The sequence below is a fragment of the Mycobacterium asiaticum genome (genome assembly GCF_001673635.1).
GTDB lineage: Bacteria > Actinomycetota > Actinomycetes > Mycobacteriales > Mycobacteriaceae > Mycobacterium > Mycobacterium asiaticum_C.
Window position 1 is genome coordinate 1 of sequence record NZ_LZMH01000031.1, and the last position, 57,671, is coordinate 57,671.

Consider the following 57,671-nt stretch of genomic DNA (forward strand, 5'->3'; position numbering starts at 1 on the left):
TGGACTGGGCAGACTACGTCGGTGATCTGCGCGAGCGGGACGCCTCAGCCCCAGCGATCGAGGACGTCGGCGACGGGTAGGCCCGCGGCCAGGGCCGCCATCAGCAGCACGCGCGCCTGCGGCGGGCCCAGTCGCGGCACCAGCAGCGCGCCCGCACGCGCCAGGTCGTCGCCCGGCCCGTAACCGGCGCTCACCCGGCCGCTGGGCACCCGGGTGGACACGGCGACCGTCACCCCGGCGCGGGACAGGCGCCGCACCCCGTCGCCGACGTCCTCGATCGCTGGGGCTGAGGCGTCCCGCTCGCGCAGATCACCGACGTAGTCTGCCCAGTCCAGGCTGTCGACCGGGTTGGCGGCGGCGAGATCGGGGGTCTCGACGGGGAAGGTGCGGGCCTGGCCGGGACCCGAACTGCGGGTCTCGAATCGCACGGTGACCACGCCATGACCCGCGCCCTGTACCCACCCGTGCCCGAACTCGGGGTGCACCACGTCGTCGCCGACCCGCCATGACGCCCCGTTTTGTCCGGTCAGCAGCGCCGCCCGCATCGTCTCGAAATCCTGATGCGATTCCGGCGCCGTTTCCAGCCCCGTTTGCAAAGCCGACTCCCGCGCCAACTCCAGATCGGGAAACAGCGACTCCTGGCGAACGTCGCTGAGGCCCGAAAACCCAACGCCCAGAAGCCGAATCGGCCCGATCTGGACGGGGTCGAGCAGCAGCCTGCGGGCGAGGGCCACCAACGCACCCGCTTCGACCGTCGCGTACGGCAGGGTCGCCGAGCGGGTCAACGTGCTCATGTCGGATTTCTTGAGCTTCACCGTGACCGTCCGCGCGCCCCGGCCGTCCTTGAGCAGGCGGCGGTGCGCGTGCTCGGCGATGGGTTCAATCGCGTCCCGCAGCTGATCGAGGGTGGTCAGGTCGGTGGCGAAGGTGGATTCGGCGCTGATCTGCTTGGCTTCGGCGCGTTCGGCGACCGGCCGGTCATCGATGCCGCGGGCCAGCCGGTGCAACGCCGGCCCGACCGTGGCCCCCAGGATATTGGCCACCTCCGCGTCGCTGAGCGCGGCCAGTTGCCCAATGGTCTCAATGCCGAGCCGATGCAATTTGTCCTCGGCGACGGGACCGATCCCCCACAGCCGACGCACGGGTAAGCCGGCCAGCAGCGTTCGTTCCTCGGCGCGGTCCACGACCCGGATGCCGTCCGGTTTGGCCAGGCCGGAGGCGATCTTGGCGATCTGCTTGCCCGAACCGGCGCCCACCGAGGCGATCAGGCCGGTCTCCTCGCGCACCCGCCGCCGCAGTTCGGCGCAGAATTCCTCGGCGTCGGTCGCCGACGCCCCGGCGAGCTGCGCGGGTTCGCCGAACGCTTCGTCGAAGGACAGCTGTTCCAGCACGGGCACCACATGGCGCACCGTCTCGAAGACGCGCCGGCTTGCGACGCCGTACACCACACCGCGCGGCGGCAACACCACCGCCGAGACTCCGACCAGCCGGCGGGCCTGGTGCATCGGCATGGCTGAGTGGGCGCCGAACACCCGCGCCTCGTAACTGGCCCCGGCGACCACGCCCCGCCCGCCCAGGCCGCCGACCAGCACCGGACGCCCCCGCAGAGTCGGCCGGGTGAGTTGTTCGACGGAGGCGAAGAACGCGTCCATGTCCAGGTGCAGCACCCAACGGGACTCCACAGGTGTCGATGCTATTTGGCGGTGTTCGCTAGCCCGCCGAGCGTGGGCCTTACGGCGAAGAACGCGAGGGCGCAGCGCCATGACCCCCACGCTCGACACACGGCGCCCAGCGCCCGCGCTCAATTTCTTTACGCGAGCGAAAATATAGCGTTACACGCATGTTTAATAGCCGTCCTTCCGGCCATTACCACGTTGATCGCGCGCGATCGGCTATTGGCACTGGTCGAAGGAGATGGCTATGTCACTCGTTGTTGCTCCCGATTGGATCGAGTCCGCCGCCCAAGAGTTGGCAGGCATACGGTCGGCTTTAACCGAGGTATCGGAGTCGATCGCAGCCTCCACCACAGCTATCGCCCCGGCGGCAGCGGACGAGATATCGGCGGCCATCGCCCGCATATTCGGTGAGTTCGGCGAGGAATTCCAAATCATCAGTGCGCAAACTCGAGCCTTCCACACCGGGATCGTCGACCTGCTGGGCTCCACCGCCGGCGCCTATGCGGGCACCGAGACAGCGAATGCCGTGCAGGTGGTCACCAACTCCGTGTCCTCCGCCCTGGCCCCGCCGGCGGCGCCCCTGCCCGGCATGCCCGCCCTACCAGGCCTGCCAGCCCTTCCCGGCGGTCCCGCCCTACCCGGACTCCCGGCCCTGCCTGAGCTGCTACCCGGACTGTTCGGCCCCGGCGCCACTGCGCCCGATTGGACGGCGTTCACCAGGCCGTATGAGGCCCTCTTCAACAACACGATCGCGAACCTGCAGAGCCTCGGCAACGGACTGCAGTCCAACCCGTTCCCGTTCCTGCGCCAGTTCCTGGCCAACCAGGCCCACTACGGCGAGATCATCTCCACGTCGCTGGCCAATGCGGGGGCTAGCCTGCAGGCCGGCGCGGACGCCACCCAGGTCCTCGCTGACATCGCTCCCATCTTCACCATCCCCGGCCAAATCGGTCAGAACGCATTCAACGTGCTCAGAACACTGACCGACTTCTCCTATTCCATCGGAGCGTCACTCGACCCCGTAGCCACCGGAGCAGCCTTCTTCGGTCTGCCAATCGCCATGGGCATCAACGCGATCGGTTCGCCGATCACCACCTTCGATGCGTTCATGTCCAGCGCGACGGCCTTCGGCAACGCCATGCAACGCGGCGACCTGTTCGGCGCCGCGGTGGCCGTGCTCACCTCGCCCGCCGTCGTCACCAACGGCTTCCTGAACGGCCAGGTCATGCTCGGCCTGACCCTACCCGCGCTAGACCTGCCGCTCGCCGGCGGCGTCGGGGCACTCAGTGTGCCGGCGACGGCAGGTCTACCCGTTGGCGGTCTGCTCACGCCGTTGTCGACGGTGACCGCGAACATCGGTCCGGCCACGGGCTTCTCGCTGTTGTCGCTGCCACTCGGCGGCACGCCCACCGGCGGGATCCTGCCCGGGTTGCTACTGCACCTGCCTCAGCGGCTCGCCGAGGCCATCGGAGCACCGCCGCAACCGATTTCGCTGGTTGCGGCAGTACCGATCGTCCCGGCGGTCGACCTGTAGTCGACCGGGCGCTGCCTAGACGGGCACCCGGGAGATCGCCACCCGCACCCCGTCACCGATCTCGACGCCGTCGGACGGGTCGCCGAATTCAAAAGAGGTAGCCAGGATCTCACCCGCGATCAGGTCTCGGTGGGTGCGCGCCCACTCCTCGCGTTCGGACGGCACCGCGACCACCACGCTGATCCGGTCGGAGACGTCCAACCCGGTCGACTTGCGCAACTCCTGCAACTCGCGGATGCGGTCTTTGGCCCAACCCTCGGCCTCCAGCTCGGGAGTCACCGTGCCGTCCAACACCACCAGGCCCGCTCCCCCCGGCAGCGCCGCGGTGAACTCCGGATCGGCGGCCACCAGCCGGGAACTGTATTCCTCGGGTTGCAGCACCGCCGGTCCTGCGGTCAGAGTGCCGTCCGGGTTGACGACGCCTTCACCGGCCTTGACGGCCTTGATCGCCGCCTGCACGTCCTTGCCCAGCCGCGGTCCGGCCACCCGGGCGTTCACTGTCAGCTCGAACCGGCCGTAGGTGTCGATCGCATCGGTCAGCTCGACCTTCTTGACGTTGAGCTCGTCACCGATCAGGTCGGTGAACGGCCGCAACCGTTCCGGATCCTCCACCGCCACAGTTAATTTGGGTAATGGTAGGCGCACCCGCAGCTTCTTGGCCTTGCGCAGCGAGGACGCCGCCGAGCACACCTCGCGCACCTGGTCCATCGCGGCGACCAGGTCGGCGTCCACCGGCAGCTCGGACGTCTGCGGCCAGTCCGTCAGATGCACCGAACGGCCACCGGTGAGGCCGCGCCAGATCAACTCGGTGATCAACGGCAAGAGCGGAGCGGCCAACCGGGCGGTCACCTCCAGCACGGTGTGCAGGGTGTCGATGGCGTCGACGTCCTCCACCCAGAATCTCGAACGGGACCGTCGGACATACCAATTCGTCAACGCCTCGGTGAACAGGCGCAGCTGCTCGCAGGCGCCGGAGATGTCGCACACGTCCAGCGCAGCGGTCAGGTCGTCGCGCAACACCGCCAGCTTGGCCAGGATGTAGCGGTCCAGCACATGCTTAGAATCTGTGCGCCAAGCGCCGACTCTCGGTGCGTACAGGGCCAGGAAGCTGTAGGCGTTCCAGAACGGCAGCAACACCTGACGCACACCGTCCCGGATGCCCTGCTCGGTGACGATCAGGTTTCCGCCACGCAGGATCGGCGAGGCCATCAGGAACCACCGCATCGCGTCCGAGCCGTCGCGGTCGAACACTTCGGTCACGTCCGGATAATTGCGCAGCGACTTGCTCATCTTCTGGCCGTCTGACCCCAGCACGATCCCATGCGCCACACAGGTTTTGAACGACGGCCGGTCGAACAACGCGGTCGCGAGCACGTGCAGCGTGTAGAACCAGCCCCGGGTCTGGCCGATGTACTCGACGATGAAGTCACCCGGGTAGTGGCTGTCGAACCAGTCCGCGTTCTCGAACGGGTAATGCACCTGCGCATAGGGCATCGACCCGGAGTCGAACCACACGTCGAGCACATCGGTGATGCGGCGCATCGTGCTGTTCCCGGTCGGGTCGTCGGGATTGGGCCTGGTGAGTTCGTCGATGTAGGGCCGGTGCAGGTTGTCCGGGCGCACCCCGAAGTCGCGTTCCAGCTCGTCCAGGCTGCCGTACACGTCGATCCTGGGGAACGCCGGATCGTCGGACTTCCACACCGGAATAGGGGTGCCCCAGTAACGGTTTCGCGAGATCGACCAGTCGCGGGCGCCCTGCAACCACTTGCCGAACTGCCCGTCCTTGACGTGTTCGGGATACCAGGTGATCTGCTGGTTGAGCTCCACCATGCGATCGCGGAAGTCGGTCACCCGCACGAACCAGGACGACACCGCCCGGTAAATCAGCGGATTTCGGCATCGCCAGCAGTGCGGGTACGGGTGCTCGTAAGTCTCGTGGCGCAGCAGCACCGCGCCGTTCGCCGCCGCCGGACCGCTCTGATTCTTCAGGTCACGGATGATCTGCGGGTTGGCGTCGAAGACATGCTGCCCCTGATAATCCGGGACGGTCGCGTCGAAGCGGCCCTTGGCGTCGACCGGCGTGACCGGCTCGATGCCCACCGGGTCGGTGGTCGCCATGTCGTCCTCACCATAAGCCGGTGCCATGTGCACCAGCCCGGTCCCGTCGTCGGTGGTGACGAATTCGCCGGGCAACACCTGGAAAGCGTTGGGCGCGTCCATGAAATACGGGAAGGGCGGCAGGTACCGGGTGCCCAGCAGGTCCGAGCCGGGGATAACGCGCAGCACCTCGGGCTCTTCGCCGAGCTCGCGGGCGTAGGCGGCCAGCCGCGCCTCCGCGAGCACAAAGCGTCGATCCCCGTTCCGAACTTCCACGTAGCTCACGCCGGGGTTCACCGCCACCGCCAGGTTCGACGGCAGGGTCCACGGCGTCGTCGTCCAGATGAGCAGATACGCACCGGCCAGTCCATTTTGGGAGTCACCGCCCACCACCCTGAATCCAACCGTGAGAGCGGGGTCCTGACGGCTTTGGTAGACGTCGTCGTCCATGCGCAGCTCGTGGTTGGACAACGGGGTCTCGTCGCGCCAGCAGTACGGCAGCACCCGGTAGCCCTCGTAGGCCAGGCCCTTGTCCCACAGCTGCTTGAACGCCCAGATCACCGACTCCATATAGCTGAGATCGAGTGTCTTGTAGTCGTTGTCGAAATCGACCCAGCGGGCCTGGCGGGTCACGTACTGCTGCCATTCGTCGGTGTAGCGCAACACCGACGCGCGGCAGGCGTCGTTGAAGGCGGCGATCCCCATCGAGTCGATCTGAGACTTGTCGGTGATACCCAGTTGGCGTTCGACTTCGAGTTCGGCCGGCAATCCGTGTGTGTCCCACCCGAATCGGCGCTCCACCTTGTCACCGCGCATCGTCCGATACCGCGGCACGATGTCTTTGACATAGCCGGTCAGCAAATGCCCGTAGTGCGGCAGGCCGTTCGCGAACGGCGGGCCGTCGTAGAACACGTATTCCTGCGCCCCGTCACGTCGGGCGATGCTGGCACGAAAGGTGTCGTCGCGGAACCAGTAGTCGAGCACCTCGAGTTCGAGGGCGGGAAAGTCGGGTGCGCCGCTGGCCAGCTTGGGATAGGCCGTGTGGTCGGCGTTATCAGTCACGTGCGTTGTCTCCGGTGCCTCGGCAGTTCAGGCACGGGGACGACGATGCGCTGGTGCGCGAACGCCGCGGTACCACCCCGCTTGCCACGCTGACGCGTGACCGCTCTGGATACGGCTGTGACGGGCCTACCCGTTCGGTTCTACTGGGCCGCAGAGGCTGTTCTTCCGAAGGCTCCCCGGTGATGGCCGGATCGACGCCAATGAGCTGAGTCTAATAGATGGACCCCGAGGGGCTGGCCCGCCGCAGGCGACCTGCGGTCGGCTAGCCCCTCGGAGTCCCGAGTTGATCGCTGTCCATGGCTTTACGCCTGAACCTCGAGCACGCCGACGCGCCACAGCGCGGCGTACAGGTGCCGCAGCGGGATGGTGAGCAGCCGGGCGGCGCCGTCAACCAGCGGGTCGCTTCCGGCGCCGAGCGCCTCGTCGATGCGACGCGCAGCCTTGGCGGGCGCCTTCGCCGGCACGTCGGCGACGGGCACGTCGCGCACCACGTGCAGCTGCGGCGCGGCGGGAAGGGTTACTACTTCGTCGTACAGAGCAGCGGTCATGATCGCCTCCTAGCGGGAAAACCAACGGTGACAGGTGGACCTCAAAAGAATCTTGAAAGAGTCCCGTCCCGTAACGGCTCCGAGCGTGGAGGGTGTGTGACGACTCAGCCGAGGACGTCGTGCCGGAGACCGGTCAGGGACGAAACATCCGGATATCGACCCGGACTACCACTGGAACTCATGCGTCCCTCACCTCCTCTCGGTCACGACCACGCGGCAACCGCGCGATCTGTGCACACACAACAAGGAGAACAGAATCCCGGCATCTCCGCCGGAAAATCCGCACCCCTCTCGTCAGAGCTTCGGCACTACCCGACGTGTCCGGTAAACCGGAAGCCACCTGGGCTCAACCCTTAATCCGGGAGGAGCTGTCCTGACCCGGGGCGTCTTTCGACGTTCGGGGTCAGTGGCCTATGTTCGTGTAGCCGCCTCACCTAACGAGGTGCTTGCCTGACCGATCATGCACCACCGACCGGCCTCGGTCAACGCGCCATCCCGCAGATTCCGAATGTTTATCCCGACCCGCTGAGCCACTACCCCGTTAAGGCCGCTGAGCTGCGCAGACGGGCCGCCGAGCAGCGATGTGGCTAAGGTCACAATTCGGTCAGCGACTCCAGCCGACCGATGGTCTCGATGTACTCCTCGACCATCTCCAGCACCACCGCCCGGGTGGGCCGCACCCGATCCAGCGAGCCGACCACCTGGCCGACGAAGTAGGTCGCGAGTTCACGCGCCTTGGCGCCGGGGTGCGCCGCCGCCTGGTTGATGCGGATCTGCGAATCGGTCACCAGCGCGGTCTGCAGTGGCATGCCCAGCGGATTGGGGGTGTCAGGCCGTTCCCATTCGTCGGTCCAGGCCGTGCGCAGCATGCGCGCCGGTTTGCCGGTCATCGACCGCGACCGCACCGTGTCCGAGGACGTCGCGGCCAGGAATTTGTCCTTGACCACCGGCGCCGTTTCGGCTTCCTCGGTGGTCAGCCATACCGATCCACACCACACACCCTCGGCGCCCAGCGCCAGGGCCGCCGCGATTTGGCGGCCGCGGGCGATGCCGCCGGCGGCCAGCACCGGCGTCGGCGCGACGGCGTCGACCACCTCGGGAACCAGCACCATCGTCGCCACCTCGCCGGTGTGCCCGCCCGCCTCGGTGCCCTGCGCGACAATCAGGTCCACTCCGGCGGCCGCGTGCCGGCGCGCGTGCTGAGTGGTGCCGGCCAGCGCGGCCACCAGCACGTCCTGGTTGTGCGCCCGCTCCACCAGGTCGTGCGGCGGCGGTCCGAGCGCGCTGGCGATGAGCCGAATGTTGTGCGAGAACGCCACCTCCAGCAGCGGTTCGTAGCCCTTCGGCGAGATGTTCAGGCCGCCGCGGATCGGCTCTTCGTCGGTGACCTGCGCGGCGACCCCGTAGCGGTTCAGCAGCTCGTCGACGAACGCGCGGTGTTCCTCGGGTAGTAGGTCCTGTGCCTGCCGGGAATTGATGCCGCCTTCTTCAGCACCGACGTATTTGGGCGGTAGCAACAGGTCCACCCCGTACGGCTTGCCACCGGTCTGCTCCTCGATCCAGGTCAGCTCGCTCTCCAGCCGACGCGGGCTGTGTGCGGTGGCCCCGAGAATCCCGAAACCACCCGCATTGGTCACCGCGGCGACCACATCACGGCAATGACTGAACGCGCAGATTGGAAATTCGACGCCGAGCATTTCGGCCACCCTGGTTCGCATGCCGCCGACGCTACGCCGTCACGCTGATGGTTCGTCGAGAGTGGGTCCTGGGTAGGGAAACTGCGCGATTCGTCTACCTGAGGCCCACGTTGGGCGGGAGACGCTAGGACGGCGGGGAAACGCCGTCCGGCGGCCAGCTGGCCACGCCCTCCTCCAGCGGAACCTTCAGACTGCGCAGGATCGAGGCGACCATCCGCCATGCCCCGATCGCGGTGACCAGCTCGATGAGAACGGTTGTGTCACCGTCGAATTCCCGCTCGCACGCCGCCCAGCTCGGATCGCTCACCGCGCCGTCGCGCACGATGTCGTCCGTGGCGGCCAGGACCGCCCGCTCGGTGGCACCGAACCCGTTGTGCGCCTGCCAGTCCCGCACGCCCACCAGATCTTCGGCCGACACCCCCAGGCGCGAGGCCACCCGCCAGTGCTGAGTCCACTCGTAGTCGCAGCCGGTCAGCCAGCCGATGCGCATGATCGCCAGTTCGCGCAGTCTCCGGTCGAGGGCGCCATGCCACAGCATCGAGGCGAGCAGATCGTTGAAGACGCCCGCCAGTCGCGGATGGTTCAGCAGCGCCTGGAAGATGCTCAGTTCGGCCATGTAGTCCGGCACCCCGGCCTCGTCGGCGGCGGCTTTGGCCTCGTCGACAGGCAGCAGGGGTATCCGGGACGGCTCGTTGGCTTGGGTCATGTTGCATGCCCTCCCCGCTTATCGCACAAGCGAATCGAATGAACTCCAAGGGTTTCGCACATTACCTCCCGGCAGCCGGCCTTCGGGCTCTGTATCGCTCAACTGCAATACCGGGGCACACACCGGCGCGTTGATCCCTGATCCGTGGCGCTTCGCGCAAGGATGACGGGCAGCTTGAGCGAGCGACGAGGTGAGCCGACGGTGGATCAATTACAAGGCACTCCCGTGGCGGTCATCGGCATGGCATGCCGCCTCCCCGGCGGAATTGATTCCCCCGAGGCGTTCTGGAACACACTGTTACGCGGCGATGACCCAATCACCCAGGTACCTGCCGAGCGATGGAACGCCGACGACTATTACGACCCCGAGCCGGGACAACCCGGCCGGTCGGTATCTCGCTGGGGCGGCTTCCTGACCGACGTCGCGGGGTTCGATCCGGAGTTCTTCGGCATCAGCGAGCGGGAGGCTGCGGCGATCGATCCACAACACCGCCTGCTGATGCAGGTTTCGTGGGAGGCCGTGGAGCACGCCGGGCGCCCGCCCGCCTCGCTGGCCGACTCACTGACCGGCGTCTTCGTCGGCTTGTGCCACGACGACTACACCCATGTCACCAATGCGGCGGGCGCATTGGGTGATGCGTACGGCTTCACCGGCACCGCGCTGAGTATGGCGTCCGGGCGGGTGTCGTATGCCCTGGGCCTGCGGGGCCCGGCGTTGACGGTGGACACCGCGTGTTCGTCGAGCCTGGTGGCGGTGCACCTGGCCTGCCGCAGCCTGCACGATCGCGAGAGCGACCTGGCCCTGGCCGGGGGCTGCATGGTCATGCTGGAACCGCAGCTGTACGCGTCGGCGTCCGGACAAGGCATGTTGTCACCCACCGGACGGTGCCGGCCGTTCGATACAGCCGCCGACGGATTCGTGCGGTCCGAGGCCTGCGCCATGGTGGTGTTGAAGCGCCTGCCCGACGCGCTGCGCGACGGCGATCGGATTCTGGCCGTCGTACGGGGCACCGCGACAAATCAGGACGGTCGCACCGACACCATTACGACGCCCTCGTCAGATGCGCAGGTAGCGGCGTATCGCGCGGCGTTGGCGGCCGCCGGTGTGCACCCCGACACCATCGGCATGGTTGAAGCGCACGGCACCGGCACACCGGTGGGCGATCCCATCGAATTTCTCAGTCTTGCAAGAGTTTACGGGACGCATGGCCGGCCCTGTGCCCTCGGCTCGGCCAAGAGCAATGTCGGTCACACCGAGGCGGCCGCGGGCGCGGTCGGCCTTATCAAGGCGATCCTGTCGCTCCAGCACGCAGCAGTGTCGCCGATGGCCCATTTCACCCGGCTACCCGACCAATTGGCCGGGATTGACACCGGATTGTTTGTGCCACAGTCTATTACGAGCTGGCCCGCGAGCGATGTGACGACGCCGCGACGAGCGGCGGTGTCGTCGTACGGAATGTCGGGGACCAATGCGCACGTCATCGTCGAGCAAGCACCCCCGGTAGCGGACCAGCGGAACACCGGCTCAGCGAAGTTGTTCGTCATGTCGGCCACCTCCGCGCAGGCATTGCGGCAGACGGCGAGTCGGCTCGCGGACTGGATCGGCAGGCACGAGGTAGCTCCGGCGGATCTTGCCTACACCCTGGCACGCCGGCGCGGCCACCGGCCGGTACGCAGCGCGATCGTCGCGGACAACAATGCCGAATTGATCGAGCGGCTCCGCGAATTCGCCGACGGCGACCAACCGATGCACAGCGCCGTCGGTCTCGACGACCGAGGACCGGTGTGGGTTTTCTCCGGACAGGGCTCGCAGTGGCCGGCCATGGGCGCCGACCTGCTGGCCGACGAGGCCGCGTTCGCTGCCACGGTGGCCGCCGCCGAACCGCTGATCGCCCGGGAGTCGGGATTCTCGGTGACCGAAGCCTTGAGCACACCGCAAGTCCTCACCAGCATCGAACACATTCAGCCGACGCTGTTCACCCTGCAGGTCGCGCTCGCGGCGGCGCTGGAGTCCTCGGGTGCGAGGCCCGCCGCAGTGATCGGGCATTCCCTTGGCGAGGTCTCGGCTGCCGTCGTCGCCGGCGTCCTCTCTCTGGCCGACGGTGTGCGGGTCATCTGCCGCCGCTCCCGATTGTGCACCCAGCTCGTCGGTTCCGGCGCGATGGCGGCGATCGAACTCCCCGCGAAACAGGTCCGCGAAGAGCTTGCCCGGCAAAGCATCACCGACGTGGTGATCGCCGTCATCGCGTCACCGGAATCGACCGTGATCGGCGGTAGAACCGAGCCAGTCCGTCAGTTGGTCGCGGGGTGGAAGAACCGCGACATTCTGGCCAGCGAGGTCGCCGTGGACGTCGCATCCCATACCCCACAGGTCGACCCGATCCTCGACGAGCTGGCCGGCCTGCTGAGCGACATAACACCGCGGACTCCGCGCCTTGCCTACTATTCGGCGACGCTGTTCGACCCCCGCGAAACGCCCAAGTGCGACGCCCGCTACTGGGTGGACAATCTGCGCCACGCGGTGCGCTTCTCCGCCGCCACCAAGGCCGCGCTCGAAGACGGGCATCGGGTATTCGTCGAATTGTCGCCGCATCCGCTGCTGACCCGGGCCATCGAGCAGACCGCCCGTGCATTGGACATGCCGGTCGCTGCTATCCCCGCCCTGCGGCGCGGACAGCCGGTATCCCACGGGGTGACACCGCTCCATGCCGAGATCCACAACGCGGGCGCTGCCATTGATTTCGCCGCGCTGTATCCCACCGGCCAGCTGGTGGACGCACCCCTGCCGGTGTGGGCCAATCGGCAGCTGATGCTTGCGCCGGAGCAGCCCGCCCGAAACCCCAACGGCGTGGGCGCGCATCCCTTGCTGGGCGTACACGTTCGACTGATGGAAGAGCCGGAGCGGCACGCTTGGCAGTCCGATGTCGGCACGACGGCGCTGCCCTGGGCCGGCGATCACCAAATCAACGGTATAGCAACGCTTCCGGGTGCGGCCTATTGCGAAATGGCATTGTCCGCCGCCGACACCATACTCGGCGAATCGTCCGAGGTTCGCGACCTGCGGTTCGAAGAGATGCTGCTGCTGGACGACGAGACGCCCGCCGGCGCCACGGCATCGCTGTTGCCCTCCGGAGTTGCCGCGTTCGTCGTGCAGACGGGTGACCAGGTGCGGCGAGCGGCGGCCGTCCTACAGCCGGCCGACTCAGACGACCCGGACCCAGTGCCATTTCAGGACATCGGCGCGCTGTTGGCCACCCACCCGCGCCGCCTCGACGGTGTGCAGATCCGAAAGTGGTTCCGGGACCATGGCATACAGTTCGGCGCCGCTTTTGCCGGCCTGACCGCCGCCTGGATCGCCGACGGAACGGTCGGCACCGTCGTTGCCGAGATCGATTTGCCGAGAGCACTCCGCAACCAGCAAGCCCGGTATTCGATACACCCAGTCATGCTGGACGCCTGTTTTCAATCCGTAGCGGCCCATCCCGCCGTCCGCGGTGTTACCAACGGCGCCATGCTGATTCCGCTGAGTGTGCGCCGCCTGCGCCGCTATGGGGCGACGGGCGCCGCGCGCTACTGCCACACCACGGTTACCGCGTGCGGCAGCAACTTTGAGGCCGACATCGATGTGCTCGACGAGCGGGGGAGCGTGCTGCTGGTGGTGCGCGGCCTGGTGATGGGCACCGGATTCTCCGACAGCGCCGCCCGCGACCGCTTGCTCGATCACCGCTTGTTGGATATCCAGTGGCAGGCCCGCGAGCTACCCGAGCTCACCGCGGACCCGGGTAGCTGGTTGTTGATCGATTTTCCCGGCGATCCGTCAGTGTCCGCATTGGCCGAAGCGTTGCGGCAGCGCGGCGCGACCGTCAACACCATGTGCTGGCCGGTGACCGGTACGGCCCTGCACACCGCACTCACCGCGGTCAGCGGCGTCGTCGTCTGCGCCGGCGGCGCTGTGGACAATGACCCGCGAGGCACCGATTCCATCCGCGACCTGATCCACATCGCCCGTGAACTGCCCGAGATGAGCGGCGAGACACCCAGGCTGTACGTGTTGACCCGCCACGGCCAGACCGTGCGCACCGGCGAGCAAGTCAACCTCACGCATGCAGGGGTACGCGGACTGCTGCGGGTGGTCGGCGCCGAGCACCCGTACCTACGAACCACTCAGATCGATATCGACACCACGACGACCGCTGACAACGTTGTGAGACAACTCCTTTCGGACTCAGCCGAGGATGAGACCGCATGGCGCAACAACACCTGGCTCACCGCACGCCTGCGCCCGGCTCCGCTGCGCCCCGACGAGCGAACGACCATCACCGCTGACCCCCGGCGCGATGGTCTCCGCCTGGTCATCCGAACGCCCGGCGACTTGGCGACCATCGAGGCGGTCAGCACCAAGCGGCAGACTCCGGGACCCGGCGAAATCGAGGTCGCGGTCAGCGTTTCCAGTGTCAATTTCGCCGACGTGCTCGCGGCGTTCGGCCGCTACCCTTCTTTCGACGGACAACGGACCCAGTTGGGGCTCGATTTCGCCGGAGTGGTGACCGCCGTCGGCTGTGATGTCCCGAACTACCGGGTCGGCGACCGGGTGGGCGGTATCTCACCGGGCGGCTGCTGGGGCACATTCGTCACGTGTGACGCTGCGCTCACCGCGCCGCTGCCATCCGAAGTGTCAGATGCCCATGCCGCTGCGATCACTACCACCGCGGTTACAGCGTGGTACGGGCTGCACGAACTGGCTCGTATTCAGCCCGGCGACAAGGTGCTGATCCATTCCGGCACCGGCGGCGTCGGCCAGTCCGCGATCGCCATCGCCTCGAGTGTCGGCGCGGAAATCTTCACCACCGCGGGCAGTCCGCTGCGCCGAAAACTGCTACAAGACATGGGTCTTCAGCACATCTACGACTCGCGAAGCACCGATTTCGTGGAGCAGATCCGTCGCGACACCAACGGTTACGGCGTCGACATCGTGCTCAACTCGCTGACCGGCGCCGGCCAGCGCGCCGGGATCGACGTGCTCGCCTTCGATGGCCGCTTCATCGAAATCGGCAAACGCGACATCTACAACGATTCCAAGCTGGGTCTTTTCGCGTTCCGCCGCAACCTCTCGCTGCACGCCGTGGACCTGGCTTTGATGGCGGTCACCCATCCCCAGCGGGTCGGGACATTGCTACGCGAGGTCTACCGGCGCGCTGCAACCGGTGTCCTGCCAAGCCCGCCATGCACCCACTACCCACTCGACGATGCGACCGACGCGATTCGGGCCGTGAGCAACGCATCGCACGTCGGCAAGCTTCTGCTCGACATCCCTCGCGCGGCCTGCAGCACCGCGGTGGTGCCGCCCGACCAGGTTGCCGCGTTCCGGCCCGACGGTTCCTACATCGTCACCGGTGGCCTCGGCGGCCTCGGACTATTCCTCGCCGAGCAAATGGCCGCCGCGGGCGCCGGCCGCATCGTGCTCAACTCTCGGTCGGCGCCGAATCAAAGAACCATGGAGACAATCGAACTCGTCCGGGCCACCGGCGCCGACCTGGTGGTGGAATGCGGCGATATCGCCTTGACCGGCACCGCGGACCGGCTGGTTGCGGCCGCGACCGCCACCGGACTGCCGCTGCGCGGCGTGCTGCACGCGGCCGCAGTGGTCGAGGACGCTACTCTGCCCAACATCACCGACCAGGTGCTGCAACGGGATTGGGCACCCAAAGTTCACGGTGCCTGGAACCTGCACCACGCGACCGAGGCCGCGGATCTGGACTGGTTCTGCTCGTTTTCGTCCGCGGCGGCACTAGTGGGTTCGCGCGGACAGGGTGCGTATGCGGCGGCCAACAGCTGGCTGGACGGCTTCACCCACTGGCGGCGGGCGCAGGGCCGCCCGGCCACCGCGATCGCATGGGGCCCCTGGGCAGAACTAGGCCGAGGCGCAGGCCTGGCCGACACCTGCGATATCACGATGATCGCGCCCGACGAGGGCGCCTATGCGTTCGATGCGCTACTGCGGCACACCCGTTGCTATTCGGGCTACCTCCCCACCGTGGGATCACCGTGGCTGGACGGACTGGCCGAACGAGCCCCGTTCGGCGAGGCGTTTCGCTCCGGCGGCCCGAATAGTCAGCGCAACAACGGTATTGCGACTTTCCGCGATAAGTTGTCGCAGCAGCCGCAGGACGAATGGCCAAGTCAGTTGCGACGACTGGTCGCCGAACAGGTCAGCACCATCCTGCGGCGCAGCGTCGACCCCGACCGGGCGCTGTCCGACTACGGGCTCGATTCCCTCGGCAACCTGGAACTGCGCACCCGGCTCGAGACCGAAACCGGAATCCGGCTGGGCACTACCGACATCACCACGGTCCGGGATTTGGCAAACAGGCTCTGCGACAAACTCACGCAAGTTCACGACGCTCCGTCGCCAATGAGGGGGCGAATCGCAGTCGCGAAATACCCTGGAGTGTCGCCGCACTGACCGCGAGGAGCGATCATGGTCGTTGTGGGCCATCTGGGCCTCGGGAAGGTCGGCGACTGGGTTCCGGCCCCGGGTGCGGCCTGGTTGTGGCGAGCCACACCGGCCTCGCTGCAGAAGTCGCGGCAAGCGCCGATCAGTGCGGTGCCGCCGAGTTACATTCAGACCCGTCATCTGCGCGGCTTCCGCGAACAACAGCTCCGCGGACGCGACATCTCGCGCCTGCTGGTGATCGCCTTCGATATGCCCGGCCAGTGCGACATTCGCGCAATGACCTACATCTTCAATGCGCACCTACGCCGGCACGACACCTATCACAGCTGGTTCGAGTTCGTCGATGGCGGGCAGATCGTCCGGCACACCATGCCCGATCCCGCCGATGTCGAACTGGTCGCGCTCCAGCGAGGCGAGATGACGGCGAAGCAGTGGCAGGACCACCTCTTGGCTACCCCGGGCCCATTGGACTGGGAATGCTTCAGGTTCGCAATCACTCAACGCGGTGACCATTTCACCGTCTGCATCTGCGTTGACCATTTGCACGTCGACCCGATGTACATCGGCAGCGTCTATTCGGAGATTCAGGCGATGTACAACGCGCTGATGGACGGTGAGGGACCCATCGCGCTGTCCCCGGCGGGCAGCTACGCCGACTACTGCTTGCGCGAGCGCGACTTCACCTCGAAACTGACGCTGGATTCGCCCGAAATCCGCCGATGGCTGGAAATCTTTGACGAGAACGATGGATCGCTGCCCTCTTTCCCCCTGCCGCTTGGCGATAGCTCGCTTTCAACCAGCGGTGAGCTGCTATCGCTGCGACTGCTGGACGCGGATCAAACGGAGCGGTTCGAAGCCGCATGTACCGCCGCGGGTGCCAGGTTCAGCGGGGGTGTATTCGCCGCCGCCGCACTGACCGAGTTTGCCATCACCGGCTCACGATCGTACTGCGCTCTCACACCTGTCGGCACCCGTCGTACACCCGCGGAGTTTCTGACCACCGGCTGGTTCATCGGGCACGTTCCCCTCGCGGTGCCGGTGGCCGCGTCGTTCGGTGAAACCGCACGCGGCGCTCAAGATGCATTCGACTCCAGCGCGCACCTGGCCGAGGTGCCATTCGAGCGGGTCCTGGAACTGGCGCCGCGGCTGCGGAAACCGCCTGCCGTAGGAGGGTTTCCCATGCTGTCGTTCCTGGACGGCGGCGTTCCCCCGCTATCAGCGATGATTGCGGCTCAACTGGGCCGGACCAATACCCGGGCCTTCAGCGACGGCCGGCGCGCGGCACGGGTGTGCCTCTGGGTCAACAAATTTCATGAAGAAACCACGGTGACCGCGTCGTTTCCCAGCAATCCGGTCGCCTACGAATCGATCTCTCGATACCTGCACGTCATGAAAACGGTGTACCTACGAGCGGCCGCCGGACGCGACCTCACGCTGCCTTGCCCGGGTCCCGCCACCGCCACGGCTGCCGCCGGCCCGCATCAGTCCGCGCAGTGAGAGGGTCGCGACTACCAGTCGATCTGCGGGTCCAGGCCGAATTCGGCGAATGTACTCGAAATCGTCTCTCGTAGATCATCTTTCGTATTTGACTGGCCGAGCAGATAGGCCGAGATCCGGATGAAGATCTTGTCCCGGTCCCGCCCCGAGACCAGCAACAATTGGCCACCCATCCCCTCGAGGGTGCTTTTCTTCATGCCCGGTTCAAAGGGCCTCATGTGCGCTTCGTCGGCGTCGGTGCCGTCGGGCCGATTCACCGCCGGCGGTAGGTCACCGATGTTGGACACGGTGACCGGAAGGGTCGCGCCTCCCGCAGCCACCCCAGCCAGCTTCCGCGCGACTCGCTTTGGCGTCAACGCGGTCAACGGCAACGGCGCCAACCACTCGTTGTCCGAGTTGTCGATCGCTTCCAGAATCGTCTGCGTGATTTTGAGGTGGATGTCGCGAAGGTCGGTCGCCGCATTCGTCGGGTCCACGCCGATGTCGATAGCGGTGATGGCATTGCCACGGATATCGCCGTTGTCCCGCAGATTTGCCACCAGCCGCAGCGTCACCGCTCCGTCATCGTTGACTCGCCCCACCCGCACAGCGAGCCGGCAGGCGACCCCCGCGACTAGCGAATGGCTGCTTGCGCCAAGTTGTTTCGCGAGTGCATCCCAGTCGCTGAGCTTGACGTAGGCAGTCAGCGCCGGCATCTCGATCCTCGGATCCTCGCCGCCAGTTCTCGGCGGAGGCGGCGCCGCTTTGATCGTCGACGTGAGTTCCTTGCGGTCGCGCCGAGCCCGTCGCGCCACCGCGGCCAACGCCCGCCCGATGTGCGGAAGTTCTTTGGCGGTTTGCCGGAAGTCCTCCCGCAGCGCCCGTCCGCGAGGACGCGTCCCCCGGGGCGGATAACCCAAGTCGTGCGTCCTGCCCTCGGCCGCGTCGGCTATCGCTTGACCGAAAGCAATCGCGTCGACAACCGTATGCGAGACCACCAGGCTCACCGCAGTTCCGCCATCGGTGAGCGGAAGCACCCCGAGATGCCAGCCCGGGCCCCACTCCGGATCGATGGCCAATCGCGCCCGTTCGTCGGCCCACTCGCTCACGTCGTTACGCGCTCGCGGCGTCGCTTCGATATCCAGTTTCGGGGAGTTGGGCGCCAGCACCCAGCGATCGCGCGCGAACGGCAACGGAGACCGCTCGATCAGGCGCCCGAACAACCCGGAGCCGAGGTTCCGGTGAAAGCGCCGCAACCCTTCGATGTCGGCGCCGCGATCGTAGATCCACGTCACTTGGATCAACGCGCCGTGCACCGCTCGGGTCGCGAGGAAAGACGCCTGGTCGAGGTAGGCCAGTCGATTGTCGAGCGGCGCAAGGCTACCTGAGCGGACCGGCACCGCCGGCTGCTCCCGTTCAACCGACGTCTCGGTCAGTAAGCCCGCTAGATGGCGGGCGAGCGAGGTGGGTGTGGGATGTTCGAACACCAAGGTGGCGGGCAGCGTCAGCCCGGTTTGGGCGCTGAGCGCATTGCGTAGTTCCAAGGCGGTGAGGGAGTCGATTCCGAGGTCTTTGAACGCCACGTCAGTGTCGAGTGCATCCGGGTCGCGATGGGCCAACACCGTTGCGGTGGCGCTTGCCACCACCTCGGTCAGGATCCCAAGTCGCTCTTCTGCTGTTCGGCCAGCCAGCTTTTCCCGTAGCCCCGAGTCGGCCAAAGCCGGTGTTCCATCGCTCGTGGCGGCGGTGCCCGAGCGTGACGCCAGTTCGGTCAACAGTGGGTGCAAACGACGGACGGTGAACGCCGGAATGAATTTGTCCCAGGAAATGTCGGCAAGGGTGATCAGGGTGTCGTCTGCCTCGATGGCCTGTTGCACTGCGGCCAAAGCGATTTCGGGCCGGATCGGGTTGAGGCCGATCCGCTGGAAGATGTCGACAACCTCGGACGGCATGCTGCTGGTTTCATCCGCCCAAAGACCGAAGGCCGCCGCGACCGCGCCCCAGCCGTTGCTACGCAGACGCGTGGCCAGCGCTTCGAGATGAGCGTTCGCGGCCGCATACGCGCCTTGTTGTGCACCGCCCCAAGTCGCTGCTCCGGAAGAGAACAGGATGAACGTTGCGGGCGGATCGTCCGCGAGCACGCTCGCCAGGTTGTCGGCTCCAACCGCCTTGGCGGCGTAGCTGTCCGCCAGTTCTTCAGCCGATGTGTCGGCAATGGTGTTCCACCCGATTGCCGCGGCGGCATGTACGACGGTCTGCACAGATCCGTACTCGCTGCGAACGGCGGCGACCGCGGCCGCCAACGCGGACTGATCGCTCACATCAACCGACAGCCCCTTGACATCCACGCCACGCTCGTGCAGCTGCTTCGCCAGTTCGGCCGTTTGCGGATGATCGGCGGCGTTACGACTCATCAGGACAATAGGATTGGCGCCGGCATCGGCAAGCCAACCGACGATGTGTTTACCCAGGCGCCCCGTCCCACCGGTCACCAAAGCCGGTCCGGACGGTTTCCAACTGCTGGCTCGTTCAATACGTTGCAACGGCAGCGGCGCCTGCACCAGGCGGCGCGCGCTCACCGAGTGCGGCCGTATCGCGAGTTGGTCCTCCGACTGCTCGCAGCTCAAAATGGCGTACAAGGTCTCGATGTCACGCTGCGCGGCGACAGCCGGCAGATCTACCAAACCGCCCCACTGGTCGGGATGCTCGAGGCACACAGACTGTCCAAGCCCCCAGACGGCGGACTGGAGCGGGCTCGCGGGATCGTCATCCGTGGATACCGAAACCGCACCCTGAGTGGCCACCCACAACGGAATTCCCAGACCGGAGTCGCAATGGGCTTGCGCAAGCAGGAGTGTCGAAAGCAATCCGACAGATGTGCCGGGCAGCGTCGGGTGCGCCCGCTCATCTGTGGCCAAAAACGAGATGACGCCGTCGAACTGAGCCCGCGCCGTAGCCGCCTTCAAGAGCGCGGACAACGATTCCCTGCCGAGCTCACTCGGGTCGACGGTGTGCACGTCCACCGCATCTGCGTACCGAGTGGCAAGACCGGTAACCCACGCGCCGTTGGCCTGTTCCGGAAAGGCTACGACCAGCCAGCGACGACGAGCCTGCGGAAAGGTGTCGGGGCGAACCACCCGCCAAGCGACCTGATATCGCAGACTGTTCGCCGCCGACCGCACATCGGATTCCGAGCGCCAGTGGCGCAGCGCGCGCATCACGGCTTCCACCGAGTCGCCGTCTGGAACGTCGCTCAGCCCCAGTAATTCCGTGAACGCTTCGACGGCGCCGTCATCAACGGCCTTCCAGAGCGCATCGTCGGCCGCGCCGCCGGTGGTCTCCGGGGAATGGGGTGTCATCCAGTAGGAGCGGTGTTGGAATGCGTAGGTAGGCAAGGCAACAACGTTGGCGCCGGGGTAAAGACTCTGCCAGGACGGGGATTTGCCGTGATTGTGCAAGTGCGCCAGCGTGGTGGCCACGGCGTCGAGGTCGGCCCGCTCCCGATGCAGTGTGGCAATGACCGCGGAGCCGGCGCGATCGGCGGTACTGGCCAATGTGTCGGTGATCGCCGCGGCTAACACGGGGTGCGGAGAGAGCTCCACGAAAAGATGCTCACGCCGGCCCAGCAGTTCGGCGACATTGTCGTAGAACCGAACCGGCTCGCGCAGATTCCGGTACCAGTAATCGGCGTTCATCGTCGTGGTGTCGAGCGGCTGGCCCGACAGCGCGCTTTCCACCGTGGAATACAGCGGGATACGTGCGGGCTGCGCGGCAACTTCACCCAGCTCTTGCAGCAGGTGGTCACGCAATTGCTGCACCTGTTCGCAGTGCGACGCGTAATCGACCGCGATGGAGCGTATTTGAATGTTGTCTCGCTCGCAGGCAGCGGTGAGCTGCTCGAGCGCCGCCGGGTCACCACTGACGATAGTGTGCGAGGGCCCGTTGATCGCGGCGATGCTGACGGCACCGTTGCACGCCTGCAGCCGAGCGCGAACTTCCGTTGCGGGCAGCACGATCGACGCCATGCCGCCGCGGCCCGAGAGCCCGGTCAGCGCCTTACTGCGCAGCGCCGCGATCTTGGCGGCCTGGTCCAGCGACAAGGCGCCGGCAATGTAGGCAGCGGCGATCTCGCCTTGGGAATGCCCGATGACGGCATCCGGCACGATGCCCAAGGAGCCCAGCGTTTCTGCCAAGGACACCATGATCGCGAACAAAACCGGCTGGACCACATCCACCCGCTCCAAGGACGGCGCCGCCGGGTCCTGCAAGATGACGTCACGCACCGACCAACCGGTGAAGGGGCGCAACGCCTCATCACAGGCGTCGAGGCTGCGCGCAAAGCCGCGGTGGCGCTGGTAAAGCTGCAATGCCATGCCGGGGTACTGGGCACCTTGGCCTGGAAAGACAAACACGGTGTCGGCGGGCAACTGATGCGTAGCGCCGTGGTGTCGGGTCAAGCTCGGGTGCGGCTGATCTGCGGTCAGCGCATCTAAGGCATCGAGGAGATCGTGGCGTGCATCTTCGTTTTCCGGGTTGGCGGTGACGGTGGCCCGGTAGGGGTGATGCGCGCGGGTTGTCGCCAAACTGTAAGCCACGTCGGCCAACCCGACGTCGGGATGAGAACGCAGATGCTCGCCCAACCGGTGTGCTTGACCGGCCAGGGCACGAGAACTGCGCGCCGAGATCGGCCACAGCAGTATCGGCGGCCGCTCCTCTGCTTGCGCGGTCGCCGGCGCTGCCTGATTCGCAGTCACCTCGGGCGGCGCCGGAGCCTGCTGGACGATGACATGCGCGTTGGTCCCGCTGATCCCGAATGAGGACACCGCCGCCGTGCGGGGGTGGCCGGCTGCCGGCCACGGCACCGCTTCGGTGAGCAACCGCACCACCCCGCCCGACCAGTCGATATGCGGGCTGGGCTGGTCGACGTGCAACGTGGGCGGCAGCAGATCGTGGTTGAGCGCCTCGACCATCTTGATCAGGCCGGCCGCACCGGCCGCGGCCTGGGTATGGCCGATATTGGATTTGATCGAACCGAGCCACAACGGTCGGTCCGGATCGCGGTCGGCGCCGTAGGTGGCCAGCAGCGCCCCCGCCTCGATGGGATCGCCGAGGGCGGTACCGGTGCCGTGCGCCTCGACGACGTCGACCTGGGCGGGCCCGACGCCGGCGTTAGCTCCGGCCTGGCGGATGACGCTTTGTTGGGCAGGTCCATTGGGAGCGGTCAACCCGTTAGAGGCGCCGTCTTGGTTGATCGCAGATCCCGCGATCACCGCCAACACGGGGTGGTTGTTGCGTTGCGCATCGCTGAGCCGTTCCAGGACCAGCACCGCAGCCCCTTCTCCCCAGCCGGTGCCGTCAGCCGCGGCGGCGAATGCTTTGCAACGCCCGTCGACCGCCAATCCACGCTGCCGGGCAAATTCGGTGAACACCATCGGTGAGGTCATCACGGTCACGCCGCCGGCCAGGGCAAGGCTGCTTTCCCCGTTCCGCAGCGACTGACACGCCAGATGCGTTGCCACCAGCGACGACGAGCACGCGGTGTCGACGGTGATGGCTGGTCCCTGCAAACCCAACGCATACGCGACCCGCCCGGATGCCACGCTGGTGGAAAGACCGGTCAGGGCGTATCCCTCGACGCCGTCGCTAGCGGCCGCGCCGTAGGGCTGTGACCACGCCCCGACGAACACTCCGGTTTCCGAGCGCAGCAAGCTGGAGGGGTCAATCCGTGCGGTTTCCAACGCTTCCCAGCACACCTCGAGCAGTGTCCGCTGCTGGGGGTCCATGGTTTGAGCTTCCCGCGGCGAAATACCGAAGAACTCCGCGTCGAACCCGGCCGCATCTGCCAGGAATCCCCCGGTCCGGGTGTAGGTCTTGCCCACCGCGTCAGGATCGGGATCGAACAGTTCGGCGAGATTCCAGCCGCGATCGGTCGGAAAGGCTCCCATTGCGTCGGTGCCGGTGGCAACCAGATCCCAGAGCGCCGCAGCCGAATTGACTCCTCCGGGGAAGCGGCACGCCATCCCGATCACGGCGACCGGCTCGTCCGACCCGGCCTGCGCAACCACCTGCGTAGTCGCCGTTGCCGACCCGCCGAGCAGCTGTCCCAGATGGTTGCTCAGCGCGGCGGGAGTGGGATAGTCGAAGGCCAGCGTGGGCGGCAGATCCAGTTCGGTAACCGATTTCAGCCGATCCAATAGCTCGGTGGCTTTCACCGAGTCAAAGCCCAGATCCTGAAACGCGCTTTCCGGGTCGATCTCCGCAGCGTTGGCCCGGCCCAGTACCGCCGCCGCCTGCTCGCACACCACGCCGACCAGAAGTTCTTGCTCTTGTTGACGGAGGCCGCGCAGGCGTTGTGCCAACGCCGAGTCGTCCCCGAGTTGCGAGCCGGTTTCGTTGGCACTGGGCTGCTTTGGCCGGCGAAGCTGCGTGTCGATGCGAGCAAACTCGCCGCGACGGTATCGCTGCAGGCATTCTCGACGTCTGACCTTGCCGCTGGTGGTCAGCGGAATCGAGTGCGGTGCCACCAGAACGAGATCCGCGACGCTGAGACCGTGCGTTTTCGAAATGGCCGCGGTCAGTTCACGCTTGGCGACGCTGATCCGTTCCGCGGCCGCCTCTTCGGAATCGGCGCGGACCTTGAGCTCGACGATGGTGACCAGCTTCTCGACGCCGTCGTCATCCGCGACCGCGATTGCCACGCAACGGCCCGCGGTGATCTCTTGGATCGTGGCTTCGATGTCGTCGGGAGAGTGGTTGCGCCCATAGACAATAAGGAGATCTTTGATCCGGCCGATGATGAACATCTCGCCGCCGGAGAAAAAGCCGAGGTCTCCGGTCCGCAGCCAGGGTCCTTCGGGCGTCTCGGGCGAGGGATCAACAATCGTCGCACCGAATGTGCGTGCGGATTCTTCCGGCTTCTGCCAATAGCCGTCAGCGACGTTGTCACCCAGCGTCCAGATCTCCCCGATCGTGCCGGCCGGGCACTCGATATTTGTCTCGGGGTCGACGATGCGCACGATCGGCGACTGCGGCACGCCGTAGCTGACCAGCGGCGTACCTTGTGCGCTCGCGCACGGCTTCGCGTGGCCAGCGGTCAGTTCCTCGGACTCGAAGTACACAATTGCCGGCGGTTCCGCCGGTTCGCGGGTTGCCACATACACGGTGGCTTCGGCCAGCCCGTATGAGGGCCGCAAAACCCGTTCCGCGAGATTGAAACGGGCGAATCGCTTGGCAAAGCGTTTGAGCGTGGCGGGCTGAACGCGTTCCGCGCCATTGAGAATGTTGCGGACGTGCGCCAGGTCGAGGCCGGCCAGGTCGTCATCGGAGGTCTTGGCCGCGGCCAGCTCGAAAGCAATGTTGGGCCCCGCGGTGAACGGGCTGCTCGCGGTGGCCAGCAACTGCATCCAGCGAGCCGGCCGCTGCAAGAAGGCGGGTGGACTGGTGAGCACACCGCGAAAGCCGCCGACGATCGGAATGCCAATGCCCACAATCAAACCCATGTCGTGGAAAAACGGCAGCCACGACACGACGGTGGTGTCCGGCGGAGCTATCCCGCCGTCTTCGCGGTAATAGCTAGCGATGATCTGCTCGGTGTTGACCAGCATGTTCTTGTGCGAGATGACGACACCTGCCGGGGTGCGGGTCGACCCCGAGGTGTATTGCAAATACGCAACTTCTGGCCGATCTTCGAGCTCGACCGCAGGTGTGACGTCTGCATCCAAGTCCAGCAAATCAAGCTCGATTACGGTCGGCACGACCTCGCCGGGCTCGATGCACTCGACAACGCTGGCCGCCACCGAGGATGTCGTCAGGATCGCGGTCGGCGCCGCGTCCTGCAGGACCGAACTGGCTCGCTCGTCACTGGCGCCGCCCTGTGGCGCCGACAGCGGTACCGCGATCTGGCCCGCCTCCATGGCACCAAGGAAGGCGACGATGTAGTGCATTCCCTGCGGTGCCAGGACCACCGCGCGGTCGCCCGTCGACCCGCAGGCACGGAGTGCTTGGGCGACGTTGAGTGTGCGTCGATACAGCTGTGACCACGTCAAGCTTTCGGCAACACCGGCCGGATCCTTCTCGTAGTCAATGAAGGTGAAAGCTGTCTCATCAGGCCGCTGGCGGGCGTGTTTCCGCAGTACAGCGGGCACGGAGGGTTCGAGCACGCGTCGACGATACCGTGATGGGTAGACCCCGCGTGAGCAAAGCAGAATCTGATTTCCGACCCCGCGCAGGGAGTCAGAAGCCCCCCGTTCGGCGAGCTCTCCACCCAGTTGACGCGCTGTATGCCGCCCGCAATTCAACGGCACCCGCACTCACGATTCTGGACGTAAGCTGCCCGCCAGACGGCGCTGATCATCCGGGTTGCGGGCGGACGTCAGGGTCCGGCGCCGGGGGTTCCGATGGGCAGCAGTTGGAGCAGGAATGGCAAAAATCCCAATATCCCGAATTCGCCCACGAACCCCTTCCCTACCGCTTAACATGACCTAACTGGGTGCGTGACCGTAGCGAGCGAACGCCGGCCAAGTGGCGGCGAGCGAAGAAGCGAGGGGACGGCTCGCTTCGGGGCCGAGCAAACTCGACTCCGGAGCCCTCCCCTATTACATTCTGTTTAATTCGGCCGCCACGGGCTCACCAAGCAACCCACATTTTCCCTTTTTCTCACCCTGCCACGACGCGTCGCTCACCTGGGACAGCCGTGTATTGCCATGCCGGATCACGTGCAGAATCACCCGAAGTGACGGTGACGCGGCAGCGGGGTGGTCCGCGTCACAGTTCCCCGGAGCAGGTGTATTTGGCCACGTCAGGGCAGCTTGTTAAATTTTTGTACGATCGCACGATTTTTCCTCGCGTGTGCAGCAGAACAGCTACGCTTTGATTCGCACCAAAGTTCACGAGGCTGCTTCGTACGGGGGTCAATGGGTAGCTGGTCGCGGCGCTGCAGAGTGGCAGTGCCAATACGGCCCGGCGAAATTTCTCGAAGCGCTGATAACGGCGTGCGGCGGTGATAAGAACTTGTGGATAGGCAGAGAGGTGAAGGTTAGTGGGTAGGACGGGCGTCACTCCGGTCGCTGTCATTGGGATGGCTTGCCGGATGCCGGGGGGCATCAACTCTCCTGACTTGTTGTGGGATGCGTTGATGCGTGGCGCCGATCTGGTCACAGAAATCCCGCCGGACCGCTGGGACAACGACTACTACTACGACCCCGAGCCGGGAGTGCCTGGACGATCGGTCTGCAAGTGGGGCTCCTTCCTCTCGGACGTGGGCGACTTCGACCCGGAGTTTTTCGGTATCTCCGAAAAAGAGGCCACCACGATGGACCCGCAGCACCGGTTGCTGCTGGAAACGGCGTGGGAGGCAGTCGAGCATGCCGGCCTGACCAAGGACACCATCGCCAAGCAGACCGGTGTCTTCATCGGCGTGAACTACGCCGACTACCAGCTCGTGCAGATGGCCTCGGATGCCTTCGACGGTCCCTACGGAAATCCGGGGTCGCTGTTCAGCATGGCCTCCGGGCGTATCTCCTACGCGCTCGGTCTCGAAGGACCGGCATCGACAATTGATACCGCGTGCTCGTCCGGACTGTTTGCGATCCACCAGGCTTGCCGCAGCTTGAGCGATGGCGAAAGCGACATGACGATCGCCGGCGGCGTCAACGTGATGTTGGAGCCGCGCCGGTCGGCGTCAGCTTCCGCGGGCGGCATGCTGTCCGGCACCGGCCATTGCCACGCATTTGACGCCAAGGCAGATGGATTCGTCTCCGGCGAGGGTTGCGTGCTGCTGGTATTCAAGCGGCTTGCGGACGCGCAGCGCGACGGCGACCGGATCTTGGCGGTTGTGCGCGCCACGGCCGCCAATCAAGATGGCCACACCCCGAACATCACCATGCCGTCCGGCGACGCGCAGGTCGCGTTGTACCGCACGACGTTGGAGGCGGCGGGCGTCGAGCCCAGCAGCGTCGGCATGGTCGAGGCGCACGGTACCGGGACGCCGGTCGGTGACCCCATCGAATACACGAGCCTTTCCAAGGTCTACGCGTTTGACAACAAGGTCGCTATCGGCGCTTCCAAGACCAACTTCGGACACACCCAGGCAGCCGCCGGCGCGCTGGGATTGATGAAGACCGTGCTCGCCCTTCAGCACGGCGTGGTTCCGAAGAACCTGCACTTCGAAAAGCTGTCGGACGAGTTGGCGCAGATCGACACCAAGCTGTTCCTGCCGGTCGAAAACACGCAGTGGCCGGTGTCAGGTGATGGACCGCGGCGCGCAGCCGTGTCGGCCTGGGGAATTTCGGGCACCAACGTCCACGCCATCGTCGAACAAGCGCCGCTGCCGCCCTCCCCCAACGGGCTGGTCACCAACACGAGCATTGACGAGACGCTGCTGATCCCGATCTCTGCCTCATCCGAAAGTGGTTTGCGCCACACCGCAGCCCGCCTGGCTGACTGGATCGAGACGCACGCGACGGAGTTTGCGGCCCGCGATCTGGCTTACACCCTCGCGCGTCGGCGTGGGCACCGCTCGGTCCGGACGACCGTGCTGGCGAACAACACCTCAGAGCTGGTGACCGAGCTGCGCCAGGTCGCTGACGGTGAGGCGCTGTACCCAGAAATTGTCGGCCAAGAGCAACGTCCGCCCGTGTGGGTGTTCTCCGGCCAAGGCTCTCAGTGGGCCGCGATGGGTGCCGATCTGCTCGCCAACGAGCCGGTGTTCGCAGCGACCATCGCCGAAATCGAGCCGCTGATCGCCGCGGAGTCCGGTTTCTCGGTGACCGAAGCCATGACCGCAGCCGAGAAGGTGACCGGCATCGACCGTGTGCAGCCGACGCTGTTCGCCATGCAGGTCGCGCTGGCTGCCACTATGAAGTCCCACGGCGTGCACCCGGCTGCCGTCATCGGCCACTCGATGGGTGAGTGCGCCGCGGCCGTTGTCTCCGGCGCATTGTCGCTGGAAGACGGAACGCGCGTCATCTGCCGCCGCTCCAAGCTGATGACCAAGATCTCCGGTTCCGGCGCCATGGCATCCGTGGAACTGCCGGCCCAGCAAGTGCTTTCGGAGTTGATGGCCCGCGGCATCAACGATGCGGTGGTCGCGGTGGTCGCCTCGCCCGAATCCACCGTGATCGGCGGCGCCCCCGAGAGCGTCCGCGACATGGTGGCCGCCTGGGAAGAGCGCGACGTTATGGCGCGCGAGGTGGCCGTGGATGTCGCGTCGCACTCGCCGCAGGTCGACCCGATTCTGGACGAGCTGTACGACGTCCTGGCCGACATCGAGCCGTTGACCCCCGAAATTCCGTACTACTCGGCTACCTCTTTCGATCCCCGCGAGGAGCCCTACTGCGACGCCAATTACTGGGTCGACAACCTGCGCCACACCGTTCGGTTCTCCGCGGCGGTGCAGGCGGCGCTGGAAGACGGCTATCGCGTCTTCGGCGAGTTGTCGCCGCACCCGTTGCTTACCCACGCCGTCGACCAGACCGCACGCAGCCTCGACATGACGGCGGCAGCCCTGGCGGCCATGCGCCGCGAACAGCCGGTTCCGTTCGGATTGCGCGGCTTCGTCGGAGACCTGTTCAGCACCGGTGCGACCGTTGACTTCTCAGTGATGTACCCCAACGGACATCTTGTCGACGCGCCGCTTCCGGTGTGGAACCACCGGACCCTGATGCTGAGCCGCGACGGTCACAGCTCCCGCGCCTTGCGGGCCAGTGTTGCGGTGCACCCGCTGATGGGTCAGCACGTGCGCTTGCCGGAGGAGCCCGAGCGCCACGTCTGGCAGGCCGAGATCGGCACCGCGGCACTACCGTGGCTCGCCGACCACCAGGTCCACGGCACAGCGACCTTGCCGGGCGCCGCCTACTGCGAGATGGCGCTGGCCGCCGCCCGCACCGTCTTCGGCGACGCATCCGTGGTGCAGGACATTCGCTTCGAGCAGATGCTGATGCTCGACGAGGAAACCCAGGTCACCCTGACCGCGACCGCTGAGGTCCCGGACGCGCTCAACTTCGTCGTCGAAACGAACGAGGACGGCGTTGCGTCTCGCCGGGCATCAGCGGTGTTGCAGGCTCTCGGCAGCGAAACGCCGCCGGCGAAGCAAGACATCGAGGCCCTGCAAGCGTTGCACCCGAGTCCCGTTCAGGGCAGCGACCTCCGCGATGCACTCGACCTGTGCGGTATTCAGTACGGGCCCGCGTTCACCGGCCTGGCAGTCGCGCACACCGCCGAAGAAACGGGCACATCGGTGTTGGCCGAGATCTCGCTGCCCAGTGTCATCCGCACCCAACAGACCAACTACGGCGTGCACCCGGCGCTGCTGGACGCATGCTTCCAGTCGGTGGCGGCCCATCCCAGCGTGGCGATCGCCAGTCTCGGTGGATTGCTGTTGCCGTTGGGCGTTCGGGAGCTGCGCGCCTTCGGCCCGGTGCACACCGCGAAGTACTGCTACTCGCGGGTGACCTCGGCAACCGGCGGCGCCGTCGAGGCCGACCTCGACCTGCTGGACAAGGAAGGTGCGGTAGTCCTGACGGTTCGCGGACTGCAGATGGGCACCGGGGTGTCGGCTAGCGGCGAGCGGGCGCGGGTGCTGGGCGAGCGGCTGCTGACCATCGAATGGCAACAACGCCAGCTGCCCGACGTCGCCACCACCGATGCCGGATCCTGGCTGTTCGTCAGCACAACCGACGCGGCCGATCTGCTGGCGGCGGCGTTGACGGACTCGATGAAGCTGCATGATGCCGAGTCGACGACGCTGGCGTGGCACACCGACGGCGACCACCCGGCCATGTCCGAGCAGCTGCGCGACCAATTGAATCGCGGCGGCTTCAACGGGGTGGTGGTTCTCACCGGATCCCAGCAGGATGAAGCGGGTAACGACTCCCCTCGCCTCGGCGGCGAATATGTCCACCACCTGGTCCGGATCGCGTCCGCACTGGCGGAGACCGAGGGCGAGGCGCCTCGGCTGTATGTCGTCACCCGGGACGCGCAGAAGGTTCTCCCCGACGATGTGCCGAATCTGGAGCAAGGCGGGCTGCGCGGGTTGCTGCGGGTTATCGGTGCCGAACACCCGCACCTGCACACCACCCACATCGATTTCGACGGGCAGACCGACGCCGAGCAGGTGGTGCGGCAACTGCTGCTGGCGGGAACCGAAGAAGACGAGACGGCGTGGCGCAACAACGAGTGGTACACGGCTCGCCTGTGCCCCTCGCCCCTGCGGCCCGAGGAGCGGCTGACCACGATCGCGGCTCACGAAAGTGAAGGGGTCCGGATGCAGATCCGTACCCCAGGCGACTTGCAGACCATGGAGTTCGCCGCCTTCGACCGGGTGCCTCCCGGCCCTGGGCAGATCGAGGTTGCGGTAACCGCATCGAGTATCAACTTCGCCGACGTGCTGAACGCCTTCGGTCGCTACCAGAGCCTCGACGGGATCCTGCCGGCGCTTGGCACCGACTTTGCCGGCGTGGTCACGGCGATCGGTCCCGGTGTCACCAACCACAAGGTGGGAGACCATGTCGGCGGAATGTCGCCGCTCGGTTGCTGGGCCACCTTCGTCACGTGCGATGCCCGCCTTGCCACCAAGTTGCCGGACGGGATGACCGACGCGCAGGCCGCCGCGGTGACCACCGCGCACGCCACAGCTTGGTACGGCCTGAACGACTTGGCCCGCATGAAAGCCGGCGACAAGGTGCTGATCCACTCGGGCACTGGCGGCGTGGGGCAAGCGGCTATCGCCATGGCCCGGTTGGCAGGGGCCGAGATCTTCGCGACCGCCGGCAGTGAGCGGCGTCGACAACTGTTGCGCGACATGGGCATCGAGCATGTCTACGACTCGCGCAGCGTCGAGTTCGCCGAACAGATCCGGCGCGACACCAACGGCTACGGCGTCGACATCGTGCTGAACTCCGTCCCTGGAGCAGCCCAACTCGCCGGCCTGAAGCTGTTGGCCCTGAGCGGACGTTTCGTTGAGATCGGCAAGCGGGACATCTACGGCGACACCAAGCTGGGCCTGTTCCCCTTCCGTCGCAACCTGGCGTTCTGGGGTGTTGATCTCGGTGTCATGTCGGTCAGCCACCCGGAGCAGGTCAGCGAAATCCTCAGCACCGTCTACCGGTTGACGGCCGAGGGCAAGCTCCCGATGCCGGAGGCCACGCACTACCCGCTGGCTGAGGCGGCAACCGCGATCCGGGTGATGAGCGCCGCAGAGCACACCGGCAAGCTGATCCTCGACATCCCGCGGGTGGGTCGCAGCAGTGTGGTGCTGCCGCCGGAGCAGGCACCGGTGTTCCGCCGCGACGGCTCGTACATCATCACCGGCGGGCTGGGCGGCTTGGGACTCTTCCTGGCCGAGAAGATGGCCGGGGCCGGTGCGGGTCGTATCGTGCTGAGCTCCCGGTCCAAGCCGTCGCGAAAGTCTTTGGAGACAATCGAACTCATTCGTTCGATCGGGTCCGACGTCGTAGTGGCGTGCGGCGACATCGCCCAGGCCGACACCGCACACCAGTTGGTGGCCACCGCGACCGCGACCGGACTTCCGCTGCGTGGTGTCCTGCACGGCGCCGCGGTGGTCGAGGACGCCGTGCTGACCAACATCACCGATGAGCTGATCGAGCGTGACTGGGCACCAAAGGTTTACGGCGCCTGGAACCTGCACGAGGCGTGCGCCTCGGCGGAGCTGGACTGGTTCTGCTCGTTCTCCTCAGCTGCAGCGCTGTTGGGCTCACCGGGTCAGGGCGCCTATGCCGCGGCCAACAGCTGGCTGGACGCCTTCACGCACTGGCGGCGCGCACAAGGCTTGCCCGCCACCGCCATTGCGTGGGGAGCCTGGGGCGAGATCGGCCGAGGCGCGGACTTCGCGGAAGGCACCGGCGCCGCCATTGCTCCGGACGAGGGCGCTTACGCGTTCGAGGCGCTGCTGCGGCACGACCGGCCATACTCCGGCTACACCCCCCTGGTCGGGACACCGTGGATCGCTTCCTTCGCAGCGCGGAGCAAGTTCCTGGAGCTGTTCAAGACCGCCGGCGACAAGCGTTCTGGGTCAAGCAAACTGCGCGCTGAACTGGCGGAGCTGCCGATCGAGGAGTGGCCCGGCCGGTTGCGCCGTCTGCTGGCCGAGCAGATTGGGCTGATCCTGCGTCGAAACATTGATCCAGATCATCCATTGTCCGAATATGGGCTCGACTCTCTTGGTAATCTCGAGCTGCGCACGCACATCGAGGCTCAGACTGGCGTGCGCATCACGTCCGCCGACATCACGACCGTCCGAGGATTGGCCGATCACCTCGTCGACAAAATGGCACCAAAAGAAAGTGCGTCGACATGACGCAATCGCTACGACGAAATGACCTGTCCTGCAGGACTCTAGACACAGGAGGAAACGTGTTCATAGGTGGAGGGTCTGAGCACGACGGCATGAGGGTGGGAAACGCCTACGACTGGGACCCGGGTGACGGAATAGTCATCACCTGGGAACCGACTCCCGCTTGCCTCGCGAAGGCGCAGCAGGCGCCGGCAAGTTCGGTGCCGGCCAGCTGCATGCAGGCGGGTCACCTCCGCGGATTCGTCGAGTTCCGGGACAAGGGCCTCGACTACTCGCGCGCGATCATGGGCTCGTGGGAAGTACCGGGCCGGTGCGACATTCGCGCTATGACGTACGTGATCAACACGCACCTCCGCAGGCACGGGACCTACCACAGCTGGTTCGACTTCCAGGACCCGGACAACATCGTCCGCCACACCCTGCAGAATCCGCGCGACATCAACTTCGTCGCCAAAAAGCACGGACCGATGACGCAGCCCGAGTGGGAAGCCCACGTGCTGGCCACTCCCGACCCGTTGCAGTGGGATTGCTTCCGGTACGGCATCGTTCAGTACGACGACCGCTTCGCGTTGTACGCGGTCGTGGACCACCTGCACTGCGACCCGATGCTGATTGCCGGGTTGTACGTCGAAATCGTGATGAACTACAACGCGCTGGTCGAGGGCAGGGCGCCCATGACCATGCCGCCCGCGGCAAGCTACGACGACTTCTGCATCCGCGAGAGCGAGACGATCGCGGCCATGACCCTGGAGTCGCCGGAGGTGCGCACCTGGGTCGAGTTCGCCGAAGCCAACGGCGGCACGCTGCCCGACTTCCCACTCCCCCTGGGTGACCAGTCGATCGCGTGCGGCGGCGACATCCGGGTGGAGCAGCTGCTGGCCGCCGATCAAACGGCGAAGTTCGAATCCATGTGCCGGCAGGCGGATGCACGGTTCAGTGGTGGCCTGTTCGCTTGCGCTGCGCTGGCTCACTACGAGCTGACCGGCGAGCTCACCTACTACGGGCTCACGCCGACCGACAAGCGCAAGACCCCGGCCGAGTACATGACGGTCGGCTGGTTCACCGGCATCGTGCCTTTCACCGTTCCCATCGACCCGAACTCGTTCGAAGAAACCGCACGCGCCGCTCAGGCATCGTTCGACGCGAACATGAGCTGCAAGGACGTACCGTTCGACCGCGTGCTGGAACTGGCGCCGTGGCTGCGCAAGCCGGGACCCCAGTTCACGATGATGAGCTACATGGATGCGGGGCTGCCGCCCCTCTCCGGCATCGTCGCTACCGCATTGGACGGTGTGAATGCGGGCGCATACACCGACGGCCGCAGCCCGGCGTACAAGTACTCCACGGTGTTCCGCTTGTTCGACGAGGTCTCGATCATGGTGTCGTACCCGAATAACCCGGTCGCTCGGGAGTCGGTCACGCGGTTCACCGACCAGTTGAAGTCGGTGTTCCAGCGGGTAGTGGCCGGCACTTTGGCGGTCACCCCGGTTCGGGTGGCGCAATAAGCGGTCCGTAGGACCGAAGTTCGCGAACGCGCGGACGATACTTATTACGGAGTTGAATACCGGCAATGAAAGCTGTCCTCGCCGTCCATGGCACCCGCGGCGACGTGGAGCCTTGTGCCGCAGTCGGCGCAGAGCTCCAGCGTCGGGGCCACGAAGTGCAGATGGCGGTCCCGCCCAATCTGATTTCGTTCGTTGAGTCGGCGGGCCTGAAAGCCGTTGCCTACGGCCCGGATTCGCATGCGCAGTTAGAGGAAGAGATCTTCCGGAGTTTCTGGCGGGTCCGTAATCCTCTTGGCGTCCTGCGTCCGGGTGCCGAGTACCTCACCCGGGGATGGGCCGAAATGGGCACCACCTTGGTATCCCTGGCGGAGGGCGCAGACATCATCGTCGCCGGCCAGACTTATCAAGGGGTTCCGGCCAATGTTGCCGAGTACCTGAAGATTCCGATGGCCGCACTGCACTACTTTCCGCAACGGGTGCACGGCCATCTGATTCCGCTGCTGCCGCCACCGGTCACCCGCACCGCTATGCGCGCGGTATACGGCCTGTATTGGCTGATGACCAAGGGCCCAGAAAATGAGCAGCGCCGCGCGTTGGGCATGCCGTCGACAAGGGTTTCCTCCGCCAAACGCATTGGGCAACAAGACTGGTTGGAGATTCAGGGCTACGAAGACGTTTTCTTCCCGGGCCTGAAAGAAGAATGGGGCGACAAGCGGCCGTTTGTCGGCGCGCTGACGCTGGAATTGCCGACGTCCACCGATGACGAGGTCGCGGAGTGGATCGCCGCCGGCACACCCCCGATTTACTTCGGGTTCGGCAGCATGCGGGTGGAAACCCCGGAAAACACCGTAGCCCTGATCAGCGAGGTTTGCGCCGAACTCGGCGCCCGAGCCCTGATTTGCGGCGGGGTAACCGATCTCGGGGACATTCCGGTACCCGACAACGTCAAACTGGTCGCCGAAGCCAACCATGCCGCCGTGTTTCCCAAGTGCCGCGCCGTCGTTCACCATGGCGGCCCCGGCACCCTGGCGGCGGGTATGAAGGCCGGTGTCCCGACATTGGTTCTCTGGATCAGCGCCGAACAGCCACTCTGGGCGGCCCAGGTGGTCAAACTCAAGATCGGCAAGGCACGCCGTTTCGCGGGAGCAACCAAGAAAACACTGCTCAAAGACCTGCAGAAGATCCTCGAGCCCAAGTACGTCAACCGCGCTCGGGAGATGGCACAGCGGATGACCCCTTCGGCCGTCAGCGTGCAAAAGGCGGCCGACCTCATCGAGGACAAAGTCCGGGAGCGCGACAAGGCTGTACCGGCGCGCGACGCAGGATAGCGCTCATGACCGGGCAAAATGTAACGCTAGCGTCACGATTGAGGGCGACAACCGATTACCCGGCCGGGGCCGGAACGAACTTGTAGGGTTTATAGAGTGTCAAGCCGTTCTTCTGGTTCCAGTGAATCGGCCAAGCCTGGGGGAATCTACGACCGCATAGGCCAATTCGTGGTGCAGTGGCCACTGCTGGTCATCGGGGGCTGGATCGCGGTAGCGATCGCATTAGCTCTGGCATTCCCGCCGCTTCAGGTTCAGGCCGGGAAACATCCGCCGCAGCCCTTTCCTGACGACGCCCCGACAATGGTCGTATCTCGGGAGATGGCCAAAGCATTCAGCGCACCAGCGGACGGTTCAAAGGACGACAAGAGCGGCCCGGCAGCCGCAGCGGCATCGCCAACTTCCCTGCTGATGGTCGTCTTGACCAATGAAAAGGGTCTCACACCGGCCGACGAAGCCACGTATCGCAAACTCGTCAGCAAGCTCAACGAAGACACGCAAGACAAAATGTCGGTCCAGAACGCCCTGGACGACCAGGAGGCGCGGAACCTGCTGGTCGCCAAGGACGGCAAAGCCCTGATCCTGCCGATCAACGTTCCTGGGGATCAGAACGATCCGGCTACCCTTGCGACCTACAAACGTGTCGCGGCGATCGTCAAACAGAACGTCGCGGGAACAACGTTGACTGCCAACCTCAGCGGACCGCTGGCAACCGTGGCTGACATTACGGATATCGGGCAGGAGGATATCCACTTCATCGAGATCGCCACCGTGCTCAGTGTGTTCATCATTTTGCTCGTCATCTACCGCAACCTGGTCACGATGTTCGTGCCGCTAGCGACGATCGGGATTTCGGTGGCCACCGCGCAGGGTGTCTTATCGGGCGCCGCAGAACTCGGCCTTGGCACCAACCTGCAGGTCATGGTCTTCATGACCGCGGTCTTGATGGGCGCGGGGACGGACTATGCCGTCTTTCTGATCAGCCGGTACCACGATTACCTGCGGCACGGCGACGACTCCGATACGGCGGTCAAGAAAGCGCTGATGTCGATCGGCAAGGTGATCGCTGCATCTGCCGCCACCGTGGCTGTCACATTCCTCGCGATGATCTTTACGAAGCTGGAAGTCTTCAGCGCTGTTGGCCCGGCAATCTCCATCTCGATCGTCGTCGCGCTCTTGGCAGCGGTCACTTTCCTGCCCGCCGTCCTGGTGCTCGCCGGCCGACGCGGCTGGATCAAACCGCGCCGCGAGCTGACCGGAAAACTGTGGCGGCGCTCCGGAATTCGCATCGTGCGCCGGCCGCGCATTCACCTGGCCGCGAGTCTCGTCGTCCTCATCGCGCTCGCCGCGTGTCTCAGCGCCGTTCGCTTCAACTACGACGACCTCAAGTCGATGCCGGAGGACGTGGAAAGCTCGATGGGGTACGAGGCGATGAATCGCCACTACCCGATGAACCAGATGACACCCATGATGTTGTTCGTCCAGTCATCACACGACCTGCGGACACCCAGCGCCCTTGCCGATCTCGAGCAAATTGCCAATAGAGTCAGCCAAGTGCCCGGTATCACAACGGTGCGGGGGCTGACGCGGCCGAACGGGGAACCGCTGGAACAAATGAAGGTGTCGTGGCAAGCCGGTGAGGTCGGCGGCAAGCTCGACGAAGCCTCCACTCAGATCGAGAATCACGGCGGGGATCTGGACAGACTGGTCGGTGGCGCAAACCAATTGGCCGATGCGCTTGCCCAGCTTCGCGATCAGGTCACCGGTGCCGTATCCAGCCTGAGCGGCACGGTCGCGGCACTCACCGCGATGGAGGAGATGATCGGCGGTGACCGCGCCATTGCTGCCCTGGACCAAGGGGCACGGTACACCGGACAGATGAAGGCCCTCGGCGACAGCCTGAGTGCCTCGACGACGAACGCGGAGCATATTTCGGCGTGGGCCGGCCCGATGCTGAGGGCGCTGTACAACTCTCCGGACTGCAACATCGATCCGGGGTGTGTGAGTTCGCGCGCCGGCTTGGCGGCGATGGTTGCGGCCGACAACGATGGGACCCTCATTTCCATCAAGGCACTGGCCCGGAATCTTCAAGCGACTCAGCAGACCCGCACCATCGGCGAGACGTTGACCAAGATCCAGCAGACGCTCACCCAGGCCTCCGACGCTTTGAAGACCATCAAGAATCTCCAAGCGACGATGGCCCAAGCGCAGCAAGGCTCCAACGCGCTTGCCGATGGAAGCCGGGCAATCGCCTTCGGCGTCAAAGAACTTGTGGATCAGACCAGGAAGATCGGTAGCGGTCTGAACGAGGCGTCCACCTTCTTGCTGGAAATGAAGCATGATGCCTCAAAGCCGAACATGGCGGGCTTCAACCTTCCCCCACAGATCATGACCAGGGATGAGTACAAAAAGGGCGCGCAGATCTTCATCTCGCCAGACGGCCACGCCGCCCGATACTTCATTCAAAGTGCGCTCAATCCGTTCAGCACGGACGCGATGGACCAGATCACCGCGATCGAAAAGGCCGCCCGAGAGGCGACGCCGAACACCGAAATATCGGATGCGAGGATCGCAGTAGCCGGGGTTCCCACGGGGCTTCGCGACACTCGCGACTACTACAACGGCGATATGAATTTCATCATCATCGCGACCATCATCATTGTGTTCCTGATTTTGGTGATCCTATTGCGCGCCATTGTTGCGCCGCTGTACCTCATCGCCTCGGTGCTGCTCTCTTATTTGTCAGCACTAGGAATTGGCGTCCTCATATTCCAATTCCTGCTAGGCAAAGAACTGCACTGGAGCCTGCCCGGGCTTTCATTTATCCTGCTCGTCGCGGTCGGCGCGGATTACAACATGCTGCTCATCTCGCGAATACGCGATGAGTCGCCACACGGCGTGCGATTCGGCGTCATTCGCACGGTAGGGTCCACCGGCGGCGTGATCACTTCCGCGGGTCTGATCTTCGCGGCATCGATGTTCGGCCTGCTCACTGCCAATATCAGCACCATGCAGGAAGCCGGCTTCATCATCGGTGTCGGCATCGTGATCGACACGTTCCTGGTCCGTACCGTCACCGTTCCGGCCTTGGCCGCGATGATCGGGCAGAAGAACTGGTGGCCCTCCAAGCTGGACGGTTCGGGCAAATCGCGATCAAACGGAAAAGCGCAGCAGGTATGGGCAAAGATTTCACGTCAGTTGATCAGAATGAAATTGCTGCCGCCGCCGCCACCACCGCCCAGAAAGCCGCAGCCCCGGCCGGGGGCGCGCGGAGCTCGTCCAAGAGCAAGCTCGGCCACGAAAGCTCGGGCAGGTCACTACGAGCCGAGCCACTCGCTTCCGTTGTTCGACCTGAGCGGAGTGCGGAAGCAGCTAACGGACGACCTGCAGTGGACCGAGTCCCGTCCGATTGCCACGCGCAACGGCAGTGGCAAGAAGAAGCGCAAGAAGGTAGACCCCTACGTGGGCCACTCTCTGCCGCTGTTCGGATACAGCGTCATTCCACACAGTGCGGTCGTCGTTGCGACAAAGACGGCACCGGCGGAAAACGCGGCAAAGAGCAACGGCAACGGCGCGGCCACCGACCAAGCAGTCGACCCGCAGTGAGCTGACGTTGAATGCCCGGCCGGTGTCGAGCCGGCCGGGCGAATCGGCGCTATGCGTCCAGGCGGGTGAACTCGTCCTGGCGGTACAGCTCGACGCATTGCGACCTTCTGATCTTGCCACTGGTGGTGATCGGGATCGAACCCGGCGATACCAGCACCAGATCCGACACAGTGAGTCCATGTGACTTCGAGATTGCCGATTTCACTTCACGTTGGACGGCACGCAGCTTGTCCAACGCGTCCTCGTCATTGTCGCGTTTCTTCATCTCGATGATCGCGACCAGCTTCTCGACGCCTCGATCGGATACCGCGATGGCCGCGCATCGACCAGAAGTGATCTCTTGGATAGTGGCTTCGATGTCATCGGGGGAATGGTTGCGGCCGTAGACAATCAGAAGATCCTTGATCCGGGCGATGATGAAAAGTTCTCGCTCCGAGAAGAACCCGGAATCCCCCGTTCGCAGCCACGGCCCCTCGGCGGTCCCCGGACTCGGATCGACGATCTTCGCCTGGAACACTCGTTGAGTCTCTTCGGGTTTCGACCAATAACCGGACGCGACGTTACCGCCACGAACCCAAATCTCGCCAACGGTGCCCTCGGGACACTCGCGACTCGTGTCGGCGTCGACGATGCGGACCTCCATCGATTCGGGCGCCCCGTAGCTCACCAACGGTGTACCGGTACCGCTCTCAACCCGCACCGCGGTGCCGGCCGGCAACTTCTCGCTGTCGAAGTAGCCGATCTCCGGCGGATCACCCGGTTCGCGGGTGGCGATATAGACCGTTGCCTCTGCCATCCCGTAGGCCGGCCGGTGCGCCTCCGGCGGAAAGTTGAAGGGCGCGAATCGGTCCGTGAATCGCTTGAGGGTGGCCGGCTGCACCCGCTCGCTGCCGTTGAGAATGCTGTGCAGTCCACTGAGATCGAGCCCGGACAGGTCTTCACTCGACGTCTTGCGCACCGCTAAGTCGAAGGCGAAGTTAGGGCCCGCCGAAACCGTGCACTCATGCTCGGCGATGAGTTGCAGCCACCTGGCCGGGCGCTGCAGAAACCCGACCGGGCTGGACAGCACCGTAGTAAAGCCACCCAAGATCGGCATGATGATGCCCAGCAGCAGGCCCATGTCGTGGTAAAGGGGCAACCAGGACACGATCGTCAGTCCCGGGGGTGCGACGCCACCGCGGGCCCGGAAGAAGTCACCAATGATCTGTTCGTAATTGGCGAAAACGTTCCGGTTGTTGACCATGACGCCGGCAGGGGTGCGGGTCGATCCGGAGGTGTATTGCAGGTACAGGAATTCTGGCTGGTCATCCCGCCCGGCCCGCGGCCGGGGTCCCGATGGTTTTCTTCGCGAATCCAGATCCAGCAGGTCGATTTCGACAGTCGCGGGTATGTCGGACGTCCCCTCCGCCTGCAGCACCTCTCGGACGTTCTCCACGACGGCGGACGTCGTCAAGATCACAGCGGGCGACGTGTCGGCAAGAACGGAGAGCGTTCGCTCGTCGTGGGCGCCGCCGTAGGGCACGGACAGTGGAACAGCGATCAGTCCGGCCTGCATGGCACCAAGGAACCCAACGAGGTATTCGAGCCCCTGCGGCGCCAAGATGAGCGCCCGGTCGCCCGTAGTACCATGCGCCTTCAGTTCTTCGGCCAGGTTCGACACTCGCCGGTACAGCTGTCCCCACGTCAGGGTGGTGCGGACGCCGTCCCAATCTTGCTCGTAATCAACATATGTGAATGCCGGGTCATTGGGCTGCAAGCTGGCGCGCTCGCGCAGCACGGCGGGAAGGGAGGACTCAACCACGGACATCAGGTTACATACGTGGCCGCGTTTTCAGGCGGGAACGCCGAGGTAGGCCCAGGGATGTGACACCGACCACGACCGGCCCCTCCGCAGACGTCACCTAGGCTGGTGTGAAATGGAAAATCTGCTCGCGCATATGGATCAGGTGTCATTTCTCGGCGTGCGGGCGCTTGGCTACGGCGCGTTGGTCCAGTTCACCTGGATATACGATCGCCCGGTCAACCTCGACCAGCTACGCCGATTTCACGAAAACCTTGGATATGGACTGCTGGGTCGACGGGTTGAACAGTCTCCCCTGCCGTTCGCTCGCGATCGCTGGGTCATCTGCCGGGGACCCCGCGACGTGGACGTCGCAGCCGCTTCCCGTCCGCGCTCCGAGGTCAACGCATGGGCCTACGAGCGCGCTTGCCTTCCCATTGATCCAGAACGCGGGCCCAGTTGGCATCTTGGGGTGCTGCCACTGGCGGACGGCGGCTCGGCGGTGTGTCTGACGGCTTCGCACACCGTCGTGGACGGACTGGGTTTTCTGCAGGCAATCGCCGATGCGGCACGCGGTCGGAGGCACCACTTCGGGTATCCGTTCCCGGGTTCAAGGACGCGCCGGCGTGGCATGGTCGAGGATGGACGCCTGACCATCGCCTCGGCTCCGCAGCTGGCCCGCGCGCTGGCAGCGACCGGACGCGTCGTGCGCAACCGCCGCAGGGAAGTCGGCGCGTCTTTCACCTCCGGCCGGACTTCTCGGCGGGCTGGCGAGCCCGACCACCCCGTCGTCGTGCCCTCGGTGACCGCCTATATCGACTTGGTGGACTGGGATGCACGCGCCAATAGCCTTGGCGGCAACAGCCATACCCTGCTGGCAGGCTTCGCTGCCCGGCTCGGTGTGCGAGCCGGACGGGTGTGCGCCGATGGGACGGTCAACCTGTCCCTGCCGATCAGCGATCGGACCAAGGACGACACCCGGGGAAACGCAATGGTGCTGCCTGTCGCTTCCGTCGACCCAACCGGCTTGACCCAAGATCTGACCGAGGTGCGCGGCAAGGCGAAGCTGGCGTTCACCAACCTGAGCGGCACGTCTGATGAGTTGTTGGCCACGCTGCCGCTGACCTCGATGGCTCCGAAGTGGTTGGCGCGCAGGACAGCAGGCGTGGGGATGGGAAGCGCACAACTCCCCATCGGCTGCTCGAATATGGGCGATCTGGACCCGGTGGTCAACCGGCCGGATGGCACCGACGCCGATTACGCGGCTGGGCGGCTAGTCGAGCCTGGGATCAGCAAGCGCGTTCTGGAGCGGATGCGGGGTCAGCTGTTTGTGGTATCAGGGCGGATTCACGGCAGATTGTGGATTTCACTCAATGCCTACCTTCCCGGTGTGATCACCGACCGGCAGGAACTGAGAGAAGCGGCGCTGCACACCCTCGCCGAATTCGACTTAACCGCAGAGATCCACGGCTGATCAGCTTGTCGAAGTCTCCAACCGCAGCGGCTTGTGCGAACTGCGGTCGTGCGCAATCCCAATCTGCCGCATGATGTTTGCGGCCACGCGCAGGCCGTGTAAGCGCCGTAACCCTTGCAGCATCGCGATGTTCGCACCCAGCTCATAACGCCAGGCGCCGAAGTGCGCATTGGCCGTCCTGCGTCCGAAGTGGTTGATGTAAGCCATTTCTGTCGTATAGACGCCAAATCCAGCGTTGCGCGCCCGGAAACAGAGATCGAGATCCGGGCCCCAGCCGTACTGCTTGAAGTCGACCAGATTCATGCCGCCGGTCTCCTGCCAGCAAGCCCGGGAGACCATCAGGGCAGTTCCTTCTACGGACGGCACCACCCGGTACTGCGGGCGAGGTACGTAGTCGGCGGCCTCGGGCTTTTGCTCATCGGTCGCGTATGGGTAACCGTGATCGAACATCGGGCCCACGACCCCCGCGTTGCCTGGCAGCCGCGGGTCGAGTAAGCCGGCGACGAAACCCTTCGAGATCCGGGTGTCGTTATTCAACGTCATTGCATGGGAATAGCCTTCGGAGAAAGCAATTGCGAACCCGTGTTCACTGCCGCCCGCCCATCCCAGGTTTTCACCGGGCGTGATCACCCGCTCCTGGGCGATTCTCGGATAATCACCGCGATTATCAATGATCACGTAGTCGGCGCCCTCGCGCTCCAAGTCACCCACCAGGGCATGGGTGTATTCGTGCTGCCCGAAGACCGGGACGGTGATCAGAACCGACACGCTAGCCACCGTACATCGGCCCAATCCGCTATATCAGGAGAACCGTTTACCACGCGCAGCTTCTTCCAACAGGTCAGCCGACGTAGTGACACTGGTGGTGGCCTTCGTCATCTGGGCAGCGACCTCTCGGGCTCGCTCAGCGCGCTGCGGTGTGAGTATCCGACGCAGATCGTTGGTCAGTGACTTACCCGTGGTGCGCGAAAACCGCCGGGCCCTGCCGACTTTGAGCCGCTTGACCACCGCCGCCCAGATGGGCTGATCCGAGGCCACCCACAGGATCAGTGTGGGCACCCCGGCACGCATGCCGGCGGCGGTGGTGCCGGCGCCGCCATGGTGGACCACCGCCCGGCAGGCGGGGAAGATCGCGGCGTGGCTGACCGCCCGCACCACCTTGACTCGGGGGGTAGCCGGCATATCCGTCAGATCCGTTGCACCGGAGCAGATTAACGCTCGCTCCCCTAACTCATTGCACGCGGTGATGATTGTGCGCACCATCTCGGGCGGTGACTTGACCGGCATGCTGCCGAAACCGAAGTAGATCGGCGGAGTACCGGACGCAATCCAGTTCAAGGTCTCGTCGTCGAAATCGGTCGACAATTCCGCCGTCAACGCACCCACGAACGGGCGCCGCGCAGTCCATTCTCGGCTCAAGCCGGGGAAACACAGCGCGTCGTAGGCTTGCAACTCCAGCGATCCCCGCTCCGCCATTCGCCGCGACGCGGGCCCCTTGGCCCTGGCTATACCCAGTTCGCCGCGTTGCACGTCCTCGGCCCGTTTGACCAGGCGCCATTGCGCCCAGTCGCTGACCTTCATCGCCGACCGCAGCACGGGCGCAGGGACGATGGAGATCAGGTGGCCATTCGGTCGCATCGGGACGTGATGCCATGCGACGAGCGGGATGTTGTAGTGCTCGGCGACATTGGCTGCAGCTTCCTGGTACGACACACCGGTCATCAGGAGGTCGGCCCCAGCCGTCACCGACCTCAGCGTGTGGCTCACGTCGGCCCAGCGCTGATTGACGTGGTCGAGCGCGTCACGTACCGGTTTAATCGGATCTTTGATGCTCCACGGGGTGACGAAGACATCCGGAATCTCTCCCGTGGGGGGACCCATCGGAACAGCTGTCAGCCCCGTGCTCTCAACGAATCCGACCTGGTCAGGCGGGGTCGCCATGACAACGTCATGCCCGCGGCGCCGTAGTTCGATCCCGACTGCTGCGCATGGCTCGACGTCGCCGCGCGTCCCGCAACTCGACAGGACGAATCTCATCGACCTTTAGTCATTCGGAAGCTTGTAGATCAACATGACGTGCGGAACGCGGTACAAGACATCGAACCAGTCCAGCGGTAGCGGCGTCTCGGACACCTCAACGGCCTGCTCATCGATCCACTGCAGGGCCGTTCGATAATCACCTGCTATTTCCAGCCGGTATGCCAGCCTGAATGCTCCGATGTGGAACTTGGTCAGCATCTTCTCCACCCGGGTCTCAGGCAGATCCTCGAACGCAATGATGCTGCGCCGGGCGACCCGGCGGCACTCCTTGATCAACGCCATCGGGTCGTTGCAGTGATGCAGCACGAAACTGAGAACGACGTGGTCAAACGCGTTGTCCGGGAACGGGATCGACCTGCCGTCGAACACGCTGAAGTCGATGGGGGTGGTCACCGCGTCATGGACGTCTATCCCGGTCGTGATGGCACCGTGCATCTCTGCCAGGTACTTGCACAGATGCCCCGTTTCACACCCGACGTCCAGGACCGTGTCACCCCGACCGATGTGGTCTCCGAGCATCAGCGCCTGGCTTTCCAGCCGCTTACCCAGAACCCTGGGAGACCACGGTATGAGGGTGGCCTGCGCTCGCCGCCCAGCGCGTCGCCAGTTCGCGCGGCGATTGGTTTGCCGGCGATCATCGGTGAAAAAGCGTTGCAGGGCGGTCATCTCGGTCCGTTCGATCAGCTGTGAAGGTCGTAGACTATCAGTCCCGCCACTGGCGGCAGGGCGTTCTGGGCGACCGGCGACTGCGAGACCCGACTCACACACAGCGTTTCTGCGAATGCCGCGATAATCCAGCACGCGCGTACCGAACATGAAATACTTCCTCGCGTGGGGCAGCATGCTGTTGAGGTCGAGGGCCTCACGAAAACGTTTGGAGGGCCGGCGCCGGCTCTCCGTGGGGTGGACTTCTCGGTTCCGGCGGGCTCGGTGTGCGCCATCCTGGGCCATAACGGCGCTGGTAAGACGACCACGCTGAACATCCTGTGCACATTGATCCGGCCCACTTCGGGCCGCGCGGTGGTCGCGGGATACGACGTCGTCAGTCAATCAGCCAAAGTGCGCTCCCAAATTGGGATAACCGGCCAGTTCACGGCGGTGGATCCGATGCTTACCGCCCGGGAGAACCTGGTCCTGTTCGGACGCATGCGCGGGCTTGGCCGCAAGCAAGCGAAGGCGCGCGCCGACGAGTTGATCGGCCAGTTCGACCTCGTCGCAGCAGCCGACCGGCGAGTATCGACCTTCTCGGGAGGCATGTGGCGGCGGGTTGACCTCGCCAGCGCACTGGTCGTCACACCCAAGGTGCTGTTCCTCGACGAACCCACAACCGGACTGGACCCGCGGAGCCGCCGCGACGTGTGGAGCATCGTCAGCTCCCTGGCGGCACAGGACGTCACCGTGCTGCTCACGACTCAGTACCTCGAAGAGGCGGACGTCCTGAGCGATTCCATCATCGTCTTTGACCACGGTCAGGTGATCGCCAGTGGCACCGCGACCGAACTCAAGCGCAAGGCCGGTGCCTGCTACTGCGAGGTGACACCTGCCAACCCGGCGGATCTGTCTCAGGTCGGGTCGGCGCTGGCCGGACTCGAGGGCATCGATCTCGACTCCGACACGAACTCGGTATCCGTGCTCGCCCGAGACGGCGTGGCCACCTTGACCGAGGTTTTCCGCCGGCTCGATGCGATCGGCATCGAGATCGCCGACATCTCCCTGCGCAAACCGTCTCTGGATGAGGCGTTCCTGCACCTCACCAGCCAACCCGTCGCCCAAACATGACCGCGCTGGCCGCCCTCACTGAAAGATCGCTGCGCAACACGCTGCGCGACGCAGGGATCATCTTCGAGGTGTTCGTGCCGATCGTGACCCTGGTCGGTCTCACCATGGCCACGCACGGGATGATCGACACCGGCCACATGACATATCCGCAGTACGTGCTGCCCGCGGTCGTCGTTCAGTCGATGATCATGGCTGCGGCACTCACCGCGGACCGAGCCGGCCGCGATCGCGTGTTCGGTCTGGGTACGCGGCTTCGGACCATGCCGATCGCGGCGATCTCCCCGGTAAGCGCTCGGATTACAGCCACGCTGGTGCGGGCGTCGATCGCCCTGACGGCCACCATGGTCGCGGGTTACGCGTTCGGCTTCCGGGTGACCGGCGGACTGCCCGCTGGATTGGCCTTTGTCTCCCTGGCACTTCTGCTCTGTCTGGCGGTATCCCTTGGTGCCGACGCCCTAGGGTCCAGCGGCGGCAACATCGAGACGACGAGTCAGATCCTGTTGATCCCGCAGCTGGTACTGATCCTGCTGTCCACGGGAGTTGCACCGGAAAAGACCTTTCCCGAGTGGATCCGGCCGTTCGTGCGCAACCAGCCCGTATCGCATACCGCCGAGACCTTGCGGGGTCTGGCCAGCGGGCACGTCCCGGCAAACCATGCGACGGCAGCCATGGCGTGGTGTTTGGGAATGCTTCTAATCTTCGGAGGGATCACACTGCGGATGCAGAGGCGCGGCGCATGAACCCGACAGGTAACGCACTGTTTGAACTGGTCAACCAGAGTTGGCTGCATGCCGGCCGGATCATGATTCGGTGGCGGCGGGAACCTGCGGCGGTGCTCAGCACCGTGCTTCTCCCCATCTGTTTGCTGGTGGTGTACAAGGCGGTACTCGGCGAGCAGATTTACAAGGTCACCGGCGTGGACAGCATCTATGGACTGGTGCCGATGTGCGCGGTGCTGGCGGGGATGTTCGGCGCCTTGGGCGGTGCCGTCGGCATCCCGATGGAACGCTCGTCGGGCCTGCTCAGTCGCATGTGGGTGCTGCCGGTGCACCGGGCGAGCGCTATCGCGGGACGGCTGACCGCCGAAGCCGCGCGTGCGCTCCTGGGCACCATTCTCATCACCGCGGTCGGAACGGCAATGGGTCTGCGCTTCACGCATGGCTGGCACACTGCCCTCGCGTACATACTGATCCCGCCACTAGTGGTAGTCGGATTCACGGCATTTGTGATGACGCTGGCAGTTCGCAGCAACGGCCGCGCCATCGTGACTTATCTGGCGGCCATCATCACCGCCATGGTCTTCATCAGTTCGGGTACTACGCCCGTCTCTCAATTCCCGCACTGGTTACAACCGGTGGTCAGATTGCAGCCGATGTCACCACCCATTGAGGTGATGCGGGCACTCGCGCACGAAGGCCCATTGCTATTGCCACTGGTGCTGACTGTCGGCTGGGCGGTAGCGCTGATCGCCGTGTTCATTCCGTTGGCCGTGCGTGGGTACCGCTCCGCCGCCGAGTGCAGCGCGTGACATCACCGCTGCGTCGGTAGCTCGATCTCACGCCTTCTTGAAGCAGTACACCCGGTAGGAGAACAGGCCCATCTCGACGCCCTTATAGAGCCGTCCACCCTGCACTCCCCCATTGCTGCGGGCGAACTTCTGCAGAATCTTCGGGACCCTGCGGCTGATGAGTTCCTCGAGTCGCGGAGAGTTCTTCTCCAGGCCCCGCTTCACTTCGTCGTCAATAGAACGCTGGGACACCAGTTGCAGCGGAGCGGCAGCAAGCGCCTCCTCCCACTCCGGAATCAGGTGCACGGCCCGCAGATCTGCGTAGAGAAAATGCCCGCCCGGACGCAATACGCGTGCTACCTCGGTGAGGAAACGCGGGAAGTTGGGATAGTGGTGTGAGGCTTCGACATTGAGCAACACATCGAAAGACTCATCTGGGAAGGGAAGCTTCTCGGCGTCTCCCTGCACAAATTTGAGGCCCGGCAACTTGTGCCGCTTCTGACAGAACTTGATGCCCGTCGGATTCAAATCCAAGCCAGTGTAAGAGGCCGGCTTCTGCGTCCGTACGAGATAGGAAGAGCCCCCGCCGTGGCCACAACTGACCTCCAGGACATCCTTGCCTTCCAGGTCCACCTGGGTCGCGACCGTGTGGTACAGCTGGATGTAGTACCGGTCGGGCTCATCCGCCTCTGACAGCGGGAGCGCCATCGGCGGGTCTTCCTCGTAAGCCCAGTTGATGAACAAAACCTCGTCCGCGCCCATGAGGCGGGTGCCGATGGGGTATCCATACTTCGCGACGAGCTTCATGACGATCGAGCTGGATCTCACTTGGATAGCAGAAGGCACCGGGTGAGTATGGCAAAGATGCGGGCTGCGCGTGGCGGATCCGGGTCGCCAATGACACATGCCACAAGATTTGTCGTTTGCTACTACTCACTGAGCGGATGCGTCGTGTAGTCACGGGGCACCTGCTTGTGCCACCTGTCTTCCCGCCGCAAGGTCCGCTCTATCGCCATGGTGGCGCGCCAGCCGTGCAGCCTCACCAGGCCGCGCAGCATGGCCAGCCGAGCGCCCCACTCGTACTTTCTGCGCCCGAAGTGAACCTTCGCGGTCTTACCGCCAAAGTGGTTGATGTAGGCCATTTCTGTCGTATAGACGCCGTAGCCGGCTGCCCGCGCACTCAACGCGAGATGAAGATCGAGTCCCCACCCGTAGCGGCCGAAGGTATCCAGATCCATTCCCCCGACGCTGTCCCAGCACTGCCGGGACATCATCAAAGCCGTTCCCTCTACTGCGGCCACATCCCGGTAGAAAGGTCGCGGAAGGTAATCGGCCGCAAGAGGCTTCTCGTCTGTTACCGCGCACGCGAAGCCATCGTCGATCACCGGGCCAACGATTCCTGCGTCTGCGGGCAGGCGTGGGTCGAGCATGCCCGCGACGAAGCCCTTCGAGATGCGGGTGTCATTGTTGAGCGTCATCGCGTGGGAATAGCCCTCAGAGAAGGCGATTCGGAAGCCGAGCTCGCTGCCGCCGGCCCAGCCGAGATTTTCACCGGGCGCGGTGACGCGCTCGTTGCTGACCTTGGGATAGTCACCGCGGTTGTCGACGATGAGGTACTCAGCGCCTTCGCGTTCCAAATCAGCAACCAGCGCGTGGGTGTACTCGTGTTGGCCGAAGACCGGGACGGTGATTAGGAGCGACACGAGAAAACCGTACAGGGGCCGAGAATCGCCAGCGGGCGTTTGGCCAAGCCGACGAAAACACTTCTCAGCGGCACGAACGCCAGTCGGACAAAGTTGCGGACGGTTATGCTCAGGCGTCAGACAACGAGGACAGGAACCCATGCGAAAGACGGCAGAGCCGACCGGCCTCACGATGTACTACCGCCACACCCGGCCGGAGATGCTGCGTTTGGTTCCAACCACGGCCAAACGCGTCCTGGATCTTGGCTGCGCGGAAGGAGCCTTCGGCGCCGGAATCAAAGAGGTCACCGGCGCGGAGGTCTGGGGCATCGAGTTCGACGAGCACGCGGCCAACGCCGCGACGGGGGTTCTCGATCGCGTTCTTGCCGGCGACGCGGATAAGCGGATAGCCGAGCTCCCCGACGCCCATTTCGACGTCATAACCTGCAACGACGTCCTGGAGCACCTCGTTGACCCGGGCGCAACGCTCAAGCAGCTACGCCGCAAGCTCACCCCGGGAGGCCTCGTCATCGCCTCCATCCCGAACATTCGCTTCCTGCCGGCGCTAAGCAAGATCATCTTCCGAAAAGACTTCCCGCAGGAGGACTTCGGGATCTTCGATCGCACTCATCTGCGGTTCTTCACACGCAAAAGCATGATGCGCATGTTCGAGAGTTCCGGCTTCACTATGCAGAGCATCAAAGGAATAAACGCCCACTACGGGGGCCTTTGGCTGCTCGCCAATGTCCTGAGTTTTGGATACTTCGCCGACGGCCTCTATCTTCAGTACGCCTGCGTGGCGGCGCCCAACGGGTGAGGCCCGGCCGGGCGACTCAGGGGGTTACGCGCATCTCGTAGAAACGCAGCCGCGCATTGGCAGGTCCCTGGCCCAGCTCGCGGGAACGGCCGACACCGATGGTGTGCGCGTCTATTTCGAGGTTGGTGCCCCGAACCGAACCTGGGGTGCTGACGAGAAACGGCTCGGCTGCGTTTCCGGTGATGAGGCGATAACTCGTCCCGTCGAGGGTCACTGTAGGGGTGGTCAGCGGGAGGATCGTGCCCTGGAACAGCCGGTCGATGATCGTCGGGTTGAGGTCGATCCCTACCAGCACCGCCATGTCGGGCGCGCTGGGTGGGGGAACTTTGACCGATCCGTTCCCGGATACCTCGACCTCCGAACGTTTGGTGAGTGGCCCGCAGCGCTGTGCACTGCGGGTGAAGAGAGCCCACTGGTTCTCGACGCCGGCCACCGCGAAATCGCAAAGCAACGCACGGGAATACAGCGGCGATTCCTGCACGGCCAGGCGGCCATTGATGCCGGCAGCGGGTGAGGCGGTCGAAACGCGTGAGAGTACGAAATCGGTGCGCTGACTGAGCGAATCGCTGTTCAGCTTGTCGAGTGAGGGCAGATACGTCGAGTAGGTCGCGAATACGGGCGCCGGCTGCCACGCCAAGTTGTAGGCCCACACGACGGTCGTATCGACGGGATCGACGTGAACTGTTCGCGATCCGATGGTGGTGAGAAAACGGTCCGGGACGGCGTAGAACTCACGTTGCCGTGCCTTGGCTTGTTCGATGCGATGGGCGAACCGGCCGGGGACCGCCAGGGTCGTCAGGCGATCAACCGATTGTGCCGGCGCCTGTATCGCGGCCACGGAGCGATCATGAAGGGCGGGGGGGCCGCCGGCAACCAAGAAAGCGAGCACCACCCCGGCCAACGCGATGGCGCGCAGGCGGACCCGGGGAAACGGGGCCAGAACCACCGAGACCACGATGAGGCCGACCAACATACTGATGTGCCATAGGTCGTAACGCCCGAATGCGCTCTTGGCGGTGATCAACGTGGCGACACCGACGAGCCCAATGAAGCTACGCGGAATTTTGGTACCGCCCTGCGCAAACGCCCAACAGAGGGCGCCTACCCACAGTAGGGCCATTAAGAGCGCGGGAATGGCGTACAGCGGCAGTGGCACTGCTTGCGCTTCGTTGTAACCCGCCACGATAGCGACGCTGTACCTCAGCCAGGCGAACAAGTTCTCCGGCTGTTGACCCGCAAGGAGCCAGCAGATCACGACGGATACCGAGAACGCGACCACCGTTGCGCAGTGGCGCACAACGGCTTTCCAGCCGAGCAACACCGATGCGGCCAAGCCGATTGCGAACATCGTGAGGCCGGTATTGAACTTCACCAACAGCTGGAGCCCACCGACCAAGCCGATGACAACGCAGGTAATAAACATCGTGGATCGTGATGTGTTCTGTTGCAACATGGGCACCGCCGCCCAGGCTATAGACGCCAGAATGGCCAGCTCGGGGTACATCAAGCCCAACGAATTACCATGGGTGACTTGAAGAGTCGCGATGCCAGCCGTCGCGACGAACGCGATGAGGAGTGACGTCATGGGGGCACAGCGCAGACGAAGCACGGCGCACACGCCTAGAAACAGTGCGGCCACAACCGCCATCTGATAAATGCTGGCCAGCACGGACTGCCCGAACGAGTAGTACGACACCGTTTGTAGAAACCCCAGCGGACCATAGGTGAAGACGACGTCCCGGCCCCACGCAAGATGGTGGAGCGGAGCCAGCGCAAGGACCGCCTCCCAAGAGGGGTCGACCCCCACCCCCGCGTCAACGGACCACTGTGGTTGCACGATCACAGCGGTGACAAGCGCCGCGAGGACGCGCTGCCAGCGGGCCGAGCCCCATGTTGTCGTCGAACACCACGTTCGCACGCGCTCTGATCCCGTCAGTACCACTCCCGCAAAGTACCAATGCGGAGGAACGCGGCTAGTAGTCGGTTGGGCGAACACGCAATGAAACTGCGGCAGTAGCAAATCCCGCCGGACGCCGGTGGCTTCGAGGCCACGGCAATGCGGCGTAATGCGCCACGATAGGCTCTGCAACGGCCACCGAGAGGAGCTGATCATCAGCAACATTCGCGTGCCGCCCGTAGCCGTATACATCGCGGTTGCGGCCGGGCTCGTCCTAGCGACCGTAATCTTGCGCGGCCAGGCGATCAGCGAGTGGGGGCTACTCAACCCTGATGAAGCGGAACTCATCGTCCAGGCCCGCGCCGCGCTCCTTTCGCCCGTTCCGTTTAGCACCTGGGCTACTGGAACCACCGGCCCGTACTGGGTGCTCTTCCTCGCCGGGCTTGGTGCGCTTGGTGCGCCGCTGACACTTGCCTTTGCTCACCTACTTTCGGCAGTTCTCCTGGCGCTCAGCGCCGCCGCTCTGTTTGTCACGGCGTCCCGGGCGATCGGTCGGAGAGCCGCACTCGTGGCCACCTTGGTGTGGTGGTTGCCGATCGCAACGACGGTCCTGGTGGGCGATGCGGTGAATTTCGACACGCTGAGCACTGAATATCTGCCGACCCTCCTCGTCTTGGCTTCGGCGCTGGTTCCGCGCGAACAATTGGCATCGAAGCCTTGGCTGTTCGCAATTCTCGGTCTAATGGCCGGCCTCGCGGTCGGCGCAAAGTTTCAGGTCGCCCCGCTGGCCGCCGCGTTTGTCGCGGCGCAGTTGATAGTGCTGGACACAAGCGTGCGACGCATCTTTGTGTCCCTGCTGTGGTGGGTTGGCGGCGCAGTGCTGCCGTTGACTGCGATCGTGCTAGTAATGGTGGTCTCTCCGACGACCAATTGGGCGCTCGTCGAGCAGACTTTGACGTTCCTCGGGTCCTATGGGGGCGACCGCACTCAGCTGCAGCGGTTCACAAGCACCCTCGCTGCGCTCATCAAGCCGACTTTCTATCTACTCGTCGGGCTTGGTGGCTTGGCTTGGCTTGGCCGGCACAGCGCCAGACGATCCAATGTGGCTCGGGTGATCCTCATCCTGGGCGGGTTCACGGCCGTGCTGATCGGGGGTATGGGTTTTCCGCATTACCTCATCATTTACTTCGGGGCGGTCGCGCTGGCTGCCACGATGCCAGTCAGGCCCAACGTCCGCTTGTTCCCGCAGCAACTATCGGCAGCCGCGTTGGCGGGCGTTCTGACCCTGGTGACCGCCGTCCTGGTCTTATTCGGGTACGCAGTCGCAAAAAGTCCGCCGCTCTCACCTGAGAATGCCGTTGCCGCGTTCTCCGGCAATTCGGTCAACCGCAACTCCGCACTGGCCCGGGCCTGCCCGCCAGGATCGCGTGCCCTGGTCTGGGGTTGGGCAGCCGAACTCTACGTCGCACAGGATTGGCAGAGCACCATGCCCTATCTGAACGTGCTCGGGCTGAGCACGAGCCCCGCGAATCGAAAGGCCGCCGAGCCGATAGTGCGTACCGGGATTGACCGGGCAGACTGTGTCGTCGACGCAACCAGCATCAAACGTCCCGCGTGCCGCTCGGACCGTCTCGAGCCGCGCGTGTCTTACTGCAACTTGTCGGAGTCTTCGCTGCCGCGCGTCTATCCGAACCTCGCCGCGCTGACGGAGCAGCAATTTCACGCGGTCCCAGTCACTGGCAATTGTGAAGGATGCACGCTCTACGTGCGAAATGAGTCCTCTTGAGTGTCGGAGGCGGTGCGCCGGAACGAGAAGTATCGGTGGCCGAAGTAGCTCAGCACCGTACTCGCGGCCAAGATGATTGCCTGTGCTGGTATCCGGTGCAGGCCCAGTTGGACCAACACAGGTAGGGCGACGGCGTTGATGCCCAGCGCGGTGAGGTAGACGCTCTCGAAACGCGCAAGGTCTCGCATGACATGGCCGCGGACGCGGAATACGAATTGCCGATGCATCACGAAGGCGAACAACACACTCAATACATGCGAGATGCCGAGGGTGACCAACGATCCCGCAACCGTTCCAGATCGGTGGTCTACAAGCTGGCCAACACTCTCCGAGCAGGCGACGAAGATCCCAAAGCCGACAACCGTGTTTATCGCCCCCACCACGAGAAAAGCCACGCGTTGATCGCGAAAGAGCCGGATCAGCGGGCCCGGCGGGACGGATTCGGGTGGCAGGTCGAATTCGGTCATTCGCGGCTTTCGGATGCGGCGAGCTGGTATCGGGCGACCCCGAGCGGATCATGATCCTCATGCGCGCGCCGCTCCCCCTCGCTCTGGCACGTCACCGCCGCGCAAAAGTCGAGCTGGTAACGCACGGTTACCGCGCGGCCTCGGCCATGTACTCCCGGATCGAGTCGGCCACGAATTCGAGCATCGGGATAGTAAGGCCTGGGTAGGTGCCTATCCAGAAGTTGCGGTTCATCACGATGTCGGTGTTGGTGAGGTCTCCGACGATCCTGAAATCCACGTGCCGGTAGGCCGGCTGTTTGACGAGGTTGCCGGCGAAGAGCTGTCGGAAACCGATCTTGCGCTCGTTGAGGAACTGCATGAACTTTGTGCGGTCCGCGGGATGCTCGGGATCAAGCGTGATCGGGAAGCCGAACCAGGACGGGTCCGACTTGGGCGTGGCGACCGGCAGGATGAGGCCCTCGACCTCGGTCAGCCGGGAGGTCAGGTAGTCGAAGTTCTCCTTGCGTGCCTGCACGAATCCATCGAGCTTGTTAAGCTGCGAAAGACCAAGCGCGGCTTGCATATCCGTGGCCTTCAGGTTGTAGCCGATATGGCTGTAGATGTACTTGTGGTCGTAACCTCTGGGCAAGTCCCCTAGTTGCCATTCGAAGCGCTTCTCGCAGGTGTTGTCTTTTCCTGGTGCGCAGTAGCAGTCCCGGCCCCAGTCGCGGAAGGATTCAACCTGCTTGCGCACCAGCGGCGACTTGACGAACACCGCACCGCCCTCGCCGGTCGTGATGTGATGCGCTGGGTAGAAGCTCACTGTCGCGGTGTCGCCGAAGCTGCCGGTTCGTTTGCCGTCGTAGGTCGAGCCGAGCGCGTCGCACGAGTCTTCGATCAGCCATAGGCCGTGCTTGTCGCACAACTCCCGCACGGTGTCCAAGTCGAAGGGATTGCCCAGCGTATGAGCCATCATGATGGCCCGTGTCTTGGGTCCCACGGCCTCACGCAGGCGTTCCGGGATCGCATCGTAGGTGCCGAGCTCGATGTCTACGACTACCGGGCGCATGCCGTTCTGAATGATCGGGTTGACCGTGGTGGGGAAGCCCGCGGCCACGGTGAGCACCTCGTCGCCGGGCTGCAGGGGCCGTTTGCCGAACCGCTTCTTGTTACCGGCGAGCTTGGGGCTGGTCAGCGCGCTGAGAGCGCAAAGATTGGCGCTTGACCCGCTGTTGACGAAGACGGCGTCCCGGGCCCCGACATAGCGGGAAAGCGCACGCTCGAACAGCGGATGGAACCGACCTGCGGTCAACCAGCCGTCGAGGGACGCGTCGACCAGCGCTGCGAAGTCTTCCGGGTCAAGCACTTTGCCCGACACTGGAACCGGTGTGACTCCCTGGACGAAGTCGGATGGTGCGAGCTTGCGCTTCGCGTAGCTGCGAACCGCTGCGAGAATATCTTCGCGATCCTCCTCGAGCCCGCCGTCCCCAATATCGGTATCGAGTCTAGAAATGGGATCTCCTCAGGATTGTGTACTTCACATGCTAGGTAGCGCCCCCGAAAACCCCGCCGGGCGCGTCACGGCATTGCTAGTGTGTCACCTGCGCGACGCTGCGTCAGCGAAACCGCGCTGGGGAAACCATCGCCTTGAGATTGGAACGTTGGTCATGAAAGCCGTGCTCCTTGCCGGTGGGCTTGGCACGCGCATGCGTGAGGAGACTGAATTCCGTCCCAAGCCGATGGTCGAGGTTGGTGGCCGGCCGGTGCTCTGGCACATCATGAAAATTCTTGGCCATCACGGCTTTTGTGAGTTCGTCGTATGCACCGGCTACAAAAGCGAGTACATCAAGAGCTACTTCTCGAACTATGGCGTGGCTAATCTCGACTTCACCATCACCTTGGGTGATCAGTCCAGCATCCGCTATCACGGCTCGCACGACGAATTCAATTGGCAGGTGACCGTCGCCGACACCGGGCTGAATACGATGACGGGCGGCCGGATCAAGCGCATCCAAAAGTATGTGGGCGACGAGGCGTTCCTGTGCACCTACGGCGACGGCATCGCCAACGTTGACATCCCGGCGCTGCTGCAGTTCCACCGCGCGCACGGCAAGATCGCCACCGTGACGGCCACCCAGCCGATGAGCCGGTTTGGGGTCATCGACTTGGAGCAGGACGGTGCAGTGGCCAAGTTCCGCGAGAAGCCGCAGACCGAAGACTGGATAAACATCGGCTACTTCATCTTCGAGCCAGGAGTGTTCGACTATCTGGAGGGCGACGAGACGGTGCTAGAGGAGAAGCCGCTGCTCCGACTCGCCGAAGACCGCCAGATTGCAGCGTTTCCTCACCACGGGTTCTGGCAACCGATGGATACCTTCCGCGAATCGCAGCTGCTGAACAAACTATGGAACAGCGAAAAGCCGCCATGGAAGGTCTGGGAGTGAACGGGATGGGAGTGAAGAAGAAGATCGCAGTCATCGCCCCCGCCTACAACGAAAGCGAATGCGTCGAGGAGCTGGCTCGCCAGCTGGCCGCGGTGTTCGACTCCGAGCCGACGTATGACTTCGAGGCAATCATCGTGGAAAATGGTTCGACCGATGACACGATGGAAAAGCTGCTCGCCATTCACGCCGCGGATCCGCGGTTCAAGATCTTGAAGCTGGCTCGCAACTTTCGCATGGATGGCGGCCTGACCGCAGGCCTGAACTCGGTCGACGCCGACGCCGTCGTGCTGATGACCGCCGACCTGCAGGACCCGCCCGAGTTCATCCCAGAAATGATTCGCGCGTGGGAGCAGGGCTACGAAAACGTCTACGGAGTGGTCACCGAGCGGGGCGGCGTGGGCCCTATCCGGCGAATGAACTCCCAATTGTTCTACTGGCTGGCCGGCCGGCTCACCGACGACCGAATCACCCGCAACGCCAGTGATTTTCGCTTGGTCGACCGAAAGGTCTACGAGGCGGTTCGCTCGATGGACGAGCGCAACCGGTTCGTCCGTGGGCTGTTCTCCTGGGTGGGCTTTAAGTCAATCGGGCTTCCGATGAAGCGGGCGCCCCGCTTCGCCGGGGAATCCAAGGCGTACAGCCTGAAAGTGATTGATCTGGCAGGCAAGGGGATCCTTGCCCATTCCTATGTGCCGCTTCGGCTTATCACCCTCACTGGGTTCGTGTTAAGTGCGATCGCAGCGTTCGCCGTGCTGTTGCTTGCCGTGCGCTTCGTCTTCTACGGGGTGCCTTTTCCGGGCTTCGGCTCAATCATCTGCGTAACACTCGTCGGCTTCGGTGTCGTAACGTTGCTTTTGGGGGTCGTCGGTGAGTACCTCGCACTCATATATGAAGAGGTCAAGCAACGCCCCAACTTCGTCGTAAGCCAGAAGGTGGGTATGTGACAAGCGCCTCGAAACCCCCTTCGAGACATAAGAAGTACTCGGACCAGCTCACTAACTGGCTGGTTGATGCCGGCTACACA

Annotated in this window: 31 protein-coding genes and 1 riboswitch (1 of these 32 running past the window's edge); of the genes, 16 read left to right on the top strand and 15 right to left on the bottom strand. The window is 64.6% G+C overall.

Annotation, left to right across the window (positions count from 1 at the left end; all coding sequences use genetic code 11):
* Positions 1 to 44 precede the first annotated feature (44 nt).
* Positions 45 to 1,682 carry a DNA polymerase IV gene (locus A5645_RS07525; protein ID WP_196773032.1) on the bottom strand — a complete coding sequence of 546 codons (1,638 nt, stop codon included), beginning with the start codon at positions 1,680 to 1,682 and terminating at the stop codon, positions 45 to 47.
* Positions 1,683 to 1,920: 238 nt separating this feature from the next.
* Between A5645_RS07525 and A5645_RS07530 the strand changes: the two genes are divergently transcribed.
* Positions 1,921 to 3,210 carry a PE domain-containing protein gene (locus A5645_RS07530; RefSeq protein ID WP_065129080.1) on the top strand — a complete coding sequence of 430 codons (1,290 nt, stop codon included), beginning with the start codon at positions 1,921 to 1,923 and terminating at the stop codon, positions 3,208 to 3,210.
* A 15-nt stretch (positions 3,211 to 3,225) separates the two neighbouring features.
* Here the strand turns inward: A5645_RS07530 and ileS are convergent, their stop codons facing one another.
* From ileS to A5645_RS07550, 4 genes are all read right to left on the bottom strand, one after another.
* Positions 3,226 to 6,369, bottom strand: coding sequence for an isoleucine--tRNA ligase (gene ileS, locus A5645_RS07535; protein ID WP_065036017.1), 3,144 nt, complete (start codon positions 6,367 to 6,369; stop codon positions 3,226 to 3,228).
* Between the two features lie 302 nt (positions 6,370 to 6,671).
* Entirely contained in the window at positions 6,672 to 6,917 is a 246-nt protein-coding gene (locus tag A5645_RS07540; protein ID WP_065036018.1) for an Rv1535 family protein, read from the bottom strand.
* Positions 6,918 to 7,196: 279 nt separating this feature from the next.
* A riboswitch (M-box (ykoK) riboswitch) is annotated at positions 7,197 to 7,366 on the bottom strand.
* Between the two features lie 144 nt (positions 7,367 to 7,510).
* Positions 7,511 to 8,635: an NAD(P)H-dependent flavin oxidoreductase gene (locus A5645_RS07545; RefSeq protein WP_065036019.1), complete on the bottom strand. Its 1,125-nt coding sequence runs from the start codon at positions 8,633 to 8,635 to the stop codon at positions 7,511 to 7,513.
* A 103-nt stretch (positions 8,636 to 8,738) separates the two neighbouring features.
* Positions 8,739 to 9,320 (bottom strand): carboxymuconolactone decarboxylase family protein, encoded by a 582-nt coding sequence (locus tag A5645_RS07550; protein WP_065036020.1) that lies wholly within the window; start codon positions 9,318 to 9,320, stop codon positions 8,739 to 8,741.
* 162 nt (positions 9,321 to 9,482) lie between these two features.
* On the opposite strand from A5645_RS07550, the gene pks2 (A5645_RS07555) reads away from it, so the two are divergent.
* Together pks2 (A5645_RS07555) and A5645_RS07560 are read left to right on the top strand one after the other, a co-directional pair.
* On the top strand, positions 9,483 to 15,782 hold the full coding sequence (pks2, locus tag A5645_RS07555; RefSeq protein ID WP_081288215.1) for a sulfolipid-1 biosynthesis phthioceranic/hydroxyphthioceranic acid synthase: 6,300 nt from the start codon (positions 9,483 to 9,485) through the stop codon (positions 15,780 to 15,782).
* A 15-nt stretch (positions 15,783 to 15,797) separates the two neighbouring features.
* A complete protein-coding gene (locus tag A5645_RS07560) occupies positions 15,798 to 17,270 on the top strand; it encodes a condensation domain-containing protein (RefSeq protein ID WP_065129081.1) in 1,473 nt (490 codons plus the stop codon).
* 11 nt (positions 17,271 to 17,281) lie between these two features.
* Here A5645_RS07560 and A5645_RS26930 read toward each other — a convergent pair whose 3' ends face one another.
* Positions 17,282 to 25,408, bottom strand: a complete 8,127-nt coding sequence (locus A5645_RS26930) for a type I polyketide synthase (protein WP_081288216.1) — start codon at positions 25,406 to 25,408, stop codon at positions 17,282 to 17,284.
* Between the two features lie 878 nt (positions 25,409 to 26,286).
* Here A5645_RS26930 and pks2 (A5645_RS07570) point away from each other — a divergent pair.
* The 4 genes from pks2 (A5645_RS07570) to A5645_RS07585 all read left to right on the top strand — a co-directional run bounded on the left by pks2 (A5645_RS07570) (position 26,287) and on the right by A5645_RS07585 (position 38,995).
* Positions 26,287 to 32,562 carry a sulfolipid-1 biosynthesis phthioceranic/hydroxyphthioceranic acid synthase gene (gene pks2, locus A5645_RS07570; RefSeq protein WP_065129082.1) on the top strand — a complete coding sequence of 2,092 codons (6,276 nt, stop codon included), beginning with the start codon at positions 26,287 to 26,289 and terminating at the stop codon, positions 32,560 to 32,562.
* 89 nt (positions 32,563 to 32,651) lie between these two features.
* Positions 32,652 to 34,064: a condensation domain-containing protein gene (locus A5645_RS07575; RefSeq protein WP_172830488.1), complete on the top strand. Its 1,413-nt coding sequence runs from the start codon at positions 32,652 to 32,654 to the stop codon at positions 34,062 to 34,064.
* Between the two features lie 65 nt (positions 34,065 to 34,129).
* Complete coding sequence (locus A5645_RS07580) at positions 34,130 to 35,392, top strand: glycosyltransferase (protein ID WP_065129083.1); 1,263 nt, start codon at positions 34,130 to 34,132, stop codon at positions 35,390 to 35,392.
* A gap of 96 nt (positions 35,393 to 35,488) precedes the next feature.
* The gene (locus tag A5645_RS07585; protein ID WP_081288217.1) at positions 35,489 to 38,995 is read left to right on the top strand and encodes an MMPL/RND family transporter; all 3,507 of its coding nucleotides are present in this window, start codon (positions 35,489 to 35,491) and stop codon (positions 38,993 to 38,995) included.
* 49 nt (positions 38,996 to 39,044) lie between these two features.
* On the opposite strand, the gene A5645_RS07590 is transcribed toward A5645_RS07585, so the two are convergent.
* The gene (locus A5645_RS07590) at positions 39,045 to 40,802 is read right to left on the bottom strand and encodes an AMP-binding protein (protein WP_081288218.1); all 1,758 of its coding nucleotides are present in this window, start codon (positions 40,800 to 40,802) and stop codon (positions 39,045 to 39,047) included.
* 109 nt (positions 40,803 to 40,911) lie between these two features.
* On the opposite strand from A5645_RS07590, the gene A5645_RS07595 reads away from it, so the two are divergent.
* On the top strand, positions 40,912 to 42,249 hold the full coding sequence (locus A5645_RS07595; RefSeq protein WP_065129085.1) for a hypothetical protein: 1,338 nt from the start codon (positions 40,912 to 40,914) through the stop codon (positions 42,247 to 42,249).
* On the opposite strand, the gene A5645_RS07600 is transcribed toward A5645_RS07595, so the two are convergent.
* The 3 genes from A5645_RS07600 to A5645_RS07610 are packed head-to-tail and all read right to left on the bottom strand — an operon-like array spanning position 42,250 to position 45,132.
* Positions 42,250 to 43,017 carry a glycosyltransferase family protein gene (locus tag A5645_RS07600; protein WP_065129086.1) on the bottom strand — a complete coding sequence of 256 codons (768 nt, stop codon included), beginning with the start codon at positions 43,015 to 43,017 and terminating at the stop codon, positions 42,250 to 42,252.
* A 33-nt stretch (positions 43,018 to 43,050) separates the two neighbouring features.
* Complete coding sequence (locus A5645_RS07605; protein ID WP_065129087.1) at positions 43,051 to 44,286, bottom strand: glycosyltransferase; 1,236 nt, start codon at positions 44,284 to 44,286, stop codon at positions 43,051 to 43,053.
* A 6-nt stretch (positions 44,287 to 44,292) separates the two neighbouring features.
* Positions 44,293 to 45,132, bottom strand: coding sequence for a class I SAM-dependent methyltransferase (locus tag A5645_RS07610; RefSeq protein WP_081288219.1), 840 nt, complete (start codon positions 45,130 to 45,132; stop codon positions 44,293 to 44,295).
* On the opposite strand from A5645_RS07610, the gene A5645_RS07615 reads away from it, so the two are divergent.
* From A5645_RS07615 to A5645_RS07625, 3 genes are read left to right on the top strand one after another with little or no spacing between them, the layout of a single operon-like run.
* Positions 45,121 to 46,068: a daunorubicin/doxorubicin resistance ABC transporter ATP-binding protein DrrA gene (locus tag A5645_RS07615; protein ID WP_065037605.1), complete on the top strand. Its 948-nt coding sequence runs from the start codon at positions 45,121 to 45,123 to the stop codon at positions 46,066 to 46,068. The genes A5645_RS07610 and A5645_RS07615 overlap by 12 nt on opposite strands.
* Positions 46,065 to 46,808: an ABC transporter permease gene (locus tag A5645_RS07620; protein WP_065129089.1), complete on the top strand. Its 744-nt coding sequence runs from the start codon at positions 46,065 to 46,067 to the stop codon at positions 46,806 to 46,808. Before A5645_RS07615 ends, A5645_RS07620 begins: the two co-directional genes overlap by 4 nt.
* Entirely contained in the window at positions 46,805 to 47,596 is a 792-nt protein-coding gene (locus tag A5645_RS07625) for an ABC transporter permease (RefSeq protein WP_081288220.1), read from the top strand. The genes A5645_RS07620 and A5645_RS07625 overlap by 4 nt, the downstream gene beginning before the upstream one ends.
* Before the next feature lie 27 nt (positions 47,597 to 47,623).
* Here A5645_RS07625 and A5645_RS07630 read toward each other — a convergent pair whose 3' ends face one another.
* Both A5645_RS07630 and A5645_RS07635 read right to left on the bottom strand, forming a co-directional pair.
* Positions 47,624 to 48,382, bottom strand: coding sequence for a phthiotriol/phenolphthiotriol dimycocerosates methyltransferase (locus tag A5645_RS07630; RefSeq protein ID WP_065037607.1), 759 nt, complete (start codon positions 48,380 to 48,382; stop codon positions 47,624 to 47,626).
* Between the two features lie 122 nt (positions 48,383 to 48,504).
* Positions 48,505 to 49,293 (bottom strand): glycosyltransferase family protein, encoded by a 789-nt coding sequence (locus tag A5645_RS07635; protein WP_065129177.1) that lies wholly within the window; start codon positions 49,291 to 49,293, stop codon positions 48,505 to 48,507.
* A 124-nt stretch (positions 49,294 to 49,417) separates the two neighbouring features.
* On the opposite strand from A5645_RS07635, the gene A5645_RS07640 reads away from it, so the two are divergent.
* The gene (locus A5645_RS07640; RefSeq protein ID WP_065129090.1) at positions 49,418 to 50,074 is read left to right on the top strand and encodes a class I SAM-dependent methyltransferase; all 657 of its coding nucleotides are present in this window, start codon (positions 49,418 to 49,420) and stop codon (positions 50,072 to 50,074) included.
* Between the two features lie 16 nt (positions 50,075 to 50,090).
* On the opposite strand, the gene A5645_RS07645 is transcribed toward A5645_RS07640, so the two are convergent.
* On the bottom strand, positions 50,091 to 52,016 hold the full coding sequence (locus A5645_RS07645; RefSeq protein ID WP_065129091.1) for a hypothetical protein: 1,926 nt from the start codon (positions 52,014 to 52,016) through the stop codon (positions 50,091 to 50,093).
* A gap of 124 nt (positions 52,017 to 52,140) precedes the next feature.
* Here A5645_RS07645 and A5645_RS07650 point away from each other — a divergent pair, with 124 nt between their 5' ends.
* The gene (locus A5645_RS07650) at positions 52,141 to 53,757 is read left to right on the top strand and encodes a hypothetical protein (protein ID WP_065129092.1); all 1,617 of its coding nucleotides are present in this window, start codon (positions 52,141 to 52,143) and stop codon (positions 53,755 to 53,757) included.
* On the opposite strand, the gene A5645_RS07655 is transcribed toward A5645_RS07650, so the two are convergent.
* Positions 53,733 to 54,224 (bottom strand): GtrA family protein, encoded by a 492-nt coding sequence (locus A5645_RS07655; RefSeq protein ID WP_065129093.1) that lies wholly within the window; start codon positions 54,222 to 54,224, stop codon positions 53,733 to 53,735. The genes A5645_RS07650 and A5645_RS07655 overlap by 25 nt on opposite strands.
* 127 nt (positions 54,225 to 54,351) lie before the next feature.
* Complete coding sequence (gene rfbH, locus A5645_RS07660) at positions 54,352 to 55,695, bottom strand: lipopolysaccharide biosynthesis protein RfbH (protein WP_065129094.1); 1,344 nt, start codon at positions 55,693 to 55,695, stop codon at positions 54,352 to 54,354.
* 175 nt (positions 55,696 to 55,870) lie between these two features.
* Here rfbH and rfbF point away from each other — a divergent pair, with 175 nt between their 5' ends.
* The 3 genes in view from rfbF to A5645_RS07675 are tightly spaced (at most 5 nt apart) and all read left to right on the top strand, a layout consistent with a single transcriptional unit that may run on beyond the window.
* Positions 55,871 to 56,647: a glucose-1-phosphate cytidylyltransferase gene (rfbF, locus tag A5645_RS07665; protein ID WP_065129095.1), complete on the top strand. Its 777-nt coding sequence runs from the start codon at positions 55,871 to 55,873 to the stop codon at positions 56,645 to 56,647.
* A 5-nt stretch (positions 56,648 to 56,652) separates the two neighbouring features.
* Positions 56,653 to 57,591, top strand: a complete 939-nt coding sequence (locus A5645_RS07670; protein ID WP_065129096.1) for a glycosyltransferase family 2 protein — start codon at positions 56,653 to 56,655, stop codon at positions 57,589 to 57,591.
* Positions 57,588 to 57,671: the 5' portion of a thiamine pyrophosphate-binding protein gene (locus A5645_RS07675; protein ID WP_065129097.1), read on the top strand. The gene runs 1,770 nt beyond the window's last position; 84 of the gene's 1,854 nt are visible here — the first part of the coding sequence; the start codon lies at positions 57,588 to 57,590; its stop codon lies beyond the right edge, outside the window. Before A5645_RS07670 ends, A5645_RS07675 begins: the two co-directional genes overlap by 4 nt.

Coding starts and splice junctions, on each gene's coding strand:
- A5645_RS07610 (WP_081288219.1), bottom strand. CDS start 45,132: ATGCTGCCCCACGCGAGGAAGTATTTCATGTTCGGTACGCGCGTGCTG.
- A5645_RS07650 (WP_065129092.1), top strand. CDS start 52,141: ATGCGCCACGATAGGCTCTGCAACGGCCACCGAGAGGAGCTGATCATC.
- A5645_RS07670 (WP_065129096.1), top strand. CDS start 56,653: ATGGGAGTGAAGAAGAAGATCGCAGTCATCGCCCCCGCCTACAACGAA.
- A5645_RS07545 (WP_065036019.1), bottom strand. CDS start 8,635: ATGCGAACCAGGGTGGCCGAAATGCTCGGCGTCGAATTTCCAATCTGC.
- A5645_RS07630 (WP_065037607.1), bottom strand. CDS start 48,382: ATGAAGCTCGTCGCGAAGTATGGATACCCCATCGGCACCCGCCTCATG.
- A5645_RS07550 (WP_065036020.1), bottom strand. CDS start 9,320: ATGACCCAAGCCAACGAGCCGTCCCGGATACCCCTGCTGCCTGTCGAC.
- A5645_RS07655 (WP_065129093.1), bottom strand. CDS start 54,224: ATGACCGAATTCGACCTGCCACCCGAATCCGTCCCGCCGGGCCCGCTG.
- A5645_RS07620 (WP_065129089.1), top strand. CDS start 46,065: ATGACCGCGCTGGCCGCCCTCACTGAAAGATCGCTGCGCAACACGCTG.
- A5645_RS07590 (WP_081288218.1), bottom strand. CDS start 40,802: ATGTCCGTGGTTGAGTCCTCCCTTCCCGCCGTGCTGCGCGAGCGCGCC.
- rfbF (WP_065129095.1), top strand. CDS start 55,871: ATGAAAGCCGTGCTCCTTGCCGGTGGGCTTGGCACGCGCATGCGTGAG.
- A5645_RS07595 (WP_065129085.1), top strand. CDS start 40,912: ATGGAAAATCTGCTCGCGCATATGGATCAGGTGTCATTTCTCGGCGTG.
- A5645_RS07530 (WP_065129080.1), top strand. CDS start 1,921: ATGTCACTCGTTGTTGCTCCCGATTGGATCGAGTCCGCCGCCCAAGAG.
- A5645_RS07575 (WP_172830488.1), top strand. CDS start 32,652: ATGAGGGTGGGAAACGCCTACGACTGGGACCCGGGTGACGGAATAGTC.
- A5645_RS07560 (WP_065129081.1), top strand. CDS start 15,798: ATGGTCGTTGTGGGCCATCTGGGCCTCGGGAAGGTCGGCGACTGGGTT.
- A5645_RS07540 (WP_065036018.1), bottom strand. CDS start 6,917: ATGACCGCTGCTCTGTACGACGAAGTAGTAACCCTTCCCGCCGCGCCG.
- A5645_RS07580 (WP_065129083.1), top strand. CDS start 34,130: ATGAAAGCTGTCCTCGCCGTCCATGGCACCCGCGGCGACGTGGAGCCT.
- A5645_RS07625 (WP_081288220.1), top strand. CDS start 46,805: ATGAACCCGACAGGTAACGCACTGTTTGAACTGGTCAACCAGAGTTGG.
- A5645_RS07605 (WP_065129087.1), bottom strand. CDS start 44,286: ATGAGATTCGTCCTGTCGAGTTGCGGGACGCGCGGCGACGTCGAGCCA.
- pks2 (WP_081288215.1), top strand. CDS start 9,483: ATGACGGGCAGCTTGAGCGAGCGACGAGGTGAGCCGACGGTGGATCAA.
- A5645_RS07640 (WP_065129090.1), top strand. CDS start 49,418: ATGCGAAAGACGGCAGAGCCGACCGGCCTCACGATGTACTACCGCCAC.